The following is a 57,405-nucleotide window of genomic DNA, read 5'->3' as shown; positions in this document are numbered from 1 at the left end:
TCACGTACGAGTTTTCGAGCGCGGCGCGGTAGTGCTGGAGGAACGCCGCGCTGAAATTCCCCGCGCCCTTCGCTTCGAGCACGGTCTCGGCGGCGAGGATGCCCGAGCGCATCGCGTAGTCCATCCCCTGAATCGCGCGGCCCGCGTTGAGCACGAGGTTCGCCGCCTCGCCTGCCACGAGCACGCCGTCGGCGTAGACCTCGCGCGGCATCACGCGCATGTCGCCCGTCGAGACGACTTTGGCGCTGTATTCGAGCACCTCGCCGCCGCGGATCGTATCGGCGACGGCGGGGTGGGTCTTGAACTGGTTGAGGAGGTCGTACGGCTTGAGCCCCGAGCCGCGTAGGTCGGCCATGCCGAGCACGAGGCCGATCGAGACGGAGTCGGTATTCGTGTAGAGGAAGCCGCCGCCCTCGACGCCGCCGCTCGCGTAGCCGACGAACTCGTTCGTCATCCCGCTCCGGCCGTGCAACTGGAACCGGTCTTCGAGCACGTTCTGGTCGAACCGGATCACCTCTTTCACGCCGACGGCGAGCCCTTCGGCAGGGACATAGTCCGTCTGCAACCCGACCTGCCGCGTCAGCAGGTTGTTGACGCCTTCGGCGAGGATGACGCAGTCGGCGTAAAAGGCGTCGTCGCCCGCGCGGATGCCGACGACTTTGCCGTCTTCCTTGATCACCTCGCGCACGAGGATGTCGGTGGCGAGGAGCGACTCGTCGGCGACGGCGCTGGCGTCGATGGCCTCCTGCACTTTGCCCGCGAGCCACGCGTCGAAGCGGGAGCGGAGGACGGTGACGCCGGAATAGGGCGGCGTGTTGAAGTGGTCGGACTTGAAGTCGAGCGAGAACGACGCGCCGTCGTCCATGAACGTGAGGCGGCGGTGGTTCACGAACCGGTCCCACCCGGCGTCCTCTTCCTCCCAATACTGCGGGACGAGGCGGGCGAGGTCGTGGCCCCAGAGCACGCCGCCGGAGACGTTCTTCGCGCCGCTCCACTCGCCGCGCTCGATGAGGAGGAAGCGGGCGTCGGCGCGCGCGAGCGTCATCGCCGCGCTGAGCCCGGCGATCCCGCCGCCGACGATGATGCAGTCGAATTTCTCGTCCATGCGGATGGGTTATGCTTCCCGGTTCACGCTAGCCATCCTGAGCGGAGCGCAGCGGAGTCGAAGGATCTCTCAGGAGCAGGAGGTTCATGACGGAGGTTGCGGCCGAGGGGGCGGTACGTAGAAACGCAGGGGCCGAACAGATCCCTCGGCAGGCTCGGGATGACAGGGGAGACGGAGGCGGGGAGTTCAGGCGGCGTTGGCTTTCTTGAGTTCCTCGATGAGTGGCGGCAGCACTTTGTAGAGGTCGCCGACGATGCCGTAGGTCGCCACGTCGAAGATCGGCGCGTCGGGATTCGAGTTGATGGCGACGATGATGCGGCTGTTGGTCATCCCGGCGACGTGCTGGATCGCGCCCGAGACGCCGACGGCGAAGTACACGTCCGGCGAGACGACTTTGCCGGTCTGCCCGATCTGCGCCGTCGCCGGAAACATCCCGCTCTCGACGACGGCCCGGCTCGCGCCGATCGCCGCGCCCGTCACCTCGGCCAATTCCTCGACGAGTCGCTTGCCCTCGTCGTCTTTCACCCCGCGCCCGGCAGCGACGACGACGCGCGCGTCGGAGAGATCGACCGCGCCGCCTGCCGCGGCGACGACCTCGCGGAGCGTCTGCCGGACCGTGCTCGCGTCGCTCTCGAACACGACGGTCTCGACGGTGGGCTGCACGGGCGCTTCTTCGTCGGTGTACGAGCCGGAGCGGACGGAGACGAGCACGGGCGATCCGTCGCCGGCCTCGGCCCGCGTGCGCGCCATGAACTTCGCCGCCATCACGGGGCGAAGCGCTTCCACCGCGCCGTCGCTCACGTCGAACTCCGCCACGTCGGCGAGGGCTGCGCCGCCCGTCCGCACCGCGAGCGCGCCGAGCACGTCTTTCACACCTTCGGACGACGGGAACGCGACGACGGCCGGCTGCGCGAGCTCGATGACCGTGGTGAGGGCGGCGAGCACGGGCGGGTTGAGCGCGTGGTCGAAATCGGGCGAACTGACGGCGTAGACCGTTGCCGCGCCGTAGCGCCCGGCGGCCTCGGCGAACGTTTCGGCGTCGGGCGCGAGGACGACGGCGGCGAGGTCCCACCCCTGCGCCTCGGCGATCTGCCGGCAGCGGGTGAGCACCTCGAACGAGGCGCGGGTGGGCTTACCGCCCGAGACGGCGACGTAGCTGAGGATCGTGGGCATGAGGAAAGGGAAAAGGGTGAAGGGAAAAGGGGAAAAGGAAGAGGACGGCGCGGGGTCGCTTCCGCTCTTCCTTTCATTCGCTCTTCCGCTCTTACAACACGCTCGCGTCGTGGAGCTTGCGGACGACGGCGGCGGCCTGCTCGGTGGGCTCGCCGTCGAGCTTCTGGCCGGGCTCGCGCGAGGGGACGGGCTCGTAGCGGAGGACGCGGACCGAGGCGGCGGGGAGGTCGGCGACGGGCTGCGTGTCGATGGTCTTTTTCTTCGCCGCCATGATCCCCTTGAGGTTCGGGATGCGCGGGTCGTTCATGTCGTTCGAGCACGTCACGAGGCACGGTGTCGGGAGCGCGATGATCTCCTGCCCGGCGTCGCCCTGCCGCGTCACGACGAGCGTGCCGTCCTCGGCCGCGAGGCCGACGGCGTTCGTGGCGTAGGGCAGCCCGAGCCGCTCGGCGAGCATGGAGCCCGCGAGCCCGGCATCGGTGTCCTGCGCCTGCTTGCCGGTGGCTATCACGTCGTAGGCGTGCCCGTCGAGGTGGCGGGCGAGGAGCGCGGAGACGGCGCCCGAGTCGAGTTCGGCATCGTCTGCCACGACGAGGTGCGTGCCGCGCGCCGCGCCCATCGCGAGGGCTTTGCGGACGGTCTCCGCCGCCTTCTCGGGGCCGATGAGGAGCACGTCGACCTCGCCGCCGTGGGCGGCCGTCAGCACGAGGGCTTCTTCGACGGCGCTCGCGTCGTAGGCGTTGAGGACGGCGCGGCCGGCGTCCATCACGAGCTCGCCGCCGCGGATCTGGATGGGCGCGGAGACGTCGGGGACCTGCTTGATGCAGACGCAGAACTTCATGGGAACGGCGAGGGTCGGGGAGGGGACACGGAGCGTGCGGAAGGTAACGACGGTCGCCCGCCGAACCGTCGAATTATGGGCAAAAGTCCGCGTGTATTCCCGTCTAGGCCCCGCTCGGCCTCACGTTGCGCCCGCCCGCGCGAACGCGCTGCTCACGATCTCCTTGGCTTCGCTCTGAAGCTGCGCGAGGTGGTCCTCGCCCCGGAAGCTCTCCGCGTAGATCTTGTAGATGTCCTCCGTCCCCGACGGCCGCGCGGCGAACCACCCATTCTCCGTTACCACCTTCAGTCCGCCGATCGACGCGCCGTTGCCGGGCGCCTCGGTCAGCTTGGCGAGGACGGGCTCACCCGCGAGCGTGTCGGCGTCGACGGCGTCGGGCGAGAGCTTTTTGAGCGCGGCCTTCTGCGCGCGCGAGGCGGGGGCGTCGGTGCGCTGGTAGACGGGGCTGCCGAAGCGGTCTTCGAGCGCCGCGTAGTGTTCGCCGGGGTCTTTCCCCGTGACGGCCGTGATCTCGGCGGCGAGGAGGGCGAGGAGGATGCCGTCCTTATCCGTCGTCCACACCGATCCGTCGCGGCGGAGGAACGAGGCTCCGGCGCTCTCTTCGCCGCCGAAGCCGTAGTCGCCCGAGACGAGCCCCTCCACGAACCACTTAAACCCGACGGGCACCTCGGCGAGCCGCCGGCCGAGCGATTTCGCCACGCGGTCGATCATCGACGATGAGACGAGCGTCTTGCCAATCGCGGCGTGCTCGGGCCAGTCCGGCCGGTGCGAGAAGAGGTACTGCACGGCGACGGCGAGGTAGTGGTTCGGGTTCATCAGCCCGGTCGTCGGCGTGACGATGCCGTGGCGGTCGAAGTCGGGGTCGTTGCCGAAGGCGATGTCGTAGCGGTCCTTCAGCTCGACGAGTCCGGCCATCGCGGCGGGCGACGAACAGTCCATCCGAATCTTGCCATCCTTGTCCACGCGCATGAATGAGAACGTGGGGTCCACATGCGGATTCACGACGGTGAGATCCAGGCCGTACGTCTCGGCGATGGGCTCCCAGTACGCCACGCCCGCACCGCCCATCGGATCGGCGCCGATCCGGAGGTCGGACGCGTGCACAGCGTCGAGGTCGAGCACGCTTCGGAGGTCGTCGACGTAGGGGCGGACGTAGTCGTGCTCGTGCGTGGTGTCGGCCTTCAGCGCGCGGGCGAGCGGCATCCGCTGCACGCCGTCGAGCCCGGCGCGGAGGAGGTCGTTCGCGCGGTTCTCGATCGCGGAGGTGGCCTCGGTGCCGGCGGGGCCGCCGGAGGGCGGGTTGTACTTGATGCCGCCGTCCTCGGGCGGGTTGTGGCTCGGCGTGAGGATGAGCCCGTCGGCGAGCCCACTCGTCCGGCCGTCGTTATACGTGAGGATGGCATGGGAGATGACGGGCGTCGGCGTGTACCCGCGCGCCGATTGGATCATCGTCTCGACCCTGTTCGCCGCGAGCACTTCGAGCACGGAGCCCCACGCCGCCTCGGAGAGCGCGTGCGTGTCGATCCCGACGAAGAGCGGCCCGTCCGTGCCTTCCGCCTTCCGGTACTCGCAGACGGCCTGCGCGACGGCGAGGATGTGCGCCTCGGTGAAGCTCCCGTCGAGCGACGTGCCCCGGTGCCCGGACGTGCCGAACGCAACGCGCTGCGCCGGGTCGTCGAGGTCGGGCCGCGTCGTGTAATACGCCGCGACGAGGCGTGGGATGTTCGGGAGGAGCGAAGGCGGGACCGGCTGGCCGGCGAGTTCGTGGAGAGGCACGGGATCAGTGGACGGTGGACAGAGGACAGTGGACGGGGGGCACCGCGTCGCCACGGGCACCCGTAGGGGCAGACCCGCGTGTCTGCCCGGCCGAGGAACGGGTCAGCGGTCGAGCAGCGAGCGGTAGAAGTCGAGCGTCTGCTCGGCGATGCGGGCCCACGTGAATTGCTCCTCGACGCGGCGGCGGGAGGCGCGGCCCATGCGGTCGAGCCGGTCCGGGTCGCCGAGGAGGTCGTTGACGGCGGCGGCGAGGTCGCGGACGAACGCGTCGGGGTCGGCGGGCTCGGCGCTGTCGCCGCCCTCGGGCTCGAACGCGACGAGCGTGCCCGTCTCGCCGGGCACGACGATCTCGGGAATCCCGCCCACGGCCGAGGCCACGACCGGCGTCTCGCACGCCATCGCTTCGAGGTTGATAATCCCGAACGGCTCGTAGACCGACGGGCAGACGAACACGGCGGCGTGCGTGTAAAGCGTGATCACGTCGTCCTTCGGAACCATCTTCGGAATCCAGAGGATCGATGCGTCGGCCGTGCCTTTCGCCTCGGCGACGGCCGCTTCCATCTCCTTCTCGATCTCTTCGGTGTCCGGCGCTCCGGCGCAGAGGACGACCTGCAACGGCCCGTCGCTCTGGAGGTGCGGGATCGCGCGGACGAGGTGGAGGATGCCTTTCTGCCGCGTGATCCGCCCGACGAAGAGCACGAACGGGATGTCGGGATCGACACCGTATTGGCGGAGCACGTCGGCGTCGGGGCGCGGGCGGTACTGCTCGGGGTCGATACCGTTGTAGATCACCCGGATGCGGTCGTCGGGCACGTCGTAGAGCGCCTGCACGTCCTCCTTCATCGACTGCGAGACGGCGATCACGCCGTCAGCGTTCGCGTACGCCGTCCGCTCGATCCACGACGAGGCGTGGTAGCCGGTGCCGAGCTGCTCGACCTTCCACGGCCGGTGCGGCTCGAGGGAGTGCGTCGTGAGGACGAGCTTCGCGCCGGTGAGCTGCTTCGCCAGCATCCCCGCGAAGTGGCTGTACCACGTGTGCCCGTGCACGATGTCCGCGTCGCCGACGGCCCCGGCCATCGCGAGGTCGCGGACGAGCGTGTCCATCAGCTTGGCGTGGCGCGGGTCGCGCACCGGAATGTTGGCCGCCGATTGGATGCCGCGCACGCGGAGGTTGCCGTCGCGCTCGTCCTGCTCGCCGAAGCTGAGCACGTCGACGGCGTGCTTGCCGCCGTCGAGCCGGGCGAGCTCGCGCGTGAGGTACTCGACGTGGACGCCCGCGCCGCCGTAGACGTTCGGGGGGTACTCGTTCGTGAGGATCGTGATGTGCATGAGCGAAGGGGGTGGGGGCCGAACGGCGCTGGCTGAGGGGTCCTGAAGAGCTACAGGGTAAAGCAGAGGATGAAGAGAAAGGAGGGGGCGGAGCGGATTCTACGAGGGCCGCCGCGAATCGTCGTTCTCTAGCCCTCCCATCCCCCACGTCCGATCACGTTTGGGGGAGCACGCCCAAGACGGTCCCGGCGTGTGCCGGGCCACTTAGATCGTGGTGCCGGGCTCGATCTCCGCGTTCTTCGCGATGACGATGATGCCGTCGCGGATGTAGAAGCCCGGCCCCTCGCCTTCCTCGACGCCGTCGCGGTTGGCGATGTGGCAGTTCGCGCCGATCGAGGCGTTGCGGTCGATGATGGCGCCTTCGATGTGGGTGCCCTCGGCGATGCCGGGCCGCGCTGGGCCCTGCGGGGGCTGGTCGAGCCCGCCGGTGCTCCACGGGTAGTAGTCCGCGCCCATCATCACCGTGTTCTTGACCGTCGCGTTGCGGCCGACGTACGAGCGGATGCCGATGACGGAGTCCGTGATCTCGGCGCCGACGATCACGCTGCCCTCGCTGATGATCGCGTTGCGCACCGTCGAGTGCTCGACCTTCGCCGGGGCCAGCATCCGGGCGTTCGTGTAGAGCGGGCGGGCCGGGTCGTAGAGGGTGTACGGCGGCTCGGGCTGGGCCAGCATGAGGTTGGCGTCGAAGAACGAGCGGACGGTCCCGATGTCGCTCCAATAGCCCTCGAAGGGGTACGAGAGCACGCGGCGCTGCTCGATGGCGCGGGGAATCATCTCGTGTCCGAAGTCGTGCGCGTCGGGGTCCGCGTCGAGGACGGCTTGCAGCGTGTCGGCGCTGAAGATGTAGATGCCCATCGAGGCGAGGTAGATCCGGCCCGCCGCCTGCATCTCGTCGGAGACCGGGCTCTCCTTCCCGTCGAGCTGGTCGAGCGGCGGCTTCTCGTGGAACTCCGTGATGGCGTGGTGCTCGTCCGTCTTGAGGATCCCGAAGGCCGGCGCCTCTTCGGCCACGACGGGGATCGTCGCGATCGTCACATCGGCGTTGTGCTGCTGGTGGTGGGCGAGCATCCGCCGGTAGTCCATGCTGTAGAGCTGGTCGCCCGAGAGGATGATGACGTGGCTGTGCGGGTGGCTGTCGATGTGCGGGAGCGACTGGCGGACGGCGTCGGCCGTGCCCTGGTACCAGTGCTTCGACGACGGCGTCTGCTCGGCGGCGAGGATCGTCACGAAGCCACCGCCGAAGCGGTCGAACCGGTAGGCCTGGGCGACGTGCCGGTTGAGGCTGGCCGAGTTGAACTGCGTGAGGACGAAGATGCGGTCGAGCCCGGAGTTGATGCAGTTCGAGATGGGGACGTCGACGAGGCGGTACTTCCCGGCGAGGGGGACGGCGGGCTTCGCGCGGTGGCCGGTGAGCGGGAAGAGCCGCGTCCCGGCGCCACCGCCAAGCACGACAGCGAGCGTGTCTTTCATGGGGAGGAGGGTGGAGAGAGAAGGAGAGGGCGTCGGTGCGGGGCGGGGCTACGGGAGCTTCCCCGCGTCGGCGTCGCCGCGGAGGAAGGCTTCGGCGCGCTGGACCATCGCAGGGCTGCCGATGTAGAGCGCCGTCCGCTCGTGGAGGGCGGAGGGCTGGATGTCGAGGATGCGGCGGTGCCCGTCGCTGGCCTGGCCGCCGGCTTGCTCGGCGATGAACGCCATCGGGTTGGCCTCGTACATCAGCCGGAGCTTGCCGTCGGGGTAGACCGCCGTGGCAGGATACATGTAAACCCCGCCCTTGAGGAGGTTGCGGTGGAAGTCCGTGATAAAGGAGCCGATGTAGCGCGTCTTGTACGTCGAGGGCTTCGCCTGCTCGTACTCCATCCAGCGGAGGTACCGCTCCAACCCGTCCTCGAACGCCGCCGAATTGCCCTCGTCGATGGAGTAGAACCGGCCGTTCGACGGCGTCGTGATGTTAGGGTGCGAGAGGAGGAACTCGCCCACGGCCGGATCGAGCGTGAAGCCGTTGACGCCGTCGCCGGCGGTGTAGACGAGCATCGTTGAGGAGCCGTAGATCACGTAGCCGGCGGCGATCTGCGCCGAGCCCGGCTGGAGCGCGGCGTCTACGGTCGGCTGCTGCCCCTCGGGCAGGTGGTAGACCGAGAAGATCGTCCCGACCGACACGTTGACGTCGATGTTCGACGAGCCGTCGAGCGGGTCGAGGAGGACGATGTAGCGCCCGCCGCGGCCGGAAGAAGGAGCGACGGGGATGATCTCGTCGGCCTCTTCGGAGACGATGAGGCAGGACTCGCCGCCGAGCCGGAGCGCCTCGACGAACTCGGCGTGGGCAATCGCGTCGAGCTGCTGCTGGACCTCGCCCTGCACGTTCACCTCGCCCGAGTCGCCGAGCACGTCGAGCAGGCCGGCTCGCCGGATGTAGCTGTTGACGACTTTGGCGGCGATCGAGAGGTCGCGGAGGAGCCGCGAGAACCCGCCCGTGGCGACGGGGATGTGGTCCTGCCGTTCGAGGATGAACTGCTCGAGCGTTTTGAAGCGGCTGGCGGGGAGGCGGGAGGGCGAGTCGGAGGCCATAGCAGTTGGAGTGCAGGCGGAAGGGAAGGGGAAGCCGAAGCGCGAGCAGGACGGACGCGCTCGCTGTCAGCCCCGCGAGGTCGGGCCCCCGCCTGGGCCTCGGGGCTCCCGGTACGGGGAGGGAGTACACCGCGCACGCCGGGTGCAGGTTCTTAGAACACAACGGATAGTTCGAGGAGCGCCCCTTGCCAGTCCGCGCCGATCTGGCCCGGCGAGTCGGCCTCTTCGGTCTGGCGGACGTACTCGGCTTTGAGGAGGGCGTAGTCCCAGAACCGGTAGCCGAGCCCGGCCTGGATCCGCGTCAGCAGGTTCTCGTCGCCCGCCCACTCGGAGAGGTTGCGGACGAGCGTGAACCGGCCCGCGACGTACACCGACTCCGACACGTCGACGGCGACGGTGCCGCCGAAGAAGTCGACCTCGCTCGCCTCCTCGGCGAAGCCGGCGGCCTGGCTGGCGACGGTGAAGTCGCCGTCGCCGTCGACGAAGCTGAAGTCGTCCCAGAGGTGGCCGTACCACGCGCGGACGAGGAACGGGAGGTCGTCGGTGGCGAACTGCGCGTCGACGTGGGCGCCGCGCACGTCGAGGCCGGGGACCGTGCCCATGTGGGTGTCGCGGGCGGAGGCGCCGCTGCCGGGGAAGTTATAGTTCTCGCCGTCGCCGACGACGAGCCCGACGCGCTGGATATCCCCGAACGGCCGTTCGCCGACCTGCCCGCCGTTCGTGCCGAGCAGCCCGGCGGCGCCGACGCTAAAGCCGCTCTCGCCCACGTCTGTCGCGGCCTTGCCGATGAGCGTGAAGCCGCGATTCGGGCCGAAGTCCTCGAAGAACGTCGAGGTCGCCGCCGTGAGGTCGAAGCGGACGGCGTCGGTGGCGCCGAGGAGCTTCACGCCCGTCTCGGCCGTGACCATGTCGGCGGGCGAGTTGCCGATGAGCGGGTTGTCCTGCACGTAGGCGCCGTCGGAGTAGCCGCGGAAGTTGAACATCCCCGTGACCGGCGTCCCGAGCTGGAGCGTGAGTGCGTCGGAGAGCGCGAGGTCGAGCGCGACGAAGTCGACGGCCGGGGCGAACTCGGCGCCGAAGTCGTTCGGCTCGTGGCCGAGGTCGACCGTCGCTTTGATCCGGTCCGTGACGTCCATCGTGAGGAGGAGGTTGAAGCGGACGCGGTGGAATCCGGGGCTCGCCTCGGAATCGGCCGGGTTGAACGCGCCCTCGTCGGCTTCGAGGTATTGCCCGGACTGCATCACCCCGACGCCGAAGCGGATCGTCGGCAGGTCCCCGATGCGGATCTCTCGGTCCTGGGCGTGGGCGGGATGGAAGAAAGCGAGCGCGAGGGCGACGAGGGCGGCGGCGCGTGCGGCGTGGCGGAAGAGGGGAGACATGGCGACAAGGGGTGGAGAGCGATGGGCGACGAGAAGGGTATCGTGCGGCGGCCTCAGGGCGTCAGCATGACGGTGTCGCCGAGGGCGAGGTACGCGAGCGCCGCGAGGACGCCACCGACGATGGGGGCGACGACCGGAATCCACGCGTAGCCCCAATCGCTGTCGCGCTTGCCGCCGGCGATCGGGAGCAGGGCGTGGGCGATGCGCGGGCCGAGGTCACGTGCCGGGTTGATGGCGTAGCCCGTCGTCCCGCCAAGCGCGAGGCCGATCACGAGCACGACGAGGCCGACCGGGAGCGCGTCGAGCGCGCCGAGGCCGCCGGGGTCGCCGCCGGGCCCTGCGATGCTCGGCGCGGCGAGGTAGAGCACGGCGAACACGAGCACGAACGTCCCGATCAGCTCGGAGACGAAGTTGTCGCCGGTGGAGCGGATGGCCGGGCCGGTGCTGAAGACGGCGAGCTTGCCGTCGAGGTCTTCGGTCACGCCGAAGTGCGGGCGGTAGTGGAGCCACACGAGCACGGCCCCGAAGAAGGCCCCGAGCATCTGCGCGACGATGTAGCCCGGCACGAGCGCCCACGAGAACTTGCCCGCCGCGGCGAGCCCGATCGTCACGGCGGGGTTGATGTGCGCCCCGCTGAACGCGCCGACCACGAAGACGGCGAGGAACACGGCCATGCCCCACCCGAAGGTGATGACAATCCAGCCCGAGGCCTCCCCCTTCGTCCCTTTGAGTACGACGTTCGCGACGACGCCGTCGCCAAGCAAGAGGAGGAGAGTGGTGCCTACGAATTCAGCGAGATAGGGAGTCATGGGTATCCCTCGTGTGGGTGGGTAGAGAGAGGAACCCCGCCGGCGTCCCCGGCGGGACGGGAGGAACCGGAGCGCTCAAACTCCGGCGATCAGCCCGCGGCGACGTCTTTCGTCCGCAGGGCGCCGTCGGCGATGAGGTAGCCGTGGGCGAGGGTGGTGTAGGTCTCCACCTGCTCGCGCTGCCACGCCTCGTCGCGGCCCAGCTCCTCGGCCATGAGGGCGGCCACGGCTGGAGCCATCTCGATGCTCGCGCGGGCGTCGAGCAGCAGCGTCCGCGTCCGCCGCGAGAGGAAGTCCTCGACGGTCCGCGCCATCTCGTGCCGGACAGCCCAGACGACTTGCGCGGCTACGGTGGATCGGTCCGCGTGCAGGCGCTCGCCGTAGCGCGGCTCCTCGCGGATCAGGTCCTGGATGCGCGGGGCATCCGAGCCGTACGGGTGGAGGTCGCCGAAGGCCTCGGCGTTCTGGTGGTAGCCGTGGATGCGGAGGTCCTTCGTGACGCACGCCCGGTCGTCGAGCTGGGCGAGCGTCGCGGCCTGGTCGATCGTGTCCTCGGCCATCTTCCGGTACGTCGTCCACTTCCCGCCGGCGATCGTGACGAGGCCGGAGGGGGCGATGTGGAGCGTGTGGTCGCGGGAGATCGCGGCCGTCCCGCCCTCCTCATCGGGCGAGCCGACGAGCGGACGGAGGCCGGCGAAGGTGCTGCGGACGTCGGCCGGCGTCGGGTCTTTGGTGAGGTAGCGGGCCGCGTGTTCGAGCAGGAATTCGAGCTCCTCTTCGAGCGGGCGCGGCTCCAACTCGGCGTGGTCTACGGGCGTGTCCGTCGTACCGATCACGACGGAGTCGTGCCACGGGATCGCGAAGAGGACACGGCCGTCGTCGGTCTTGGGGACCATGATGGCGGAGTCGCCGGGGAGGAACGCCTTGTCGAGGACGATGTGGACGCCCTGGCTCGGCGAGACCATCCCGCGTGCCGTAGGCTCGTCCATGTGGCGGATCGTGTCGGTCCAGACGCCCGTCGCGTTGATGACGGCGCGGGCGGGGATCTCGAACTCGCCGCCGCCCTCCACATCGCGGGCGCGGACGCCGGCGACCTCGTCGCCGTTCTTGAGCAGGCCGATGACCTCGCAATAGTTGATCAGGACGCCGCCCTGCTCGACGGCCGTCTGCGCCATGTTGACAGCGAGGCGGGCGTCGTCGAACTGCCCGTCGTAGTAGACCACGCCGCCGTCGAGGCCCTCGGGCTCGATCGTCGGCAGCCGCTCCAGCGTCTCTTCTTTGGAGAGGTGCTTCGAGCGGCCGAAGCCACTGCGCCCGGCGAGGAGGTCGTACATCTTCATCCCGATCCCGTAGAACGGCCCCTCCCACCACGAGTAATTGGGGACGACGAACGGGAGGTCGTGGACGAGGTGGGGCGCGTTCTTGAGGAGGCGCCCGCGCTCTTTGAGCGCCTCGAGCACGAGGGCGACGTTGCCCTGCTGGAGGTAACGGACGCCGCCGTGGACGAGCTTCGTGCTGCGGCTGGAAGTCCCTTTGGCGAAGTCGTGCTGCTCGAGGAGGAGCGTGCGGTAGCCGCGCGAAGCCGCTTCGATGGCGCAGCCGAGGCCGGTTGCCCCACCGCCGACGATGGCGAAGTCCCACGGCCCCTCGGCAGTCCGAAGGGCGTTGAGCATGGAGTCCCTATTCATGATAGTGAGGTGTTAGGCCAGAAATGGAAGGGAGAAAGGGGGAGGGGCAGGGAGAGCGGGACGCTCCCCTCGGGACGTACGGCCCCGTCGTGGCACGCGGAGGGCGGCCTCCGATCACGCGTTCTTCGAGCGGGCGCTGTCGGGCTGCTCCCAGGCCATCGAGCGCTTGACGGCGCGGTGCCACTCGCTCATCCGGTGCTCGGCCTCGTCCCGGCTCATCTCCGGTTCGAAGCGCCGGTCCACGGCCCACTGCTCGGCGATCTGCTCGGTGCTGTCCCAGTAACCGACGGCGAGGCCGGCGAGGTAGGCCGCGCCGAGCGCCGTCGTCTCGGTCACCTTCGGCCGAATGACGGGGACGCCGAGGAGGTCGGCCTGGACTTGGAGGAGGAGGTTGTTCGCGGCGGCGCCGCCGTCGACGCGGAGCTCTTTGAGGGCGATGCCGGAGTCGGCCTCCTCGGCGCGGACGACGTCCGTGCTCTGGAAGGCGATGCTCTCGAGCGCGGCGCGGGCGAGGTGCGCGTCCGTCGTGCCGCGCGTGATCCCGACGATCGCGCCGCGCGCGTACTGGTCCCAGTGCGGGGCGCCGAGCCCGACGAAGGCGGGGACGAGGTAGACGCCCTCGCTGCTCTCGACCTTGCTCGCGAGGTACTCCACGTCGGGGGCGTGGCGGATGAGCCCGAGCCCGTCGCGGAGCCACTGCACAACGGCGCCGGCGACGAAGACGCTCCCTTCGAGGGCGTACTGCATGGGCTCGCCGCCGAGCTTCCAGGCGACCGTCGTGAGGAGGTTGTTCTTCGAGGTGACGGCTTCGTTGCCCGTATTCATCAGCATGAAGGCGCCCGTGCCGTAGGTGTTCTTCCCCATGCCCGGCTGTGTGCACACCTGCCCGAAGAGCGCCGCCTGCTGGTCGCCCGCGATCCCGGCGATGGGGATCTTCGTCGCGAAGATGTCGCCGGAGGTGTCGCCGTAGTGCTCGCTGCTGGAGCGGACCTCGGGCAGGAGGGCGCGCGGCACGCCGAGGACGTCGAGGAGTTCGTCGTCCCAATCGCCCGTTTGGATGTTGTACATCAGCGTCCGCGACGCGTTCGTCACGTCGGTAACGTGGAGCTTGCCACCGGTGAGCTTCCACATCAGCCAGCAGTCGATCGTGCCGAAGGCGAGGTCGCCGGCCTCGGCCTTCTGCCGCGCGCCGTCCACGTTGTCGAGGATCCAACGGACCTTCGTCCCGGAGAAGTAGGCGTCGATGACGAGGCCGGTTTTCTCCTGGAACAGCTCTTTCCGCCCCTCGTCCTTGAGCCGGTCGCAGAAGCCGGCGGTGCGACGGTCCTGCCACACGATGGCGTTGTAGACCGGCTCGCCGGTCTTCCGATCCCACACGACCGTCGTCTCGCGCTGGTTCGTGATGCCGATCGCGGCGATGTCTTTGGCGGCGATCCCGATGCGGGTGAGCGCCTCGGTCGCGACGCCGGCCTGCGTGGACCAGATCTCGCTGGGGTTGTGCTCGACCCAGCCGGGCCGGGGGAAGATCTGCTGGAACTCGCGCTGAGAAACCGTTTCGATCTGGCCGTCGCTGTTGAAGAGGATGGCGCGGGAGCTGGTGGTGCCTTGGTCGAGAGCGAGGACGTAGGACATGGGCTCGGACAGATAGGTGGAAGTGAAAGCACCGAAGTGTTACGCATCTCCTTTGTTTGCTTACGATGCGTTGCGACAGTATAATACTGGAAGCGCTTTTCTACAACTAAGGCAACCCATTTTAAAGCTTTCGTTTCGAAGCAACACCGGCGATCGCTGTGCGCCCTTTGCGGTTTCGCCCTCGGGTCGTAGCATGCTGGGCGATCCCCTTCGATAATCTCCTATGAACTCCCCTCTCGGGTCTATGCAGTCCGCCCCGGAACGCCACGAGCACATCCTCAAACGCCTACGCGAACAGGGGCAGGTGTCCGTCGCGACGCTGAGTGAGCAGCTTGAGGTCTCTGAGGTTACGATTCGAAAGGACCTCAACATGTTGGAGCGCCGCCACCTCCTCCACCGGACGCACGGCGGCGCGATCGGCGCGAACCCGTACGTGCTCGATCGCACCGTCGAGGAGAAGACGGGGGAGCACGCCGCCGACAAGGACCGCATCGGACGGGCGGCCTCGGCCCTCGTCGAGCCGCAGGACTCCATCATCCTAGGCTCAGGGACGACGGCGATGTACGTGGCGCGCCACCTCCGCGACGTGCCCGGCCTCACCGTTATCACGAGCGCGATGAACGTGGCCGTCGTCCTCACGGGGCTACCGCAGGTGGAGATCCTCATGCTCGGCGGCACCGTGCGCAAGAGTTCGACCTCCGTCGTGGGACAGCACGCCGAGCAGATGCTCGAGGACCACGCCTGCAGCAAGCTCTTCCTCGGCGTGGACGGGTTCGACCTCGACTACGGCCTGACGACGACGAACGCGCAGGAAGCGACGTTGAACCAGGCGATGATGCGGGCGGCGCAGCGCACGATCGTCATCGCGGACTCCTCGAAGTTCGGGCGGCGCGGCTTCCGGCGGATTTGCAACGTCGACCAGGTAGACGCCGTGATCACCGACACCGGCGTCAGCGACGAGGCCGTCCGCTCACTCGAAGCGCGCGGCGTCGCGGTGGATGTCGTGTGACGAAATCGGTTCCGTTAGACGAACCTCTCCCGTCTAATTTCGTACGACACCTCCTCATCTGGCGGCCCCTCGCAGGAACGATTCGGGGCCACCCCTCCCTGCTCCTCCCTCTTCTCCCGCTCACCATGTCCGACTCCAAGCGCCTCGCCGACGACCACGGCCACGACGAAGAAGCCAAACACCGCCAACTCGAACCCTACCGCGAGGACGCGAGCGGCGAGTACCTAACCACGAATACCGGCCTCCGCGTCAACCACACCGACGACTCGCTCAAGGCCGGCAGCCGTGGCCCGACTCTCTTGGAGGACTTCCACCTCCGCGAGAAAATGACCCACTTCGACCACGAGCGCATCCCCGAGCGCGTGGTCCACGCCCGAGGCTCCGCCGCTCACGGCTACTTCCAGGTCTACGAGCCGCTCACCGACCTCACCAAGGCCAAGGTCTTTCAGGACCCCTCGAAGAAGACGCCTGTCTTCGTCCGCTTCTCCACCGTCGTCGGGTTTCGCGGCTCGGCGGACACCGTCCGCGACGTGCGCGGGTGGGCCACGAAGTTCTACACCGAAGAGGGGAACTGGGACCTCGTCGGCAACAACATGCCGGTCTTCTTTATCCAGGACGGCATCAAGTTCCCCGACCTCGTCCACGCCATCAAGCCGGAGCCCGATTCGGAGACGCCGCAGGCCTCGGCCGCGCACGACAACTTCTGGGACTTCGTCTCGCTCATGCCGGAGAGCGCGCACACGATCATGTGGGTCCTCTCCGACCGCGGCCTCCCCCGCAGCTACGCGATGATGGAGGGCTTCGGCGTTCACACCTTCCGCCTCATCAACGAAGAGGGGAAGGCCCGCTTCGTCAAGTTCCACTGGCGGCCCGTGCTCGGCACGCACTCCCTCGTGTGGGACGAGACGCAGAAGATCGCCGGCAAGAACCCCGACTTCAACCGGAAGGACCTCTGGGATCGGATCGAGGACGGCGCCTACCCCGAGTTCGAACTCGGCCTCCAAGTCGTCGAGGAGGAGGACGAGCACCGGTTTGACTTCGACCTGCTCGACCCGACCAAGCTCATCCCCGAGGACGAAGTGCCGGTGCGCATCGTCGGGAAGATGACGCTCAACCGAAACCCGGACAACTTCTTCGCCGAGACCGAGCAGGTGGCCTTCCACCCCGGCCACGTCGTCCCCGGCATCGACTTCACGAACGATCCGCTCCTGCAGGGCCGCCTCTTCTCCTACATCGACACGCAGATCAACCGGTTCTCGAGCGCGAACTTCAACGAGCTCCCGATCAACCGGCCCGTCGCCGCCGTCCACAACAACCAGCGCGACGGGTTCATGCGGCAGACGATCAACCAGGGCCGGGTGAACTACTACCCGAACTCGCTGGGGAAGGGCTGCCCGATGATGGCGCCGGAGTCCGCCGGCGGCTACGTCCACTACATGGAGCGCGTCGAGGGCCACAAGATCCGCGAGCGGAGCGAGAGCTTCAAGGACCACTTCAGCCAGGCCACGATGTTCTGGCACAGCCTGACCGAGGACGAGCAGGACCGGCTCGTGGACGCCGGGCGGTTCGAGCTCGGCAAGGTCACGAACAAGGAGGTCCGCGAGCGGATGGTCCACGAGTTCCTGAACAAGATCAACCACGAGCTCGCCGTCCGCGTCGCGCGGGGCATCGGCGTCGAGCCGCCGGAGGCGTTCGCCGGGAAGGAGACCGACAAGCGGATCCCCGAGGTGAGCACGATCAAGCGGGGCCGCTACGACACCATCGAGACCCGGAAGGTCGCTATCCTCCTCGCCGACGGCTTCGACCACGAGCAGTTCGTAGCCGTCAAAGAGAGGCTCATGGCCGGCGGCGCGAAGCCGAAGGTCGTCGCGAGGACGCAGGGCACGCTCGCGAGCGCGTCCGGCGAGACGGTCGAGGTGGACGAGAGCTACCTCACGACGGCCTCCGTCCTCTTCGACGCGTTCTTCGTGCCGGGCGGCGCCGCGAGCGCCGAGGCGCTCAAGGAGCACGGCGACGCGCTCCACTTCATCCAAGAGGGCTTTCGCCACGCGAAGCCGATCGGCGCGACGGGCGAGGGGGTGGGCCTGCTGGAGGAGGCGCGCCTCCCCGACATCACCCTCTCCGACGGCGGCACGACCTCGGACAAGGGCGTCGTGACGTCGCGGAACGGCACAGACGGCTTCGCCGACGCGTTCGAGGAAGCCGTCGCGAAGTACCGCCACTTCGACCGGAGCAAGAAGGAGCGGGTCCCAGCGTGACGGATCTGGCTAAAAAGAAACCGACCCTCGCCATTGAGGCGAGGGCCGGTTCTAGTCGGGGTGGCGGGATTCGAACCCACGACCTCTTCGTCCCGAACGAAGCGCGCTACCGGGCTGCGCTACACCCCGATTTTGGACGGGCCGTCAATATAAACTGTCGGCGCGGCGGAGGGCAAAAGGAGTTTTGCGTAAGGGCGATACGGTCCAAGCGGCGCGGGCTAGTCGGTCCCGGCGTACATCGACTCGATGAGGGCGGCGTAGCGCTGCTCGATGGCGCGGCGCTTGAGCTTCATCGTCGGCGTCATCAGCCCGTTCTCTTCGCTGAAGGGCTCGGCGACGAGGCGGAAGTCGCGGATCTTCTCGTGGCTGGCTGCGCCGCGTGAGTACGCACGGAACGCGGCGGCGAAGGGCGCGCGCACCTCCTCGCGCTGCAACACGTCGTCGGTGGCACCTCCGGTGAGTGCGGCGAGGGCTGCCTCATTCGGGACGACGAGCGCGGTCAGGAACTCCCGCCCTTCGCCGACCACGACGAGCTGCTCGATGGCGGGGTCGGCTTTGAAGGCGTCTTCGATGGGGCCGGGGTAGATGTTCTTCCCGCCCTTCGAGACGATCATGTGCTTGAGCCGGTCGGTAATCGTGAGGTAGCCGCCGTCGAAGCGGCCGATGTCGCCGGTGTGGTACCAGCCGTCGGCGTCGATGACGGCGTGCGTGGCGGCCTCGTCGTTCCAGTAGCCGCGCATCACGTTCGGCCCGCGCGCGACGATCTCGCCCGGCTCCGTCGTCATCGTCGAGGGGTAGTCCTCGCCCGAGAGTTGACCGATGAGCCGGTCGTCGTCGAGCGAGCGAATGGCGACGGTCACGCCCGGGAGGACGTGGCCGACTGAGCCGTAGCGCGGCGCGTCCATCGGGTTCGCGGCGAGGACGGGCGCCGTTTCGGTCAGCCCATATCCCTCGATGATCGGGAGGCCGGCGGCCTGGAAGAACTCGCCGATGGCGCGCGGCAGCGCAGCCCCGCCGCTGACGGCGAAGCGGATCCGCCCGCCGAGCTTCTCGTGGAGCGCGCTGAACACGAGCCGCTGCGCGAGCGCGTACTGCGCCTTCAGCAAGGGGCCGGCGCGCTTCCCCGCCGCCTCGCGCGCGGCCACCTTCTTCCCCGTCGCCACGGCCCAGTCGAAGACCTTCTGCTTCGCGCCGCCGGCTTCGGCGACGGACTTCGCGACCGCGTTGTAGAGCTTCTCGAACACGCGCGGGACCGAGATCAGGATCGTCGGGCGGACCTCGGGGAGGTTCTTCGCGACGGCGTCGATGCTCTCGGCATACGTGATCGTGCAGCCGCCGGCGAGGGCGGCGACGTAGCCCGCCGTCCGCTCGAAGGCGTGCGAGAGCGGGAGGAACGAGAGGTGCTCGTCGGTCGGGCGGAGGTCGAACACTTCGAGGGCGGCCCGCGCGTTCGAGCAGATGTTGGCGTGCGTGAGCATGACGCCCTTCGGCACGCCCGTCGTCCCACTCGTGTAGATCAGCGCCGAGAGATCGTCCGGTGCGACGGCGGCGGTGAGTGCGTCGAGTTCGGCGCGGTGGGTGTTTCGGTAGGCGTGGCCAGCGGCGAGGGCCTCGGCCCACCGCGTGAACGGGAGGGTCGGCGTGCCCTTCGGCTCGTCGAGCGCGACGACGTGCTCCAGCTCCGGGCACGCGTCGAAGACGGCTGCGGCCTTTTTGAACTGGAGGTTCGTCGAGACGACGAACACGCGCGCGCCGGAATCGCGGAGGATGTACTCGACCTGGTCGGCGGGGAGCGTGGTGTAGAGCGCGACGTTGACGGCACCGAGGAGCTGGGTGCCGAGGTCGGCCGCGGCCCACTCGGGCCGGTTCTCCGAGAGCACCGCCACGCGGTCGCCCGGCCGCACGCCGACGTGGTGGAGCCAGCCGGCGAACGCGAGCGCGTCGGCGTGGAGCGCGACGTGCGTGATCGGCGTCCAGCCTGCCGCCTTGTCTTTGTAGCGGAGCGCTGGGCGGTCGGAGCCCTCGAAGTGGGCGACGAGGCCGGAGAGGAGTTGGGGGATCGTCTCGAACGGGACGAGGGCGGGCATGGGCGTGGCGGATGGGAGAGCTTCCATAATAGCTCGCAGCGGGCAATGGGTCCCGCGCAGGCCGCGCCGCCGTTTCGCAGCGGCCCATGTTCCTTCATCGCGTCTGCACTGGATACGCCGTACTTTTCGGTTCCCTCCGATTCGACACCGCCATGCCCGACGCCCTCACTCCGCCCGTCACCGACACCGCCGACAGCACCGCCTACGACCCCACCCGCGTTGAGGCCGGCTGGTACCAGTTCTGGGAAGCCCACGACTTCTTCCGCGCGGATGCCGACTCCGACGCGCCGCCGCACGTGATCGTGATGCCGCCGCCGAACGTCACGGGCCGGCTCCACATGGGCCACGCCCTCCAGGACGCCGTGCAGGACGCGCTCACCCGGATGCGCCGGATGCAGGGCTACAACGCCCTCTGGCTGCCGGGTATGGACCACGCCGGCATCGCCACGCAGAACGTCGTCGAGCGGCGGCTGCGCGAGCAGGGGATCGAGCGGAAAGAGATCGGGCGCGAGGCCTTCCTCAAGCACGTCTGGGCCTACGTCGAGGAGTTCGGCGGCATCATCCTCCAGCAGAAGCGCCGCCTCGGCGACTCGTGCGACTGGAGTCGGGAGCGGTTCACGCTCGACGAGCACTACAACCGCGTCGTGCAGGACATCTTCGTCCGGCTCTACGAGGACGGGCTGATCTACCGCGGCGACTACCTCGTCAACTGGGACCCCGACAACATGACGGCCATCTCCGACGAGGAGGTGGACAACGTCGAGCGCGACGGGCAAATGTGGTGGATCCGCTACCCCTACTCCGACGGCAGCGGGCACGTCACGATCGCCACGACGCGGCCCGAGACCCTCCTCGGCGACACCGCCGTCGCCGTCCACCCCGACGACGCGCGCTACACCGACCTCGTCGGGAAAATGGTCACGCTGCCGCTCATGAACCGGGATATCCCGATCGTGGCCGACGAGCACGCGAACCCCGAGTTCGGCGCGGGCGCCCTCAAGGTGACGCCGGGCCACGACAAGAACGACTTCGAGATCGGCAAGCGCCACGGGCTCGACGTGATCTCGGTCATGAACCCCGACGCCACGATCAACGAGCACGGCGGGCCGTACGAAGGGCTCGACCGCTTCGAGGCGCGCAAGCGGATCGTCGCCGACCTCGACGCTGCCGGGCTGCTCGACCGCGTCGAGCCGTACAAAAACACCGTCCCGATCTCCTCGCGCTCGAAGGCCGTGATCGAGCCGCTCATCTCGCGGCAGTGGTTCGTCAAGATGAAGCCGCTCGCCGACCCCGCGCTCGCCGCCGTCCGCGCGGGCGAGGTGACGTTCTACCCCGAGCGCTGGCAGAACGAGTACTTCCGCTGGCTCGAAAACATCCGCGACTGGACGATCTCGCGCCAGCTCTGGTGGGGCCACCGGATTCCGGTCTGGTACTACACCGACGCCGATGGCGAGCGCGACGAGAGCCGCGACTTCGTCGTCTCCGTCGAGCAGCCCGAACCCGGCATGGTGCAGGACGAGGACGTGCTCGACACGTGGTTCTCGTCGTGGCTGTGGCCCTTCGCCACGCTCGGCTGGCCCGACGACACGGCCGACGTGAAGACGTTCTATCCGGGCACGGTCCTCGTCTCGGGCTACGACATCCTCTTCTTCTGGATCGCCCGGATGATCATGGCCGGGATCCACTTCACGGGCGAGGTCCCCTACCGCGACGTCTACATCACGGGCATGATCAAGGACGCGCAGGGCCGCTGGATGTCGAAGTCGCTCGGGAATGGGATCGACCCCCTCGAGATGGCCGACGAGTACGGCGCCGACGCCGTCCGCTTCTCGCTCAACGTGCTCTGCACGCCGGGCCAGGACATCAAGCTGGAGCCGTCGAAGTTCGAGATGGGGCGGAACTTCGCCAACAAGATCTGGAACGCGTTCAACGTCTTCGGCCGCTTCATGGAAGAGGGCAAGGACTACCGTCGCTCGCGCTCCTTCGACGAACTCGAACTCGTCGAGCGGTGGATCCTCACACGGTTGAATCAGACGATCACGGCCGTCGACGAGGCCGTCGAGCGCTACCGGTTGAACGAGGCGGCGCTCGCCATCTACGACCTCTTCTGGCGCGACTACTGCGACTGGTACCTCGAACTCATCAAGCCGCCGTTCGGCGAGGCGATGGACGAGGACAAAATCGCCCTCGCCGTCGAGGTCTACGAGCAGATGGTGAAGCTGCTCCACCCGTTCATGCCATTCATCACCGAAGAGCTGTGGCACCGGCTCCGCCCGCGCGCTGAGGGCGAGGCGTGCATCGTCGCGCGCTGGCCGCAGGCGAACGAAGCGGAGACCGATGCCGAGGCGGCGCAGACGTTCGCGCTCGTGCAGGAGCTGATCTCGGGGATTCGCGGCGTCAAGAGCCAGTACGGCGTCGCGCCGTCAAAGAAGATCGCGGCGCACGTGAGCGTCGGCGGCGACAACGGACAACGGGGTGGGCTCGTCGAGGCCGTCGAGCGGCACGGGCGCTACTTCGCCCAGCTCGCGAACGTGGACGACCTCACGGTCGGGACCGGGCTCGCGAAGCCGAAGGCGAGCGCCGCCGTCGTGGTCGGCGCGGCCGGGGGCACGCACGAGGTGTTCGTCCCGCTCGCCGGCATGATCGACCTCGACGAGGAGCGCGCGCGGCTGGGCCGGGCCATCGAGGAGAAGGAGGGCTTCCTCGTCAGCGTCGAGCGGAAACTGCGGAACCAGCAGTTCGTCAACCGGGCGCCCGAGGACGTCGTCGCCCGCGAGCGGCAGAAGGCGGCCGACGCGACCTCCGAGCTCCAGAAACTCCGCGCCAACCTCGACGACCTCGGCTGAGGTCTCCACCATGCCCCGCTCCGCGCTCCTCATCGCCGTCCTCGCGCTCGCCGCGTGCTCCTCGCCCCGGCCCGACGCCGTGCCCGTCCGCGCCGACTCCCTCCACGCTGAGCCCGCATCGCCCGGCGCACTCGACGACGGCCCGCAGGCCCTCGCCACGAGTCGGGCGAAGTGGGAGATGCAGCGCCCCGGCGACTACCGCTTCACGTACACCCGGAGCTGCTTCTGCCCGCCGCAGTATCGCGGCCCGTTCGACGTGACCGTGCGCAGCGGCGCGGTCGCGGACGTGGCGTACCGAGGCGAGGGCGAGCCCATCGACCGACCGCTCACGGAGTACCAGACGGTGGACGACCTCTTCGCGCTCATCGCCGAGGCGTTCGCGCGCGACGCCGCCCGCGTGGACGCGACGTACGACCCCGCCACCGGACAGCCGACCGAGGTCTACATCGACTACGACGAGCAGATGGCCGACGAAGAGGTCGGCTTCACTATCGAGCCGGTCCGGCCGGTGGACGGCTGATCCGAAGAGCTTTCGGCGAAGAGGCGCGCGTGGCGGCACGGCGCGGCTCGCCCGCCCGTTGTGTCTCTTTGCACGAACCAACCCGAACGATGATGGCGACGAACTGGAAGCCCCGCGCGCAAGCCCTCGCCCTGATGGTCCTGATCGCCGCCGTCGCGGTGGGCTGCGGGGAAGCACCCGTCCCGCTCGACGCCGAGGTCGAGGGGTTCCGGCTGGTCCGCGAGGAGGACGGGAAGCAGGTCGTCACCGGCACGCTCTTCAACCCGACGGAGCGGCCGATCTCGAGCGCGACCGTCGAAGTCGCGCTCTACGACCAGCCCGTCGAGCCGGGCGTGGAGCCCGTCGAGACGATGAAGCTCGACGTGCGGGACGTGGCGCCGGGCGAGCGGAAGGCGTTCCGGCAGACGGTAGATACGCGGCTGCGGCTGAGCGGCGCGCGCGTCCGGCAGATCCTCGTGTTTTAGAGCCGCTCGGCGCGGCCGCTCAGGCGGTGGACATGAGGACGTCGAACACCTTGCTCACGACGGTGCCGATCTCCGTGGGCTTGGTGAGGTAGCCGCAGATGTCGAGGCTGAGCGCCTCCAAGACGATGTCGATCGCGTCATGGGAGGTGAGCACGACGACGGGGATGTGGGAGGTGGAGGTGCCGTTGCGGAGGTGCCGCATCACCTCGGTGCCATTCATCTCCGGCATCTCGAGGTCGAGCAGCATTACGTCGGGCTTGTGCTTGCGGGCGCAAGCTATCGCTTCGGTGCCGTTCGCTGCCGTGACCACGAGGAAACCCTCCTGCTCCAGGTAGAGGGAGAGCATGTCGCGGATGGCCGGGTCGTCGTCGGCGACGAGGATCAAGGCCTCCTGCCGGTGGGCCGGGTGTGACGCAGGCGGCACCGACTCGGTAAGCGTAGGCGGCTCCTGAGCCTTGGCTGTCATAGCGGTCATGAGCGCGTCCAAGCGCTCGGTCCAGTCCTCGGTGAGGGGCGCGGAGTCCGATCGGAAGGAGGAGAGGGCGATGTCGAGGGCGCGGGCGGCTTCGCCGAGCTGGCTGAAGCCGTACATACCCGCGGAGCCACGAAGCTGGTGGGTTTGTTTGTGGAGCGTGTGGAGCGCGGCATCGTCGCCGCCTCGGGCGAGGTCCCACAGCATTTCCATTTCGGTGAGCCGGCTTGGCAGGCGGCGGGCGTAGTCGCTCGTCTGGGCGACGGCCGCGTTGGAGGGCAGGTGGTATTCAGTCATGACGGTGGGGGTCGGGTGGTAGAGGGCAACCGGAGGGGAGGGCGGGGACTCAGCGGCGAGTATTCGATCACGTGCCGGTCAGCGAACGCGACCAACACGGCCGTGGGTCAGGCGTAACAGCGCTCCCAAATGGCGCGCACCTGCTCGGGTAGGGTGAGGGGGTCGAAGGGTTTCTGGATGACCTCGGCGATGCCGAGCGCGAGGTACTGCTCGACCTCGGACTGCTGCGTCTTCGCGGTGAGGAAGACGACGGGGATGCCGGCCAGCTCCGGCCGCGCGCGGAGCGCGTTGAGAGTGGCGGGGCCATCCATCTCCGGCATCATCACGTCGAGGAGGAGGAGGTCCGGGGCGAAGTCGGGCAGGTGCTCGAGGGCCTCGCGGCCGTTGTCGACGAGGCGCACGGTGTAGCCGCCGACGAACTCCAGCGACATCCGAATGATGGCCTGGATGTCCGGATCGTCTTCGGCGCAGAGGATTTTGGTGAGGGCAGCGGGCATGGGAGAAGGCGTGGGGTGGGAGGCAGCAGGGGGAACTCAGGCGGTGGCTCCGCGCGGGAGCGCACCGGCATCGGGCACCGTGTAGCGGCCGACGGCGTCGCGGATGATCCGGAGGAACTCGGCGTCATCGGTCCGGCCCTTGACGATCGCACCGTAGGGACGTAGCCCCTCCACCTCGCCGGGCTCACGGGCGGAATAGATCACGGTGGGGGGGAGGGGGAGGGCGGTGCCGAGGAGGTCTAGGCCGTCCCCGTCGGGGAGGCCGAGGTCGAGGAGGAGGAGGTCGAAGCGCTCGGCGGCGAGGAGGGCGCGTGCGGCGGCGAGCGTCGGCGCGGGCGTGACCTCGCCGAGGCCGGCCAGCATGTGGGCCGTCACGGCGGCGCAATCGGCGTCGTCCTCGACGTGGAGGATGCGGGGAGCCGGGACGCTACGCAACGCCTGGCGCACGGAGTCCACGAGCCGCTTCCTGCGGAACGGCTTGTCGAGCCAGTCGACGAGCGGGATCGCGGTGCCTTCGAGCGCGCGCCGGCGGATGTCCGCCTCGACGGACACGACGACGACGGGGAGCGTCGGGGTCTGGGCCCGGACCTCGCTCAGGAGGGTGAGTCCGTCCCCGTCGGGGAGGCGGAGGTCGAGGGTGAGGGCGGCGTAGCGGCGTTCGGCGAGGCAGCCGCGGGCGGCCTCGATGGTGCCGGCCGTGTCGACTAGGAATCCGTCCTGCCGCAGGATCATGCTCATGAGGTGGGCGGCACCCGTGTCGTCCTCGACGACGAGGATGCGGGCCCACGTCGGCTCCTCGCCGGGCGACTGCCGGGCCTCGGCCGGGAGGTCGATGTGGAACGTGGTACCGACACCGATCTCCGTCTCGAACCCGATGCGGCCACCGTGAAGCTCCACGAGCGACTTCGCGATGTTCAAGCCGAGGCCGGTCCCTTCCTTGTTCCGGGTGGAGGAGCTGTCGGCCTGCGCGAACGGGTCGAAGAGACGGCTGTGGAACGCGGCGGGGATACCTGGCCCGTGGTCCGTCACTTCGATGCGTACGCCGCCATTCGTGGCCCGAGCGGTCACCGCGACCTCGCCCTGCGCCGGCGAGAACTTCATGGCGTTCGAGAGGAGGTTCGCCATGACCTGCATGAAGCGGTCGCTGTCGGCGCGGACCTCGACGTCGGGGACCGGGTGGAGCACGAGTTGCACTTCGCGGCGCTCGCCGTAGCCCGCGTTCGCCTCGACGGCGGAGGCGAGGAGGTCCGCCAGCGCGTGCGGCTCCAGTTGCAGCCGGAGCCCGCCCGCCTCGACCTTCTGCACGTCGAGGATGTCGTTGATGAGGCGGACGAGGCGGTCGGAGTTGCGCTGGGCGATGTCGAGCATGCCCTGGACCGGAGCGGAGACGGCCCCGGCCGTCTGCGACGCAATCAGCCGGAGGGAGCCGGCGATAGAGGTTAGCGGCGTTCGCAGCTCGTGGCTTACGATCGAGATGAATTCGTTCTTGAGCTGCTCGTTCTTCTTCTCCTCCGTCACGTCCTGCACGGTGCCGATCGCGGTGAAGCCGCCGCGCTCGTCGAGGACGGTCCGGCTGAGGCACCGGACATAGCGGAGCGACCCGTCTTCCGCCGGGATGCGGTACTCGAAGGCTGGCCGCGTGGGGATCCCGGCCTCTTCGGGCGGGGTGTTGAGGACGGTCTCGAATTCAAACTCGACGAGGGGCCGGTCCTCAGGGTGCGCGCCCCGGACGGCGGCGGCGGCGAGGTCCGCGGGCGGATCATCCGGGTCGAGACCGTAGAGCCGGTAGAGCTCGTCGGACCACGCGTGGGCGCCCGTCTGGAGATCCCACTCCCAGCTCCCGAGGTGGGCAATGCGCTGGGCGGAGGCGAGGTTCTCCTCGCTCCGCCGGAGGGCATCGCCGTTCCGTTGCTGCTCGATGGCATGGCTGAGCCAGCGGCCGAGGAGGAGGAGGAAATTCCGGTCGAGGTCGGTGAACGGGCGAGGGCGGGCAGCCGGGCTGGAGAAGTTGAGCGTGCCGTAGAGCCGGCCTCCGACCTGGATCGGCATGCCGATGTAGGCTTCCAGCCCGAACGCGTGGTAGCACGGGTGCCCGCTGTACTCGGAGCTACCCATGTGGTCGACGGCGACGAGCCCGTCCCGGTCGAGCGTGAGGCTGCAGTACGTCTGCCCGAGCGCGAACGTCTGCCCCGGGGCTAGCTCCGTCTCCGGCGCGAAGACGTGGGAGACGGTGTAGATCCCGTCCTCGACCTGGCTGAGGATCCCGATATCGAGGTCGAGCAGGCCGGTAGCGAGCCCGAGGGCCTCGTGGATCTGCTCGTCAAGGGTGCCGGATTGGTGGGAGGTGACCTGGAGGAGAAGGCGGAGGCGCTCCTCGCTCTTGCGGAGGGTCTCCTCGGCCTCTTTCTGCTCGGTCACGACGCGGAAGGTCACGGCGAACCCGTCGCCCCGCTTCACGGCCGTGTTCTGAAACCACGCCCGGATGCCGTCGTGATCGTAGAAGAACTCCGCGCTCTGAGGCTCGCCCGTCTCGACGACCTCGCAGTACATGTCGAAGAGGCCTTCGTCGCGGTTGCCGGGCAGCTCCTCCAGCAGCCGCTTCCCGATGAGGTCCGCGCTGCTGCGCCCGACGGCGGCCTCGGCCGCGGGGTTGACGAGGCGGAAGGTGAAGTCGACGACGTGGCCTTCGTCGTCGCGGACGCTGTCGAACGCCATCACGCCGTCGAGGGAGGAGGCGAGCACGCTGCCGAGGAGCTCCTCGGAGCGGCGGAGCTCGTCGGCGGCCCGCCGGCGCTCGGTCACGTCGCGGGAGTTGGTCTGGAGACGGAGGACCTCGCCGTCGTCGCCCCGGATCGTGCGCGTTCGGGTCTCGAACCAGACGTAGTCCCCGTCTCTGCGGCGGATGCGGTATTCGGCCATGCCCGATGCGGCTACGCTCGGTACCGCGCCGTCGAGCGCGGATTCACTCCGTTGCGCCTGAGCGGCCTGCTGGTCCTGAGGGTGGACCAGGGCGAGGTGGGGCGTGCCGATGAGTTCGCCGGGGTCGTAGCCGAGGAGGTCCCGGCACGACGGGCTGACCCAGAGATAGGTGCCGTCGGGCTCGTGGAGGCAGACGAGGTCCTGGATCGTCTCGCTCAGGAGACGGCTCGCCTCTTCGCTGCTGATGGTCACGGGGGAGGGGGGAAGCAAGGGAGGAGGCGGAATGAATGCAGTTATCGGCGAGCCAGGGGCTTTCGAAGGGCGACGGGTACGTAACGGCATGAGGCTGCCGCAGGGAGTGCGGAACGAGCGTCCTCCGACAAGGAGCCCGCCGATTCGAGGGACCTTGCCTACGTGTCTCGACAAGCCCCGGAATAGGAACGCGAGCATTCCGAATGCCCTAGGAAACTCGGCGATCGAGCGCCGCGCAGGGCGGAGGGGGAGCGGGCGGTGCCTTCGCGCGTCGGGATTGTTTTCCGGCTACCGAAACCCGTTCCGCTGCCCGGTCTTACACGGAGGCGGGGCAGCGGAACGGCGAATGTGGTGCTTTATTGAGAAAGGCCGCGGAACCTCCACGACGCTTGTTGCGACAAAGGCCCTCCCGCATCCGCCGGCTTCCGGCCGGCCGTACCCGCCCTCAACGGACCCCTCATGGACACCTACTACAAGCCCGCGCACCTCGCCAAATTCGGCGACATCGCTGAAGGCAGCCAGCCGCTCGCCGATGCGTTCTTCAGCTACTACGGCAAGGTGTTCGAGGACGGTGCGCTCTCGGCCCGCGAGAAGGCGCTGATCGCGCTCGCCGTCGCCCACACCGTGCAGTGCCCGTACTGCATCGACGCTTACACGTCGGAATCGCTCGAAAAAGGTGCGGACCTGGAGCAGATGACGGAGGCCGTCCACGTCGCTACGGCGATTCGCGGCGGGGCCTCGCTCGTGCACGGCGTGCAGATGCTGGAGCACGCGAAGGCGAAGATGATGTAGCCGCGCGTAGGTTGTGAGCAACGGCCGGACACCGATTGGCCTGTCTGCGCTCGCCGCTCGGCCCGATCTTCCCCGATCCCCTTATTCCACCCCCACCTTCTCCCATGAGCATCGCCGACACCGGCTTCATCGACCTGACCGTTCTCAGCCGCGAGCTGATGCTGGACTCGCCCGAGACCGGCCCGAAGCGGACGACGAGCCTCCACGCCCGCCGCACGCCCCTCGCTGAGCCCGCCGAGCAGTTCCACGCGCTCGACGCCGTCGCGCTCACCGGCGGGCCGACCGGCACCGGCGACTTCGACGCCGACCTCGCCGCGAGCGGGTGGCCCACGCTCACGCCCGCCGCTCTGGAGATCTTCCAGATCAACATCGGCAAGCTCTGCAACATGACGTGCCGGCACTGCCACGTTGATTCGGGACCGGACCGCACCGACGAGAACATGGACCGCGCCACCGTCGACGCCTGCCTCCGGGCGATCGACGCGAGCGGGGCGCACACCGTCGACCTCACGGGCGGCGCGCCGGAGCTCAACCCGCACTTCGAGTACCTCGTCGACGAGTGTGTGGCGCGCGGGCTCCACGTCATCGACCGGTGCAACCTCACAATCCTGCTCGTCCGCCGCTACCAGCACCTCCCCGAATGGATGGCGGAGCGCGGCGTCGAGGTCGCGTGCTCGCTCCCGCACTACCGCAAGCTCGGCACCGACGCGCAGCGCGGCGACGGGACCTACGTCAAGTCCATCGAAGCGCTCCGCCGGCTCAACGCGGCGGGCTACGGACAGGGCGACCCCGACCGCGTGCTCACGCTCGTCACGAACCCCGTCGGCGCGTTCCTCGCGGGCAGCCAGGGCTCGCTGGAGGAGGAGTGGAAGGCGGCGCTCGCGAAGAACCACGGCGTGTCGTTCGACCGGCTCTTCGCGCTCAACAACATGCCGATGTCGCGCTACCTCGAGTGGCTGCTGGAGAAGGGGATGACGGAGGCGTATATGGAGCGCCTCGTCAACGCGTTCAACCCCGCCACGATTGACGGGCTGATGTGCCGGAACACGATCTCGGTGAGCTGGGACGGCCGCGTCTACGACTGCGACTTCAACCAGCAGCTGGAGATGGACGCGGCCGTGCCGTTCGCCCACGTCGCCGACTTCGACCTCGACGCGTGGCAGGCGCGGCAGATCCTCACGGCCCGCCACTGCTACGGCTGCACCGCCGGCGCCGGCTCCTCCTGCGGCGGCGCGACGACCTGACGCGCGAACCAGCGCGGCGTCACTCCTCGCCGACCTCGATGTGGTAAATGCGGTCTTCGAGTTCGTCGGCGACGCCGGTGAGCTGTTCGTCGGAGAGGCTCTTGAGCACGCGGCGCGTGGCGGTCTTGAGCGCACGGAGCGTCGTCGCGGCGGCGAGGTCGATCACTTTAATGAGCAGGGCGTTGAGCCCGAACAGCCGCGCCGGCCCGTGGAAGTGCGCGTCGATGCCGGTCTGGACGAACCGGATGATGAGGTCGTCCACGCGGTCGATTTTCTCATCGCGGGGCGCGTCGGAGCGGAGGAGGGCGGCGACCGTTTCGGCCTCGGTGGCGAGGTCGTCGGAGATGGGCGTGCCGAGGAGGTGACGAGTCATGGGAGCCGGGGAGTAGGGGCAAGGTGGAAGCGGGGTGAGCGCCGCCTGTTCCCGCACGAGCACACCGCCGCCGCGCCTATCTTGCGATTTCTTCCCGCTCTCTGACTCCGTCCTGCCCGCCGGGTCGTCCGACGGCAACGCGCGACGGGGCGAGCACGGAAGGCGTGGGGCCGGCGCCTCGCCGATCCATGCCGCGCCCCGCTACGAGTCCACCCCCGGCTCTCCCATGTCTGCACTCGACCACCCGACGCAGCCCGACGACGCCGAGCAGGCCGCCGCGACGCGGGATCCGTACGGGTTGGCCGGGCGGACGGTCTCGCACTACGCCGTCTCGCACGCGATCGGGCGCGGCGGGATGGGCGTGGTCTACCGCGCCGAAGACGTCCGACTCCGCCGGCCCGTCGCGCTGAAGTTCCTGCCGCCGCTCCTCCACGGTGACGCCGATGCGGCCGAGCGGCTCCGCGCCGAAGCGCGGGCGGCGTCCGCCCTCGACCACCCCAACATCTGCACGGTCCACGACGTCGGCGAGACCGAAGACGGGCTGCTGTTCATCGCGATGGCGTTCGTCCCCGGCGAGACGCTCCACCGCCGGATCGAGCGGGGGCCGCTGGCCCCAAGCGAAGCGCTCGATCTCGCCGTCCAGCTCGCGCGGGCGCTCGCGCGGGCGCACACCGCCGGGATCGTCCACCGCGACGTGAAGCCGGCCAACGTCCTCGTCACGCCCGAGGGCGTCGTGAAGCTCGTCGACTTCGGCGTGGCGAAGGTGGCGGACGTCCATCTCACGAAGGGGGGCGCGACCGTCGGCACCGTCGCCTACATGAGCCCGGAGCAGGCGCGCGGCGACGCCGTTGATGCCCGAGCCGACGTGTGGGCGCTCGGCGTCGTGCTCTACGAGATGCTCAGCGGGGCGCGGCCGTTTCGCGGGGCCTACGAGCAGGCCGTCGTCTACAGCCTGCTCAACGAGGAGCCGCCACCCCTCGCCGCCGCGGTGCCGGAGGCGCTCGCTCGCGTCGTGGCCCGCTGCCTCGAAAAGGACCCGGCGGCGCGCTATCCCGACGGGCAGGCCGTCCTCGCCGACCTCGAAGCGGTGCAGCGGGGCGGGGCCGTCGCGACGCGTCGGCGATTCCATTTCCCGGCGTGGGCGGGCGTGGGAGTGCTCGCGCTCGTCACCCTCATCGCGGCGTTCGTGTGGTTCGGGTCGGGATCGAGCGAGGACGGTGCCGAGGCGCGGGACGTCGCCGTGCTGCCGTTCGCCAACATCGGGGGCGACCCCGCCAACCAGGCGTTTATCGACGGGCTGGCCTATACGATTGGGGCGACGCTGAGTGGGATGGAGCAGTTCGCCGACCGGCTCTCCGTCCTTCCCACGGCTGAGGCGCTAGCGGCCAAGGTGAGTACGCCGAGTGAGGCGGCGCGTACGCTCGGGGCGAATCTCGTGGTGAGCGGGAGCGTGCAGCGCGCCGCCGAGCGGGTCCGCCTCACGCTCGACCTCTACGACGCCGACGCGGGCCGCCGACTCGGCAGCCGCATCCTCGACAAGTCGATGGCAGACGTGCTGGCGCTGCAGGACAGCGTCGCGCTCATCCTCGCCGCGCTCCTCGACCTCGAACTAAGCACGGCGGCCGAGCGCGCGCTCCGGGCCGGCGGAACCTCGGACCCCGGCGCGTTCGACTACTACACCCAGGCCCGCGGCTACCTCCAGCGCTACGAGGACGAACGGAACATCGACAGTGCGGTCCGGCTGTTCCGACGGGCCATCGAAGCCGACAGCAGCTACGCGCTCGCGTGGGCTGGGCTGGGCGAGGCCTACTGGCGTCGCTACGAGGCGACCCGCGATCCGCAGTGGGTGGAGCGAGCGTCGGAGGCCGGTGAGCGGGCCGCTGCGCTCGGGGGCGACCTCGCGCCGGTCCGCGTCACACTCGGCATCGTGTACAAAGGCACGGGACGCTACGAGGCGGCCGAGCGCGAACTGCGCCGTGCCCTCGCGCTCGACTCCACGAACGCCGAGGCGCACCGCCACCTCGCGGCCACCTACTACTACCTCGGCCGCCCCGAAGACGCCGAAGCGGCGTACCGCAAAGCCATCGCGCTCAAGCCGGGGTACTGGGCGTTTTACAACAGCCTCGGCTTCTTCTACCACGTGCAAGGCCGCCACGAGGAGGCGCTGTCGGTCTACCGTCGCGTGGTCGAGCTCCGGCCGGACAACCCGTGGGGCTACAACAATGTCGGTGCTCAGTATCACAACCTCGGCCGGCTCGACTCGGCGGTGGTGTGGTACCGGCGGGCCGCCGAGGTCAACCCTTCCGCGACCGGCCCGACGGCGAGCGCGTACAAAAACATCGGGCAGATCCACGCGCGGAACCGGGACTACGCGCAGGCGGCGCGGATGCACGAGCGCGCGCTTGCCATCGACAGCACGGATGCGGAGACGTGGGCGTACCTGGCAGAGGCCTACTTCCGAGACGGCGAGGAGGCCCGTGCCCGTGCGGCTTGGCGCCGCATGATTGCCCTGGACAGCCAGACCCTCCGCGTGAACCCGAACGACGAAAACGCCCTCGTCGGATTGGCCGTCAGCCACGCGCGAATTGGGCAGGCGGACAGTGCCCGCGTGGCGCTGCAGCGCCTCGCCGGACTCGCCCAGGTGCGTCCCGGCGTCCTCCACGACATGGCGGTCGTCTACGAAATAGTAGGCGATCGGGAGCGGGCGTTAGAATATATTGAACAGGGGCTTAGGCAGGGGCTTCAGCGTGCGGATGTCGAAGCCTCTCCCGACCTCGACGCGCTGAGGTCCGACCCTCGTTATCGAGAGTTGCTGCAAGCCCTGTCCGCGTCGCAGGGTTAACGCAGACATCCTGTTCCTCTCACTTTTCAGAGCTGCTATGACCGAGATCACCGTGCGCATCGATAGCGACGGCAGATGCACACCGTCTACGCTGAACCTCAATACAGGGGACGCTGTGACGTTCAGCGTCGAGGCCGATACGGTGCTCTGCGTGGCCCCGGACAAGGTGTTCGGCGCGGAGCGCTTCGAGATTCCAGCCGGTGAGAGTCGGCGCCTGAACGTGCAGGCTACGGAGTCTTCGCCGCTCGATTTCGTCGCGCGCATCGGGGACCTCGCGGCACCGTGCCGGGGCGGCGACCGAGACCGAACGAGCGGCGGCGGCGGCGGCAGCGTCGGCGGCGGCCTCGACTGAGATCCGGGTTCGGAACGGCGCGCTCACGGGACGACGAAGCCGCAGCGGCTGATAGGGGAGTGGCCTCGATGGAGCGGGCGGCCCCCGAACGGCACGCTACCGGACAGCGTCCCGAATCGTGAACCGCTGCTCGGGCGGCGACTCCGCCACTACAAACGTCCCCAGCACGAGCCCCGTCTCCCACTCCTTCAGGCGCCATACGTGCCTCGCGAACGAGGGCTGCGTGATATCCGCCCCGGGTTCTATCCCTCCGTAGGGACGTTCTGCTCCTTGATGATCGACCCACACCATATCCACCCGAGCGGATGACTGGTTGGCGAAAGTCACATCTACGGGCACGCCGCTGTCCACGGAGCGAGATGGAGGAACTGTGATCGGCATAGCGATAGCGTCGGACGGAGATTCTTCGTGGAAGGAGTAATCGTAGTTGACGGTGGCGGCTATGGTGACGGTGCCCGCCGTCCACGCCTCGACGTATACCCCGCGCCCCTCCTCGTCGTAGGTAAGGTTCACGATGTCTTCCGGCTCGGCGGACCACGTGAGCACCCAATCGGGGTACACCGTCTCCTCGCCTATCTCCTCTCCGGCCTCATTCCAAAGCCGTGCCTGGATGTAGGCGGTCTCGCCGAGAGCCATAGGCGCCACCTCCTCGATCGTGACCTCACCGATGTACTGCCATTCCGGCTCCGGCGCTGGCTCCGGCCCGCGATTAAGCCAGAAACCCAACGCTATGAAAGCGAGGAGAAGGAAGGCGATGCCAGCGCCGGCTCCCCAAAGGAACGTCTTGCTCCTCCCGCTCGCGTCGGGTGATACGGCGGCAGCGCGTGCGGGCCGGACCGGGCCGGGAGCGGGGGGCCGGGCTTCTACCGGACGCGGTGCCGGCTCGGGCTCCATGACCACTTCGACAGCGGGTTTAGGAGGCGGCGGGGCCGGGGGTGCTGCCGCGAGCGCATCGATGTCGAAGAGCCGCCCGTCGGGGGCGCGCATGTGGAGCACCGGTGTCCCCCACTCGACCGTGTAGTCCATCGCGAAGTTGACCGCCTTCCGCGCCTCGGCCACAGAAGCGTCCACCGGCAGCCCGTCGGCGACGGAGGCGTAGAACCCGCGCCCGAACTCGATCGCGGCGCGGTCGGTGATCTCGTACTGCATCGCGACGACGGCGGGGATGCCCTTACGGATGAGCACGCTCGCCGTACTGGAGAAGATGTCGTCGGTGCTGGCCGTCGCGCCCTGGCAGGCGTTGAGGACGACGAGGCGGAGGTCGCGGTGGTCGGCGAGGAGTTGGCCGATCTTCGTAGCGGGGAGCGGGTCGGTTCGGGTCGGCGGCGGCGCGTCGTTCCCCGCCGCGATCCCCGTCTGCCGGTCCTCCTTCGCGAACGCGAGCACGCCCTCGTTGATGGACGGGTCGAAGCCGCCGTGGCCGACGAAGTGGAAGATGTGCCACGGCCCCTGCCGCATCGCCCGCTGGAGCTCCTGCCACGTCTGCCCCTCCAGCCACGTCAGCCGAACGAGGCCCCGCGCTTCGAGCCCCGCGAGTGCCTCGCTCATCCGTTGCTTCTCACGCCCGACGTTGAGCTGGGGCTTGTCGTCGGGGGCGGCGACCATCCCGAGGATCTGGAGCGGGGGCGTAATTCGGATCGGCGCGACGGGCCGGTCGAGCGCGAGGTAGCGGACGATCGGCGTCTCGTTCGAGAGGCAGACGAAGTCGCCGGCGGCTTCGTCGTAGAGGAACTCCCACGGGAGCGCAGCGAGGTCGGGGGCCTCGATGCGGAGGCGGAGGCGGAGCCCCTTCCCGCTCGCGGCGGCTTTGTTGCGGCTGCGCTGGTAGCACGCCCGCACGTCGTCCGGGAGCACGGTGTCGAAGAGGACCTGCCCGAAGTCCTTCACCGAGAGCTGCTCCTGCGGCTGCACGAGCGCCCGCCGTGTGGACTTCGACTGGAGGAGCGCGATCTGGAGGTTCTGGAGGTGGCTCTTCAGCGTGCCCTCGTCGAAGGGGAGCACCATCGTCGCCGTCGGCCGCTCGGCGTCGGGCGCGTCGATGACGTGGACGGGGTAGCGCCCGTCGTCACCGGGTGTGATGCGGATCTCGAAGTCGAGGTAATCCATAATGGGTGCTTGGGAATGGGAAGAGCGATCAGCCTCCGCAAGAGGGGGCTTCCACGATGAACTCCGGCGTGCTCACGGTTCCCCCGGACGTCACGACGTCGAGCCGCATCTTGATCGGGGCGAGGAAACCGGTGGACGTCCCATCGTAAATGGACTGGAGCTCGAAGCTCACCGCGTCGTCCCCCATGATGCGGAAGGGCGGAGCGAGGGGGCGGGCTACGGACTCGGTGCTCTGCCCGCCGCCGGCTTCGAATTCGCATTTGAAGTCGACCTCGTGCACGTAGTCGACCTCGGGCTCGAACGGGCCCGACGTGCCGGGGGGGCCGCCGGCGGCCTCGCCGAAGTCGAAGAGGCGGTGGTGGACGATCTCCGTCACGAACACGGCGCGCTCGCCGGGGTTGCTCAGGACGAAGGTGAACACGAGCGGGTCGGGGCCGCCGACCGTGCAGTCCCGCCCGAGCGCGATGAGGCGGTCGCGGTCCGTGGCTCCGATCTCGTTCCACGCGGCGCGTGTCTGGGGGAGGAGTCCCTGGAGCGTGCCCTCCGGTTCGTTGTAAACGAGGGCCCTCAGGCTCGCGCGGTCGGCGACGTGGCGCATCTGCTCCGGCTGGCCGAGCCCGGTGGCGTACGTCTTCATCGCCTTCAGCGTGAGCGGCTCCGCGAGGAGCTGGTCGCACCGCGCCCACCAGCAATCGGCGCAGCCGGGCTCGGTCCCGTCCTCGCAGTCCGTGCACAGCTCGTACTTCTTCGACTTCGAGAAGTAGCGGAGATCGCGGTCGCTCTGCCAGTCGCTATGCGTCGTTTCGACATAGGTCGAGCGCTCCGACAGGCTGAACTGGACGAGCGTCGGGGCTTGAGCGAAGGCACTCGGAGCAGAGCCAGCTACGATGAGAGCGACAGAAGCAAGCGCGAGGAGTCGTCTACGCAAGGAGAGAGCAGTCAGCATGAGGGGAGTAAAGTGAGAGGGCGGGGTTCGATCTATCAGGGAGCACGAACGGACACGCGGGCGCTGTCGCGGTGCTCCCCGATCTGACCGTAGACGGTCGCCCGCCCCGGCCCGACGGCTGAGACGACGCCGGTTTCGGAGACGCGGAGCACCGTCGAGTCGCTCGAGGACCAGGTGAGCGCGCGGTTGCGGAGCGGCTGCCCGTCGTCGCCGAGGAGCGTGACCGGCCGCCGCTCGGCGTCGAGGAGCGAGGAGCGGAACGCGAGCGAGCCGCCCACCGCGAGAGACGCCTGCGGAGGCTGGAGACCGACATCCGCGACATCGGCCGGCGTCGGAGCAGGCACTTCGACGATGGGGGGGTCATCCGGGAGCACGTCGTCCGGCTCTCCGTTGCGCGTGAGGAAGAACGCGAGGGCAGCGAGGAGCGCGACGCCGAGGAAGGCCCCGCCCCAGACGAGCCCTCGCCGCGGTCGGGCGACAGGCGGAGCAGCGGGAACGGGCACCGGGGCGGCGTCCACGGGCTCGGGCTCCGCCGGCTCGGGCTCGACGTCGAAGAGGTGGCCGTCGGGGGCGCGCATGAACAAGACGGGCGTGGCCCACTCCAGTGACGTCTGGTCTTCCCAGTAGATCGCCTGCCGTCCGAGCGAAACGGCGGCGTCGACCGGCTTCCGGTGGGCGACCTGCTCGTAGAACTTATCAGCGAAGGCGAGCGCGGCGCGGTCCGAGACCGGCACCTGCATGGCGACGACGGCGGGGACGCCCGCGAGCACGAGTGACGCCGCAACGCCGCCGAACGGGTCGCGCCCGGCCTCGTGGTTCGTCCGGCCCGTGTCGCAGGCGTTGAGGAAGACGAGCCGGAGCGAGGGCATCGCGCTGAGTGTGCCGCCGAGGAGTTCGCCCGAGAGTGGCACGGCGCGGCGCTCGTCGTCCTCCAGAAACAGCACGCCCGTACCGCCCTCGAACCCGCCGTGGCCCATGTAGTGGAGGACGTGGTACGGCTTCGTGTCTAGCGCATCGCGCAGGCTGTCGCGCGTCGCGTGTTCGAGCACGTCCACCTCCACGTTCGCGAGCGACCGAAGCACGCGCTCGATCCCTTCCTTCTCCGTCGTGAGGTCGAGCGCGTGCGTGTCCCTGGGGTTGGCGACGACGAGGAGCACGCGGAGCGTCCCTCCGAGTGGGACCGTCGTGTAGGGGCGCGGCACGTTGAGGTAGCGGACGACCGGGGTGAGCGGCGAGCGTCCGAGCGCGGTCCGCGTCCCGTCGAGGTAAAGGAGCTCCCACGGGAGCCCGGCGAGGCGCTGGATCGTCTCGTCGTCGTCGTTGAGGTTGATCTGGAGCCGGATGCGGACGCCGCTGTCACGGCCGGTGCCCCAGTTGCGGTTGAACGCGTCGCGGATGGGGCCGGGGAAAAGGGTCTCGAACAGCTCGCTCCCGATCCGCTCGGCGCGCTCCTCAGAGGGCGAAGACCCCGCGTTTATGGCGATTCTGCGCTCGACGCGGGGCTCGGCGTCTCCGGTCCCGCGCGCCGTCCCGCCGTGCTCGGCGGCGAGGAGCGCCGTGAGCTGGTAGGCGTCGAGGTCGTCGGGGAGCCGGAGGCGGGCCTCGCTCTCTCCGCTCGCCGGCGAGCTCGACGTCACCCACACCTCGTCGCCTCGGCGCACGATGCTCAGTCGGAAGTCTTTGTAGTCGGCCATGCGAGGCTCAGCGTTGGGCAGGGCGGGGGAACGAGTCAGCGCGGCGTGTTCGGACGATCGGCCCTGATTCGTCCGGATCCGACGTGGTTATGGTCCCTTCGATGATGCGGATCTGCTCCGGTCGGGCTCCGCCCTTGATGTAATACGCGCCGACCGCTTGCGCCCGCTCCTCGGCGAGGGTGCGGGGGCGGCGCTCCCGAGCCTGCGCCACGCCTCCGATCTCGATCGCCATGCTCGGGCAGGAGAGGATCAGCTCGAGATTCTCGGCGAGTCGGGCTTCGGTGTTCGGGTCCGCCATTCCATCATCGATCCGGCTGCTGTTGCGTCCGAAATACACGCTGTTCAGCTCGACGATGTCGAGGCAGTACGGCGCGTCAACGACAACCGTGGCGGTGCAGGCTGTGCGTCCGGCGGCATTCGCGGCGGTGAACGCCGCGCCATAAACCCCCGGCTCTGCGTACGTGTGCGTCGTGTCGCGTACGGCCGCCGTCGTCCCATCCCCGAAGTCCCACGACGCGGTGTCCACTTTGCCCCCCACCGCAGCGATGAAGTCGACGGGCTCACCGACGACCGCAAGGACCGGCTCTGCTGCACACACCTCAACCGTCGGTGGCACGAGGGGTTGCGCGACGGTCGAAGGGGCGGTGCACCCGGAGAGCAGGAGCACGAGGCCGGCCACGAAGCGGGTGGGGAAACAAGCTAGGCAGTGAGCCATGCGAGCAGTTTCTCCTGGACTTTGGGGTGCTGGAAGAACCCCGCGTGCGAGATCGCCGCGTGGGCGTCGAAGACGTGGTGCTCGGCGATCGGGAAGAGGCCGGAGCCGTTGGCCTCGTAGACGCTCGCCGTCGGGACGACGAGGTCGTTCTCGGCTCCGAAGACGGCGTCCATCAGCCGGTCCTTCGCCCACTCCCGCATCCCCCGATGGCTGGGCGTGAAGTCGGCCCCAAGCGCGTAGTACGTCGTCTCGCCCGGGGTCCCCCCCGCGTTGAGCCACTGCTGGAAGTCGCCGCCCGGCCGCATCGATTGCAGCCCGCTGAGCCCGCTGAGCGCGCCAACAGCGAGGAGCTTCGCGACGGTCACGACACCGTCGAGCACGTCCGTCACCGGGTTGTCCGGGACGAGGTTCAGCAGGTTCGTGTACGTGTCCACGAGCGTCCCCATGTGCTCGGGGTCGGCGAGACTCGTGCCGGCGTTGGGCGAGGCGACGAACACGACGTTCCCAACGCGGAGCGTCCGCGCGCCGAGCGAGAACGCGCTCTGCTTCTCGGCGAGCATCCGGCTCACGAGCCCGCCCCGCGAGTGGCACACGATGTCTACGTCGAGCGCGGCGTCGTCGGGGAGGCGGGCGAGGAACTCTTCGATGTTCCGGCGCGGGTCGTGGGACAGCGTGAAGTGGTCGAAGGCGAACACGCGGCCGTCGTAGCGCTGCGAAAGCGCGGCGAGCGTCTCGGTCCCCAGCGCGCCGAAGGCGGAGTGCGAGCGGCTGAACGTGCCGTGGACGAAGAGAAGCGAGCGCCCTGCACCGAGCCGCCGCCAATCGTCGTCGCCGAGCGCCGGGGCGTCGGGCGACGTGTAATTGGCAGGCGTGAACGGGCGGAGGCCGTAGGGCCGCTCCTTCTCCTCCCACTTCTCGGCGAACTTTTCGGTGACGGCCCCGATGAGTGGATCGATGAGGGGGAAGACGAGCACCTCGATAAGCTTCTTTCCCACCGCTCCGGCGATCCCTCGTGTGGCGGCGCCTTCCGGTGCGACGGGCGCCGCGCGGTCGATCACGTAGCGCCGCGTCCTGGGGCCGAGGCTCCTCGTCGCCGCTGCGGGTTTGGCGAACTGCCACGTCGTGACGCCGCTCTCGTCGGTGTAGAGCACGAACTGCCCGTGCCCGGCGTCGGGTTCGGGCACCTCCACCTCGATCGTCGGCTCCGCGCCGGGCGTGGGGAGGCTGCGGGTCCGCGCCACGTCGATCTCGACGGTCTGCTGCGCGCCGACGCGCTCCTGCGCGAGCACGGCGTGGAGCCCGTCGAGCACGCCCGTCGAGGCGCCGATGCGGGGGGCGCTGCGGGTGCCGGCGGGGGCTGCATTCAACGGAGGGAGCACGCGCGCCTCGCCGCCGAGCCCGCGCGTGCGGATCGTGATGTCACCGAGCGCGGCGGTGCTCCCGCCCGCGTCGAGCGTCGCGCTCGCCGTCTCCTTCCGAAGCATGAACGAGCGCGACGCCGTCGTCCAATCCCCGTCGTCGGTGGTCTTCTGGTGGAGGGCGATCTTCCGCGTCGGCGCGCCGAGCGCCGCGCGGCGGATGAGCTGTTGCAGCGACGACCCGCCCTCGGCTTCGCCGAACGCGCTCGACCGCGTGGGCTCCTGATTGAACGAGGAGAAGTCGGCCGGCTGCGTCGTGCCGAAGACTTTCAGCGTCTCGGTCCCCTCGATGGGGTCGGCCTCGTTCGGCTGCGGGGCGAAGGGGAAGGCGTCGTCGAACTCGAACGCGATCCCGTCGGGATAGCCGATTTTGAGCGTGTTGCCGGGTGCCAGCGTCTCGTTCGCGCCCTGCACGGTGAGTGGGTAGATCCCGTGCGTGATGTCGAAGTCGAGCGCGTAGACGTAGAGCGGCTCGGTGTGGTTATTCGTGATCGTGAACGCGAGCCGATCGCTCTCTGCGAAGACGACGCGGCCCCCGGCGTCGGGCGTGGCGTCAGCCCACTCGCTGCCCTGTTTCTTTTGGAGTCGTACGTCGAGCGCGCCTCGGAGCGTGCTGTGCGGGTCAGGGTTGTCGAGGGCGAGACCGAAACGGTAGCGGGCGATCTTGACGAAGTTGTCCCGAAGCAGCCGTGCCACCCCCGCCTTGCTCACGGGGTGGACGCGCATCAGCAGCCTTCCGTCCGTGCTCCCGACGACCGCCCACGACGCTTCGGCGACCGCGCCGAGTTGCGGCACCGGGCCGTCGTCGTCCGCGCGCGGCACGAGGAGGTAGGCCCGCGCGTCGGCCGGCTCGACGTCGCCGACGACTGTGACGAGCGGCGTCTTGTCGAGTTCAGCCGTGAGCGCCTGCGCTGCTTCGTCGAAGCCGTCGGGGACCGATAGGTGGACGCGGAGGCCCGCAGCGTGGGCGGCGTGGAGAGCTTCGACGGCGCGGGCACCGGGCTCGACGCCGTCGGCGCTCTCTTCCATGAGTTCTGCCTTCGACGCGACCGCTCCGACGTGCGTGACGCGGACGCGGCCGATCGGGGTGGCGTCGTCGGTCGTCTTCGTCCCCGCCGGGTACACGTCCCACTCCGAGCCGACGGTGAGGCCCTGCGCTGCGCCGGCGGCGAGCGTCACCGTCGGCCCATCTCGTTTCTCCACCCCGACGAACCGCATCGGCTCGATGGTGCGGATGCCGAAGAGCTCGCGGTCGAGTGCGCCCTCTAGCTGCGGATGCTGCTTCGAGGCGTGGGCGTTGACGGAGGGGCAGACGCGCTCGTAGATGTCGCGGTACGTCGTGCCCGGGCGGGCGTCGGCGAAGGCGCGGGCGAGGAAGAAGGTGAGCGCGCCGTGGGGCGTGTCGGTCTCGGGGTCGCGATACTCGTAGGAGCACTCGTCGTCGGCGCAGCCCGCGATGAGGACGTAGCGATCGCTGAGGGGGAGCCACCCGCTCGGGCCGACTTCGGCGCGCGTGCCCCGTGTGACAACGTGCGGGATGGGCGAGGGCGGGAGCTCCTCGACGGGGCGCGTGTCGGGCGCGAGGTAGCGAGCCTTCGCGCCGAACGTATCGCGGGCGATCGTACCCGAGTGGCAGCAGTCGAAGAGGAGCGTGACGTAGGAGGTCTTCGCGGTGACGCGGCGAAGCCACACGTTGATCTCGTCGTCGGAGATGTCGCGGTTGGTGTCGTCGGCGCTGCCGGGCGCGTCGGGGTGGTTCGCGCGGCCGGTGTCGTAGGGGACGATCGTCTCGTCGAGGCCGTCGGGCTCGTCGCCCTCGCGGCAGGTCATCTGCGAGCCGTGGCCGGCGAAGAACATCACCACGATGTCGTCCTCGGCGGTGGCGTCGGCGAGGGCGTCCATTGCGGCGAGGATGCCGTCGCGCGTGGCCTCGGCGTCGGTGAGGAGCGTGACGTGCTCCTCGGGGAAGCCAAACCGGTCACGGAGGAGCTGCGCCATGAGGCGTGCGTCGTTGACGCAGCCTTCGAGGTGGTCGAACACGGAGAGGTTCTCGTACGTGTCGACGCCGACGACGAGCGCGCGCTTACTGCCGGATGAAGCCATATGGAGCGGGGGATGGTGAGCGGCTCTTCGTCCGGGGCCTCTCCTCCCTAGCTTCTCCGACTCCGTGCCACGCTCGGGCTCCCGAAGCTGAGTGTTGACCCAGGGTGATGGACCAAGGACTACGGACGCTCGATTGGTCGTTCGTGGTTATATACGGGGAATATAGATGCTGCGCTCCTAACCCCATCCAGCGATCCCGACTCCCATGCTCTTTGCTTCTCGGCAAGCCGTGCAGGCATTAGAAACGCGACTCCGAGCCGCCGAAGAGGAGAACCGCGGGCTCCACCGCGCCGTCGAGGAGCTCTCCCTCTTGAACACCCTCGCGCGGGAGATCGGGGCCTCGCACGACCTTCAGCAGATCACGAAGCGAATCGTCCACCAAGCGCTCCACGCCGTCGAAGCGGAGCAGGGCGTGCTCGCCGTGCTCGACGCGCAGCCCGAGGGCGAATCGCTGCGCACGCTCGTCCGCACCGCCGCCGGCACGTCAGCCCGGCCCGCCCTCCGCGCCGACGACCACCTCCTCGGGTGGATGCAGCTCCACCACCGCCCCCTCCGGCTCGACGCCCCCCGCACCGACCCGCGCTTCGCGGCGACGCCGTGGCCCGACGACGTCGCCTCCGTCCTCAGCGTCCCGCTCAGCGCGCAGTCCCGGCTGATCGGGGCGCTCACGGTGTTCAACAAGCGCGGCGGCGGCGGCTTCAGCGCCGAGGACGAGCGGCTCCTCGCGATCCTCGCGGGGCAGTCGGCGCAGGTGATCGAGAATGCTCGGCTGCTGGAGGAGGAGAAGGAACTCGTGCGGATGCAGGAGGCGCTCCACCTCGCCCGCCGCATCCAGCGCGGCCTCCTCCCGGAGCGCCCGCCCGACGTGCCGGGCTACGACCTCGCCGGACTCAGCCTCCCCGCCGACACCGTCGGCGGCGACTACTTCGACTTCATCCCCGTCGGCGACGGCCGCCTCGCGCTCTGCGTCGGCGACGTCGTGGGGAAGGGGCTCCCAGCGTCGCTGCTGATGGCGAACGTGCAGGCCACGCTCCGCGGGCAGACCGGGCAGGACATCGGCGCGGCCGAGTGCCTGGGGCGGGCGAACCGGTTCCTCAAACGCACGCTCCGCCCCGGCACATTCGTCACGCTCGTCTACGGGATCCTCGACGCCGGGACCCACGAATTCCACTCGGCGAATGCCGGCCACAACCGGCCGCTGCTCCTCCGCGCCGACGGCACGCTGGAACGGCTGGAGCACGGGGGCCTCGTGCTCGGTGCCCTCTCGGACTCGTTGTATGAGGAGGTGGGACACGTCCTCTACCCCGACGACCTCCTGCTGCTCTACTCCGATGGCCTCACCGAAGCGATGAGCGATGCCCGCGAGGAGTTCGGCGAGGAGCGGGTGGGTGCTCTTCTCCGGTCGCACCGCACGCATTCAGCGAAGGCCGTCGTGGACGCGCTCGTCGAAGCGGTGCAAGCGCACGCGGGGGCCACACCGCAGAGCGACGACATCACGCTCCTCGTCGTGAAGCGGGCAGGGGCTGGAGGGTGAGGGAACGATGCTCAGCGGAATCGCGCTTCCATCCTCAATTCCCGCACGAGACGCAGCCGAGGCCGGGCGCCTCGCCCGTCGTGCACGTGCACGAGCAGGCCGTCCCGTCGTCGGTCTCGCCGAAGCCGCCGGTGCAGAAGCGGGCGAGCTCGCCGGACGTGACGTCGCAGGCGTCTTGGACGAGGTAGCCGGTGAAGGGCCGGTCCGCCCCCTGGAAGCGTTCGGGGACGGGGATGTAGAGCACGTCGCGGACGCTCGCGCACTCGGCCGCCGCCGCGTCTTCGAGCACGAAGCCGACGAGGTACGGCTGGTCCAGCACGGGGCCGAGCGTGCGCCGGGCGAAGGCGACGGCGCGCGGGCTAGCCATCTCGAGATCCGTTAGCCACGTCTGCACGCCGGCTCGGTCGAGGCGCTGTGCCTCGGCTGGATTTACCTCGGCCCGGTACAGCCCGAAGAGGCCGTCGGTGAACATCTGCCGGAGGTCGTCCTCCGTCCGCTCGTACAGCGGGTCGGGCTCCGGCTCAGGTGCAGGCTCCGGCTCGGGTGCAGGCTCGGGTTCGGGCTCCGGTGCCGGCTCGGTCGGAGGCGGCGGCATCGTCACCGGTTCTGTCGTTGTGCAGGCGGCGAGGAACATGAGAGACGAGAGGACGACGAGCAGGCGGAGGAGCATGGCGAGCGAGAGGCTGATGGGAGAGGGGGAGACGTGCGTGTTGAACGTCCCGCCGTCGGGGCTGATCCGGCGGCTCCGTACGCGAAGACCCGGCGGCACGGCGGCCGCCGGGTCTTCGTCAAGCCAGAGATAGGAGGGACCGCCGTCGGTCAGGCGGCTTCCCCGAGCGCGACGTCGGCGTGGGTGCGGGCCTGGCGCCACTGCACGGCGGCGTCGGTGAAGGCCTGGAACAGCCGGTGTGTGCCCTCGTCGGAGTCGATCAGCATCTCCGGGTGCCACTGCGCGCCAACGACGAACGTCCCATCCGCCGTCTCGATCGCCTCGATCAGCCCGTCCGGCGCGGTCGCCGTCACGACGAGGCCGTCGCCCAGCGCCTTGACGCCCTGGTGGTGCATGCTGTTGACGAGCACGCGCTCCGCGCCGAACGCTTTGCGGAGGTGGGAGCCCGGCGCGACGGTGATCTCGTGCGCGAGGTAGTGGCGGTCGTAGCCGGCGTTGGGGAAGTAGTCGTGCTTGATGGAGCCGGGATACTCGTCGGCGCAGTCCTGGTAGAGTGTGCCGCCGCGGACGACGTTCAGGATCTGCATCCCCCGGCACACGCCGAGGAACGGCTTGCCGTCCTCAAGCGCCCACCGCGTGAAGGCGACCTCGACCACGTCGCGCGGGAGGTCCGTGACGCCGCAGAGCGCGTGCTGCTCCTCGCCGTAGCTGCTGGGATGCACGTCCACCCCGCCGGCGACGAACACGCCGTCGAGGCGGTCGTAGATGGCGCGGAGCGTGGCCGGGTCCTCGTCGAGCAGCGGCACCATCCACGGCACGGCACCGACGGAGGTGAGCGCGAGGAAGTAGCGGTGGTTCATCACCCACGAGTGGGGGAGCCCTTCCGGGATGCCTTCGATGGCCTGGAGGGTCTGGGTCGGGACCCCGATGACGGGTCGAAACTCCATACGAGTGTACGTCGGGATGGCAGGAGAGAAGCCCGAGGCCCTCAATCGGGGGACAGCAGGCATTGGAAACACACAACGGTTAAACAGCGAAACTAGGGCCATCCATCGCCGTCTCGGCATCCCGGCCGAACCTTCACGCGACGAGGCGTGCGGCGCACGCTAGAGTATGCCCTCTTCGGTCTCCCGGATCAGTTGGTCGACGACGGGGCGGAGCGCGCCGGTCTTCTCGAACGTGGCGAGCTGACGGTCAGCGCTCGACCCCTCATCGAGGATGTGATAGGCGTATTCGACCTCGGCCCGGCTCCCGAGCTCGTCCACGACGTCGCCGATGAACCACTCGATGAGTTCGATGATCAGCTCGCGGGCGGGCACCTCTTTCTCTTTGCCAAAGTCGATCAGCTTGCCGTCGAGGCCGTAGCGGACGGCCCGCCACTTGTTCTCCTCAATGAGGTCGGAGGCGTAGACGCGGAACGTCGTGTTGTCGCGGCGGAGCTTCCACAGCTTGAGGATGATGGCCTGGAGGATGGCCGCGATGCAGACGGCCTCGTCCACGCGCGTGCACACGTCGAGGAAGCGGAATTCGAGCGTCGGGAAGCTGTGGTGGGGGCGCGAGTCCCAGTAGATCTTCGAGCCGTCGGGGATGCATCCGGTGCGGACGAGCTTGTCGCGGAGCGCGACGAAGTCGCCGTGGGAGGTCATCACGCGCGGGACGCCCGAGCGGGGGAAGCTGCGGAAGACGACGCTGCGGTACGACTTCATCCCCGTCCGCCGCCCCATCCAGAACGGCGAGCTCGACGTGAGGCACAGGAGGTGCGGCATGAAGTAGCGCGAGACGTTCATCGCATCGATGAGGAACTCCTTGTCCTCGATCCCGATGTGGACGTGGGTCCCGAAGATGAGCAGCTGCTGCGCGAGGTCCTGCATGTCGTTCTTCACGCCGAGGTAGCGCGCGAGCGGCGTGATCTCCTGGTCGGCCCACGACGAGAACGGGTGGCTCCCGGCGGCGGCGACCTTGAGGTCCTTCCGCGCGGCGAGCTCCATCACGAGCCCGCGCAGCCGCACGAGCTCGGCGCGGGCGTCGGCCGGCGTCTGGCACACCCGCGTCCCGACCTCGACCATCGACTGGTGCAGCTCGGGCTTGATCTCGCCGAGGATGAGGTGGTCGTCTTCGAGGATCTCCGTGATGTACGACCGGAGCTCCCGCGTCTCCGGGTCGATGATCTGGTATTCCTCTTCGATCCCGATCGTGAGCGACGGCTGTTCCATAGCAGGGGGAGGCTGAGAGTTAGCGGGGCTCGACGACGAACGTGGCGAGGCTCGACCCGCCGCCCGACGTGACGTTGACGAGCGATTCGGTGGAGAGCCGCGTGAGGCAGCCGTCCATGTACGATCCGTAGAACGCGAACGGCGCGGTGTCCACGATGCGGTCGAAGAACGCCACGCGCCCGTCGACGATGCTGGGGTAGGGCTCGCGCGGGAGGATGATCCGGTCCTGCACGATCGTCGCCTCCCGGAGCGCGAGCTGGACGGCGGCGTCCCACGTCGCGTCGTCGGCTTCCCAGCCGAGGACGATGCCGGTGCCGCCGTACTCGTCGTTCGGCTTGAGCACGAGGTGCTCGCGGTGCTCGTAGATGAACGGGACGAGGTCGATCTCGTCGCCCCGGAAGATCGCCTTCCGCTCCTCGACGACGCGCGTCCACGGGATGTGCGCGTCGATCGCGCGCTGCTCTTCCTCGGTGAAGAGGTAGGCGTTGCGCTTGTCGCTGAGGACGGCGAGGCTGGCCTTCTTGTGGAGGATCTTGCAGCGGAACGAGTTCACCATGCACACCGCCCCGTCGGCGACGGCCCGGACGATAGGGTGGTCCATCCCGCCGCGCTCGATGAGCTCGCTGATGAGTACGCGCTTGTAGATCACGTCCACGACCATGCCCCCGGCGTAGAGCCGGCCGTTGCGGTACTCCACCTCGCGCGGGTCGGCGATCACGCACTCGAACCCCTGCGAGCGGAAGTAGTCGGCGCTGATGACGAACTCGCTGTAGGTCGGCACCTCGCGCCAGTCGATGATGGCAATCCTGGGGCGGTCGCGGCGGCGGCCCGTGGCCTGGTGGTAGGCGTCGACGAGGGCGTGGAGCACGTTGTGGCGCGAGGGCTGCTGGCGGACCTCGTAGCGGCGGATGAACTCCCGCATCACGGGGAGCCCGTAGAAGACGGCGGCGAGGAGGTCGTTGTACGACGCGGCGGCGGGCGTCTCGGCGTTGTACTCGGTGAAGCGGAGGCCGCCGCGCTCGGCGACGAAGAAGGCGTCGAGGCGGGAGACGGGGCTGGGGTCGCGGAAGCCGGGCTCGTGCCGGATCAGCTTCTCCTCCCAGTCGAACAGCCGGAACTGCCGGCGGAACGCCTCGTCCTCAATCGCCGCGTGGTAGATCTTGTCGAAGGCGCGGAGGATGATCGACGAGCGCTCTTTGAGGAAGCGGTACTGGTCCGGCGTAAAGAACCGGGGGCGGAGCACGCTGCACAGCGGGCGGTCACCGAAGAACAGCCCGCGCCGCCGGAGTTGGTCGTCGAGCTGGTCCTGCGTTTCCCCGGCGAGGTCGTCGCTCAGCAGCTCGTGGTAGTGCTCGATGGCGGCCTGGAGTGCCATGTGCGTGTGGGAGTGGAGTGTGGGGATGGGGACGTGTGGGGGGCGAGACGAGCCGGAGAGGCGGGAGCCGAAGAGCTGAGGGGTGGAGTCAGTCGCTACGACCGCCTCTTCCATTCTTCGACTCTTCCGCGCTTCGTTTCCTCTCCTCCCTCACGTCTTCCGGTTGCCGACGAAGAGCTTGTCCCAGCGGAGCGGCTTGAGCTGCGGGCGCGACTTCTTCGCCAGCTTGATTGCGAGGTCGGCCATGTGCTCCACGACCCACTCGAAGTAGTGCGGCGTGAGCGAGTTGATGTCCATGTCCGGGGCCGGGTTCATGAAGTCGATGGCGTAGGGCACGCCGTCGCGGACGGCCCACTCCATCGAGTTCATGTCGTAGCCCAGCGCGCCGACGAGCTTCCGCGAGTCCGCGACGATCCGCTTGCCGAGCGCGGGGCCGAGGTGGTCGTGCTCGACGTGGTACTTCCGCTCGCCGGGGTCGTACTTGATCGGGAGGATCTCGTCTTGCCCGAGGCAGATGCAGCGGACGAACTGCTCCCACTCGATGAACTCCTGCACGATCATCGTGAGCAGGCCGGACTCGTTGTAGTGGTGGAGGAGCTCCTCCTTCGAGCGGCAGACGTAGACCTCCTTCCACCCGCCGCCGTGCGCGTCTTTGAGGATACACGGCAGCCCGATGTACTCCAAGAGGGCGTCCCAGTCGAGCGGGAATTTCAGGTTCCGCAGCGACTCGTCGTGGACGATCCCCGGCACGTACTCCTTGTTCGGGAGGACGGCCGTCTTCGGGTGCGCGATGCCCAGCTTCGTGGCGAGCGTGGCGCCGAAGAACTTGTCGTCGGCGCTCCACATGAACGGGTTGTTGACGACGGTCACGCCGTTGAGCGCGGCGTACTTGAGGTAGGTCCGGTAGAACGGGACCTCGTGCGAGATCCGGTCGATGATGACGTCGTAGGGGCACGGCTCGTCCATCATCGGCGCGCCAATCTGGACGAGGTCGGCGACGACGCCCTGATCGCGGTTGTTGACTTCTTCGATGAAGCGGGGCGGGAACGACCACTCGCGGCCGACGACGAGGCCGACGCGCTTCGGTGCTTTCTTTGCCATGAGAAGGGTAAAGGGTAAAGGGTGAGGGGTAAAGGACACTGCGACGAATGAGCGGGCATCCTCACGTATCACGCATCACGTCTCACTCCCCGCCGATGTAGCGGAGGATCATCTGGTGCCACCACGGCCAGTCGTGCGCCCAGCCGTCCCACAGCCGGAGCGCATTCCCGACGTCCTTCCGCCACAGGATGCGCGAGAGGTGCTCGTTGTTGGTGCGGAAGCTGTCGTCCCGCCCGGTGGCGAGGATGATGTCCATCCGCCGCATCGCCTCGAGGTGGCCGTGGTCGTCGAGGTCGGCGACGTAGTGGGAGGGGTTGTGCCGGTAGATGTGGTCGTCGTAGTGCCCGTTCGCGAACTGCCGGATGTCGTAGAGCCCGCTCATCCCGATGACGCGGCCGACGAGGTGCGGGTAGCGGAACGCGAAGTCGACGGCGTGGAACGCGCCGAAGCTGGCGCCCGTCGTGATGAGGAACGGGTTCGGGTTGCGTTTCCAGCTGAGCGGGAGCACTTCGTGGAGGAGGTACTGCTCGTAGTCCTCCTGCCGCTTGGCGCGGTTGACGGGGTGCTTCCAGCGGGCGTACCAGCTCTCGGCGTCGACGCTGTCCACGCAGTAGAGCTGGACCCAGCCGTTGCGGAGGTGCTCGCCGAGCGCGCCGATCATCCCGCGGTCCTCCCACTCGTAGAACCGGCCCTGCGAGGTGGGGAAGACGAGGACGCGCGCGCCGGCGTGGCCGAACACGAGGAGGTCCATGTCGCGCCCGAGCGACGGGCTGTGCCAGCGGTGATGCTCGCGGTGCATAGGCGGCGGAGCGTTGGGGCCGACGGCGAGCGAGGGGCGTCGCCGCGGGCGAGTAGTGGGAACGGAAAGGGCGGTATCTTGTCGGCACGCCGTGACGGCCCCCGCCGTCAGCCGATGCACGGTCAGAAGATAAGCGGGCCACTTCGATGTTGGTACCGTATTTACTCCCCCTTGTCTCGGGAGCGTCGACGCCCCCGATGAAGCCGCGCCGAGCCCCGCGTCGGCCCGCTCGAGCCCGTATGAACGAACCCACTGAAGCGGCCCCCGCCGAGGGCGACCTCGCCCCCCTCCCCTCGGCCGAGGGGACGTGGCAGACGTACCCACCTGATCCCGAGGGCGACGGCCACACCGTCGTCGGCGACCTGCAGGTGCTCGGAGGGCTCTACAGCCCGCAGCTCGACAACCACCGCGACGTCATCACGTACCTCCCGCCGTCGTACGGCACCGGCACCCGGCGCTACCCCGTGATCTACATGCACGACGGGCAGAACCTCTTCGACGACGCGACGAGCTTCGCCGAGGAGTGGAACGTGGACAACACGATGAACGCGCTCAGCCAGGTCGGGCTCGAAGCGATTGTCGTCGGCGTGTTCAACACGGAGGGGCGGCTCAACGAGTACAGCCCGTTCGAAGACGCCGAAGGCCGCGGCGGCGACGGCGACCGCTACCTCGACTTCCTCGTCGACACGCTCAAGCCGCGCATCGACCACGACTTCCGCACGCGGCCGGGGCGCGAGCACACCCTCGTCGCCGGCTCGTCGATGGGCGGGCTCATCAGCCTCTACGCGTTCTTCCGCCGGCCCGACATCTTCGGCAACGCTGGCGTCATGAGCCCGTCGCTGTGGTTTGCCGAGCGGTCGATCTTCCCCTTCGTCGAGGCTGCGCCGCACACGCCGGGCAAGGTCTACCTCGACGTGGGAACGTTGGAGGGGAAGGAGACCGTGGCCGACGTGCGCCGTCTGCGCGAGCTGCTCCTGGGCAAGGGCTACCGGCGGCACCGCGACCTCGTCTACGTCGAGGCGAAGGGGGCCGGGCACTCCGAGGTCGCGTGGAGCCAGCGGCTCCACTTCGCCGTGGACTTCCTGCTGCGGGAGACGGAATGGTGAGCCGCCCCCTCTACATCGACGGCCACCTCGACCTCGCCTTCAACGTGACGGCGCACGGGCGCGACCTCACGCGCGGTGTGTTCGCCGTTCGCCGGAAGGAGAAGCGCACGACGCAGGAACTCCTCGTCTCGCTCCCCGAACTCCGGCGGGGCGATGTCGGCGTCGTCGTCGGGACGCTCTTTACGCTGCCCCGCACCTTCGAGCGCCCGCCCGACGCGCCCCCGCTCACCGACCGGCAGCGGGCGCTGACGTACGCCACGCCGGAAGAGGCCGAGCGCTTCGCCCTCGACCAGCTCGCGGTCTACGAGCGGTGGGAAGAGGCCGGCGAGATTCGCCTCCTCCGCTCCCGCGCCGACCTCGACGCCCACGTCCTCGACTGGCAGGGCGGCGGCCAGACCATTGGTCTCGTCGTGTCGATGGAGAACGCCGACCCGATCGTCACGCCCGACGACCTACCGACGTGGGTCGAGCGCGGCGTGCGGCTCGTCGGCCCGGCGTGGCAGCGGACGCGGTATTGCAGCGGCACGCACGCGCCCGGCCCGCTGACCGACCTCGGCCGCGATCTCGTCCGCGCCCTCATCGCGCACGGCATCCCGCTGGACGTGAGCCACCTCGCCGAAGAGAGCTTCTGGGACGCGCTCGCTCTCGGGCCGGACCTCGTCTTCGCCAGCCACAGCAACGCCCGCGCCCTCACCCCGACCGACCGCCACCTCACCGACGACATGCTCCGCGCGATCGGCGAGCGCGACGGGCTCGTCGGGCTCGTGCTCGGCAGCGAGTTCGTCAAGGACGGCGTCGCCCGGACCGACCCGAAAGAATCCGTCACCCTCGCCGACGTCCGCGCGCAGGCCGAGCACGTCGCCGGGCTCGTCGGCTGGGAGCGCGTCGCGATCGGCAGCGACTTCGACGGCGGCTTCGGCTTGCAGGAGACGCCGCTCGAAATCACGCGCGGCGCCGACTTCGCCAAGCTCGGCGTGATCGCTCCGGCGGAGGCGCGCGCCGGTATCCTCGGCGAGAACTGGCTCCGCTTCCTCGGCCGCGCCCTGCCGGATTAGTACGTTTGGACGCGTGGGAGTGTGGACGTGTGGACGTTCAAGCCCCCAGCCTTCACACCTCCAAACGTCCACACCTTCACACTCGAACTCTCCCCTCATGGCTAGCGAGCGACCTCTCACCTTCCTCTGCCTCGCGAGCTACGAAAAGGGCGCGGCGTTCATGCGGGCGTGCCACGCCGAGGGCGTGCGCGTGCTCTTCCTCACCGTCGAGAAGCTGCGCGAGATCGACTGGCCGTGGGAGAGCATCGCCGAGACGTTCTACATGCCCGACCTCTTCGAGCGGGAGGACGTGATCCACGGGGTCAGCTACCTCGCCCGCGCCGAGAAGATCGACCGCATCGTCCCGCTCGACGAGTTCGACCTCGAGATGGCCTCGACGCTCCGCGAGCACCTCCGCGTGCCGGGGATGGGCGAGACCACGGTCCGCTACTTCCGCGACAAGCTCGCGATGCGCTTCAAGGCCCGCGAGGCGGGCATCCTCGTCCCCGACTTCGCCCCGGTCATCAACTACGACGACCTCCGCACGTTCATGGCGAATGTCCCCGCGCCGTGGATCCTCAAGCCGCGCAGTGAGGCCTCCGCGATTGGGATCAGAAAGATCGCCGAGCCCGAGCAGCTCTGGCGCACGCTCGACGAGCTCGGCGACCGGCAATCGTACTTCCTCATCGAGCGGTTCGTCCCGGGCGACGTCTACCACGTCGACGCGCTCATCGCGGACCGCGCCGTGCAGTTCGCCGAGGCCCACCGCTACGCGAGCACGCCGTTCGAGATCATGCACGGCGGCGGCCTCTTCGCCACGCGCACGCTCGACCGCGGCGGCGAGGAATCGGCACGCGTGAAAGAGCTGAACCGCCAGCTCGTCGACGCGCTCGGGCTCGTCCGCGGCGCCGTCCACACCGAGTTCATCCGCGGCCGGGAGGACGGGGAGTTCTACTTCCTCGAAACCGCCGCCCGCGTCGGCGGCGCCAACATCACCGACCTCGTCGAAGCGTCGACGGGCGTGAACCTGTGGGCGGAATGGGCGAAGCTGGAAATCGCCGACGCGCGGGGCGAGAGGTACACGCCGCCGGAGCACCGCACCGATTACGCGGGCGTCCTCCTCTCGCTCGCCAAGCAGGAGTGGCCCGACCTCTCGGGCTACGACGACCCCGAGGTCGTGCGGCACATCGTGAAGAAAAACCACGCCGGCCTGATCGTGCGCGCCGATTCGCCGGAGCGCGTCGAAGAACTGCTCGGCGCGTACTCGGCCCGCTTCTACGAGGACTTCTACACCTCGATGCCGCCGCCGCCCACCGCTGCGTCCGCATAATCACTCCGGTGCCGATGAATCGCGAGGCCTCGACGGTGCTGCCCGGATCGCCCGTGCGCGTGGGCATCGTGGGGCTGGTCCATACGCACGTCCACTGGCTGCTCGCCCGGGAGCCGCGGGGCGATATCGAGATCGTCGGCATCGCGGAAGCCAATCGGGATCTGGCCCGGCGCTACACGGCGCAGCACGGCTACGCAATCGACCTCGTCCACGACACACTAGAGGCGATGCTGGACGCGGCGCGCCCCGATGCCGTCGCCGTGTTCACCACGATCCTCGACCACCGGCGCGTCGTCGAGGCATGCGCGGCGCACGGGGTCCACCTGATGGTCGAGAAGCCGCTCGCGGTGAGCCTGGACCATGCCCGCGCGATGGCTGAGGCGGCGCGGCGGGCGGGCATCCATCTGCTCACCAACTACGAGACGACGTGGTACGCGAGCGTCCACGCAGCGTACGAGCGGGTCCGGGCCGGCGAGGTCGGGCCGGTGCGGAAGGTCGTCGTGCGCAGCGGGAATGCAGGCCCGCGCGAGATCGGCGTCAACGCCGAGTTCCTGACGTGGCTGACGGACCCGGTCTACAACGGCGCGGGCGCGCTGATAGATTTCGGTTGCTACGGCGCTGCTCTCGTTCCGTGGCTAATGGGTGGACAGCGCCCGCGCTCGGTGACGGCCGTCACGCAGCGACTCAAGCCGGAGCCGTATCTCGTCGACGATGAAGCCACGATCGTCGTGACGTACCCCGAGGCGCAGGGCCTCATCCAGGCCTCGTGGAACTGGCCGTTCGACCGGAAGGATATGGAGGTCTACGGCCGCACCGGCTCCCTGCACGCCGACGACGGCTCCACGCTCCGCGTGCGGACGGCCGACGCCGCCGAGCAGCGCCTCCGCCTCGATCCGCTACCCGCGCCCCACGACGATCCCTTCGCCTACTTCGCCGCCGTCGTGCGGGGCGATGTGGTGCCGGGCCCCGGTCTCTCGTCGCTCCCGATCAACCTCATCGCGATGGAAATCCTCGACGCCGCGATGCGCTCAGCTAAAACGGGCCGGACGATTTACCTCGCTTGAGGGCGGCGTAAACGCAGCGCGCCCACCGAAGACGACTTCGGCGGGCGCGGAGTGGAGCTAAGGAGATTCGAACTCCTGACCTCTGCAGTGCGATTGCGGCAGGGTGGGGGAGGGTGCTCAGCCGATCTGGCCAGAATACTTCAGAAGAGGCCATTCCCCACGGCGGATCCTGCATAGATCCGCAGCTATCCGCACGGCCTTGCCGTACTCTTGCCGTACTTCTACCCTCCGGCAAACCGATCACTCGGGCGATCCCGCCCGCTCATCAAGGCGGGCGCTCCCGAACACCCGCTCCACGTGAGAAGCACCTCTGGCGGGGTCGTAGTGCCCGTAGTGCTTCTCGATCATCCGCACGCTCGTGCCCATGATCCGAGCTAGGTCGAGGAGCGGGACGCCGGCCGCAGCCATCCGCGTCCCGTAGGCGTGTCGGAGGGCGTACGCCGTGACGTGCTTGCGGACGCCCGCGCGCTCGGCCAGCGTCTGGAGCCGTTTCGTGAGGTAGTCCACCGCGACGGGACCGCCGTTTGCGCCGAGGAACACGAACTCGTCAGCGCTGTTCGTCCGGCCCGCATCCAGCCGGTGGAGCACGGCCAGGGCATCGCCCGCCACGGGAACCGTTCTGCGACTCCCGGCCGTCTTGACCCGGTGCCCCTTCCCTACCTCGATGCAACGTTCGGAGAGCCGTACAGCGCTCCACCGCAGGGCCCGCTGCTCTCCAGGCCTGAGGCCGGTACCGAGCCCAAAGGTTACCCAGTCTGTGAGCCAGTCGCGCGGCCCGTCGCCAAGGTCCTCACCGGGCGCGGCGGCCGCTGCTGCGGCACGGAGGATGGCCTCGGCCTCCTCATCCGTTACGTGGTCGCGCCGCCTCCCCCTCGCCTTCGGTAACCGGATGCCCTCGGCGGGGTTCGTCTGGCAAAGCCCCTGTGCGATGGCCCACGCAAAGAAGTGCTGGAGGCTCGCGCGGCGCCGTCTCTTGGTCTCGGCGCTGGCCTCGGGGCCCGGCCCCCGTCGCTGGCCGTCTTCTCCCTTCGGAGGCCTTTTGCGTGCGTTGACGTACGCCCCTACGTGGCTTTGTTCTACGTGCCGCACGAGCGTTCCCGCCGGTAGAGATCTGCCGAGCCGGTCTAGGTGGCCGCGGTCGCTTTCAACGGTGGACGGCGATGCTGAGTGGGCCTTCTCAGCTAGATACCGCTCCGTGGCCTTGTCGAAGGAAGCCTTTGCGCCGGCCGCCGGCTTATGCACCCACGGATCGAGCGCACCAACGGAGCGGCGTCGCGCATAGCCAAGCGCCTTCGCCATCGCGGCGCCCTTATCCTTAGTGCGGAGGTTGATCCGCTTCCGGGCTGGGCGTCGGTCGGGGTCGTAGACGACCCACTGCCAGTTTCCACGCGGTACCTTCCGCTCACCCTCGACGCGGTATGAGCGCTCGATTCGGGAGCCGTCGGGCAGTTCGTCACGGTAGGGATTGCGGCTGCTCATGCAAAGGCGAACTAGTTCTTTCCAAGTTACTCTCCGAAGCCATGAACTCGGTTCCTAATTCCCAACCAGGCCCCAGCGAGGACAACGGGGGGCTCCCGGCCGCCATGCGGGCGGCGCTCCTACGTGAAGGGAACCCTCTCAGGGCTCATCCTTTGGTCTGGGATAAGGTGTTGGGCGCCGACTATGACCCCAACCAGTTAGACGCTCCTCTCCACCTCAATGGCTTTGCAAGCTACACCTTCCGAGCAAGTAAATGGTGGGGAGGATGGGGAGGGAAAGTGATCGACTCGCGTGATGCTGAACGCGAATTCGGCGAGCTACTTCAGCGTCCTGGAGGGTACGAGCAGCTTGCGCTGTTGGAGTCCCGGCTCATCAGGCGACTTCCCCTACTGCGCGACGAGCTCAAATCTTCGCTCACGGATCTCGCTCGTACAATCAGCCCTAATGTTCAAAGGAAAGGGGAGGCACTCGTTGTTGATCCAGATGATGTGCTTATCGCCGATGACCTCCTGGCGCGGATCGCCCAGGCTCTCACTGCGGTGACAGATCCCTCCGACCGCCATGACACGAATCGTTTAAGGAGTCTGCTGCCGCATGCTGTCGTAATTGCAACGAATGCTGCCCGCGTACGAGCCTTGCGGGACAAGAGTTACTTATCCCATCGCTGGACGGATCGTCTAGATGCTGCCATTGAGCGCTCTGGCGGTGAACTCGACGTCTTCTTCGTGGACATGCTTGAGCGCTCATTGGACGCCGCTGCCACATTCGAGATCGCGCTATCTCGTTGGACCTCCGCCTGGCGAGTCCTTGGGCTCTATGAGGTCTTCGGTTCGGCCGCAATCTTCGGGACTCCGAGTGGTAGATCCGACGCGTCCACCGACGAGGGTGGCGCTCAGGGCGATGTGCCTTATGAGCGTGCCATCATTATGGCGAGGGAGCTCCTGAACGTCGCGGCAGCCGGCGACCCGCCCGACTTCGACGGTGGAACCGATACCGGTTTCTTGAAATGGTGCGGCAACGTTATTGGGATGTCTGATGGAACAGCACGGAGGGTCTTAGAGACTGTTTGGGGAAGCTAGGCGATGCGTCGAACCATCAACCGAATCGCACTGAGTTGGACCAACGCTTCGCTGACGGCGGGTAGCCGCTCGTAGTCCTTCGAGAGCCGGCGGTACCCGCCGAACCACGCGAACG

44 protein-coding genes and 2 tRNA genes (1 of these 46 only partly in view) are annotated in these 57,405 nt (G+C 68.7%); 15 read left to right on the top strand and 31 right to left on the bottom strand.

The genetic code is table 11. The features are described 5' to 3' along the window. The 11 genes from ABJF88_01500 to glpK form a co-directional block, all read right to left on the bottom strand. Positions 1–1,105, bottom strand: partial view of an FAD-dependent oxidoreductase gene (locus ABJF88_01500; protein ID MEP0545584.1) — the 5' portion only. 221 nt of this gene lie to the left of the window's left edge; the window shows 1,105 of its 1,326 coding nt (coding positions 1–1,105); its start codon is at positions 1,103–1,105; its stop codon lies beyond the left edge, outside the window. A gap of 186 nt (positions 1,106–1,291) precedes the next feature. Then, positions 1,292–2,278 carry an electron transfer flavoprotein subunit alpha/FixB family protein gene (locus ABJF88_01495; GenBank protein MEP0545583.1) on the bottom strand — a complete coding sequence of 329 codons (987 nt, stop codon included), beginning with the start codon at positions 2,276–2,278 and terminating at the stop codon, positions 1,292–1,294. Positions 2,279–2,369: 91 nt separating this feature from the next. Further along, the gene (locus ABJF88_01490; protein ID MEP0545582.1) at positions 2,370–3,119 is read right to left on the bottom strand and encodes an electron transfer flavoprotein subunit beta/FixA family protein; all 750 of its coding nucleotides are present in this window, start codon (positions 3,117–3,119) and stop codon (positions 2,370–2,372) included. Between the two features lie 120 nt (positions 3,120–3,239). After that, on the bottom strand, positions 3,240–4,895 hold the full coding sequence (pgm, locus tag ABJF88_01485; GenBank protein ID MEP0545581.1) for a phosphoglucomutase (alpha-D-glucose-1,6-bisphosphate-dependent): 1,656 nt from the start codon (positions 4,893–4,895) through the stop codon (positions 3,240–3,242). Between the two features lie 102 nt (positions 4,896–4,997). Continuing rightward, a complete protein-coding gene (glgA, locus tag ABJF88_01480; protein ID MEP0545580.1) occupies positions 4,998–6,224 on the bottom strand; it encodes a glycogen synthase in 1,227 nt (408 codons plus the stop codon). Between the two features lie 204 nt (positions 6,225–6,428). Further along, positions 6,429–7,697 (bottom strand): glucose-1-phosphate adenylyltransferase, encoded by a 1,269-nt coding sequence (locus tag ABJF88_01475; GenBank protein MEP0545579.1) that lies wholly within the window; start codon positions 7,695–7,697, stop codon positions 6,429–6,431. Positions 7,698–7,745: 48 nt separating this feature from the next. After that, positions 7,746–8,792, bottom strand: coding sequence for a class 1 fructose-bisphosphatase (fbp, locus tag ABJF88_01470; GenBank protein ID MEP0545578.1), 1,047 nt, complete (start codon positions 8,790–8,792; stop codon positions 7,746–7,748). 152 nt (positions 8,793–8,944) lie between these two features. Next, the gene (locus tag ABJF88_01465) at positions 8,945–10,171 is read right to left on the bottom strand and encodes a hypothetical protein (protein ID MEP0545577.1); all 1,227 of its coding nucleotides are present in this window, start codon (positions 10,169–10,171) and stop codon (positions 8,945–8,947) included. Positions 10,172–10,224: 53 nt separating this feature from the next. Next, positions 10,225–10,980: an MIP/aquaporin family protein gene (locus tag ABJF88_01460; GenBank protein MEP0545576.1), complete on the bottom strand. Its 756-nt coding sequence runs from the start codon at positions 10,978–10,980 to the stop codon at positions 10,225–10,227. Positions 10,981–11,069: 89 nt separating this feature from the next. After that, positions 11,070–12,668 (bottom strand): glycerol-3-phosphate dehydrogenase/oxidase, encoded by a 1,599-nt coding sequence (locus tag ABJF88_01455; GenBank protein MEP0545575.1) that lies wholly within the window; start codon positions 12,666–12,668, stop codon positions 11,070–11,072. A gap of 114 nt (positions 12,669–12,782) precedes the next feature. Next, entirely contained in the window at positions 12,783–14,300 is a 1,518-nt protein-coding gene (gene glpK / locus ABJF88_01450; GenBank protein MEP0545574.1) for a glycerol kinase GlpK, read from the bottom strand. Positions 14,301–14,544: 244 nt separating this feature from the next. On the opposite strand from glpK, the gene agaR reads away from it, so the two are divergent. Continuing rightward, positions 14,545–15,309, top strand: coding sequence for a transcriptional repressor AgaR (gene agaR / locus ABJF88_01445; GenBank protein MEP0545573.1), 765 nt, complete (start codon positions 14,545–14,547; stop codon positions 15,307–15,309). Positions 15,310–15,434: 125 nt separating this feature from the next. Next, the gene (locus ABJF88_01440; protein ID MEP0545572.1) at positions 15,435–17,567 is read left to right on the top strand and encodes a catalase; all 2,133 of its coding nucleotides are present in this window, start codon (positions 15,435–15,437) and stop codon (positions 17,565–17,567) included. 55 nt (positions 17,568–17,622) lie between these two features. Here the strand turns inward: ABJF88_01440 and ABJF88_01435 are convergent. After that, positions 17,623–17,696: transfer RNA gene (locus tag ABJF88_01435), tRNA-Pro, on the bottom strand. Positions 17,697–17,785: 89 nt separating this feature from the next. Then, on the bottom strand, positions 17,786–19,654 hold the full coding sequence (locus ABJF88_01430; protein ID MEP0545571.1) for a long-chain fatty acid--CoA ligase: 1,869 nt from the start codon (positions 19,652–19,654) through the stop codon (positions 17,786–17,788). Between the two features lie 152 nt (positions 19,655–19,806). On the opposite strand from ABJF88_01430, the gene ABJF88_01425 reads away from it, so the two are divergent. From ABJF88_01425 to ABJF88_01415, 3 genes are all read left to right on the top strand, one after another. Beyond that, positions 19,807–22,500: a valine--tRNA ligase gene (locus ABJF88_01425; GenBank protein MEP0545570.1), complete on the top strand. Its 2,694-nt coding sequence runs from the start codon at positions 19,807–19,809 to the stop codon at positions 22,498–22,500. Between the two features lie 10 nt (positions 22,501–22,510). Further along, a complete protein-coding gene (locus tag ABJF88_01420) occupies positions 22,511–23,020 on the top strand; it encodes a DUF6174 domain-containing protein (GenBank protein MEP0545569.1) in 510 nt (169 codons plus the stop codon). A 92-nt stretch (positions 23,021–23,112) separates the two neighbouring features. Beyond that, a complete protein-coding gene (locus ABJF88_01415) occupies positions 23,113–23,484 on the top strand; it encodes an FxLYD domain-containing protein (GenBank protein ID MEP0545568.1) in 372 nt (123 codons plus the stop codon). A gap of 19 nt (positions 23,485–23,503) precedes the next feature. Here the strand turns inward: ABJF88_01415 and ABJF88_01410 are convergent, their stop codons facing one another. The 3 genes from ABJF88_01410 to ABJF88_01400 form a co-directional block, all read right to left on the bottom strand. Continuing rightward, positions 23,504–24,253 (bottom strand): response regulator, encoded by a 750-nt coding sequence (locus tag ABJF88_01410; protein ID MEP0545567.1) that lies wholly within the window; start codon positions 24,251–24,253, stop codon positions 23,504–23,506. 107 nt (positions 24,254–24,360) lie between these two features. Continuing rightward, positions 24,361–24,750 (bottom strand): response regulator, encoded by a 390-nt coding sequence (locus tag ABJF88_01405; protein MEP0545566.1) that lies wholly within the window; start codon positions 24,748–24,750, stop codon positions 24,361–24,363. Between the two features lie 36 nt (positions 24,751–24,786). Further along, complete coding sequence (locus ABJF88_01400) at positions 24,787–27,921, bottom strand: ATP-binding protein (protein MEP0545565.1); 3,135 nt, start codon at positions 27,919–27,921, stop codon at positions 24,787–24,789. A gap of 459 nt (positions 27,922–28,380) precedes the next feature. Here ABJF88_01400 and ABJF88_01395 point away from each other — a divergent pair, with 459 nt between their 5' ends. Both ABJF88_01395 and arsS read left to right on the top strand, forming a co-directional pair. Then, positions 28,381–28,713, top strand: coding sequence for an arsenosugar biosynthesis-associated peroxidase-like protein (locus ABJF88_01395; protein ID MEP0545564.1), 333 nt, complete (start codon positions 28,381–28,383; stop codon positions 28,711–28,713). 104 nt (positions 28,714–28,817) lie between these two features. Further along, on the top strand, positions 28,818–29,957 hold the full coding sequence (arsS, locus tag ABJF88_01390) for an arsenosugar biosynthesis radical SAM (seleno)protein ArsS (GenBank protein ID MEP0545563.1): 1,140 nt from the start codon (positions 28,818–28,820) through the stop codon (positions 29,955–29,957). A gap of 19 nt (positions 29,958–29,976) precedes the next feature. Here arsS and ABJF88_01385 read toward each other — a convergent pair whose 3' ends face one another. Next, complete coding sequence (locus ABJF88_01385; GenBank protein ID MEP0545562.1) at positions 29,977–30,330, bottom strand: hypothetical protein; 354 nt, start codon at positions 30,328–30,330, stop codon at positions 29,977–29,979. Positions 30,331–30,556: 226 nt separating this feature from the next. Between ABJF88_01385 and ABJF88_01380 the strand changes: the two genes are divergently transcribed. After that, positions 30,557–33,172 (top strand): protein kinase, encoded by a 2,616-nt coding sequence (locus ABJF88_01380; GenBank protein MEP0545561.1) that lies wholly within the window; start codon positions 30,557–30,559, stop codon positions 33,170–33,172. Between the two features lie 37 nt (positions 33,173–33,209). Then, positions 33,210–33,524: a hypothetical protein gene (locus ABJF88_01375; GenBank protein MEP0545560.1), complete on the top strand. Its 315-nt coding sequence runs from the start codon at positions 33,210–33,212 to the stop codon at positions 33,522–33,524. A 96-nt stretch (positions 33,525–33,620) separates the two neighbouring features. Here the strand turns inward: ABJF88_01375 and ABJF88_01370 are convergent, their stop codons facing one another. The 5 genes from ABJF88_01370 to ABJF88_01350 are packed head-to-tail and all read right to left on the bottom strand — an operon-like array spanning position 33,621 to position 42,506. Continuing rightward, on the bottom strand, positions 33,621–35,630 hold the full coding sequence (locus ABJF88_01370) for a CHAT domain-containing protein (GenBank protein MEP0545559.1): 2,010 nt from the start codon (positions 35,628–35,630) through the stop codon (positions 33,621–33,623). A gap of 28 nt (positions 35,631–35,658) precedes the next feature. Next, positions 35,659–36,576 (bottom strand): hypothetical protein, encoded by a 918-nt coding sequence (locus ABJF88_01365; GenBank protein MEP0545558.1) that lies wholly within the window; start codon positions 36,574–36,576, stop codon positions 35,659–35,661. 35 nt (positions 36,577–36,611) lie between these two features. After that, positions 36,612–38,270: a CHAT domain-containing protein gene (locus tag ABJF88_01360; protein ID MEP0545557.1), complete on the bottom strand. Its 1,659-nt coding sequence runs from the start codon at positions 38,268–38,270 to the stop codon at positions 36,612–36,614. A gap of 7 nt (positions 38,271–38,277) precedes the next feature. After that, positions 38,278–38,985 carry a PKD domain-containing protein gene (locus tag ABJF88_01355; protein ID MEP0545556.1) on the bottom strand — a complete coding sequence of 236 codons (708 nt, stop codon included), beginning with the start codon at positions 38,983–38,985 and terminating at the stop codon, positions 38,278–38,280. Continuing rightward, entirely contained in the window at positions 38,970–42,506 is a 3,537-nt protein-coding gene (locus tag ABJF88_01350) for a caspase family protein (protein MEP0545555.1), read from the bottom strand. The genes ABJF88_01355 and ABJF88_01350 overlap by 16 nt, the downstream gene beginning before the upstream one ends. A 205-nt stretch (positions 42,507–42,711) precedes the next feature. Here ABJF88_01350 and ABJF88_01345 point away from each other — a divergent pair, with 205 nt between their 5' ends. Further along, complete coding sequence (locus tag ABJF88_01345) at positions 42,712–44,040, top strand: GAF domain-containing SpoIIE family protein phosphatase (GenBank protein MEP0545554.1); 1,329 nt, start codon at positions 42,712–42,714, stop codon at positions 44,038–44,040. A 34-nt stretch (positions 44,041–44,074) separates the two neighbouring features. Here ABJF88_01345 and ABJF88_01340 read toward each other — a convergent pair whose 3' ends face one another. The 6 genes from ABJF88_01340 to ABJF88_01315 all read right to left on the bottom strand — a co-directional run bounded on the left by ABJF88_01340 (position 44,075) and on the right by ABJF88_01315 (position 50,198). Next, the gene (locus tag ABJF88_01340; protein MEP0545553.1) at positions 44,075–44,809 is read right to left on the bottom strand and encodes a hypothetical protein; all 735 of its coding nucleotides are present in this window, start codon (positions 44,807–44,809) and stop codon (positions 44,075–44,077) included. 50 nt (positions 44,810–44,859) lie between these two features. After that, on the bottom strand, positions 44,860–45,657 hold the full coding sequence (locus tag ABJF88_01335) for a gamma-glutamyl-gamma-aminobutyrate hydrolase family protein (GenBank protein ID MEP0545552.1): 798 nt from the start codon (positions 45,655–45,657) through the stop codon (positions 44,860–44,862). 159 nt (positions 45,658–45,816) lie between these two features. After that, positions 45,817–46,923: a carboxylate-amine ligase gene (locus ABJF88_01330; protein MEP0545551.1), complete on the bottom strand. Its 1,107-nt coding sequence runs from the start codon at positions 46,921–46,923 to the stop codon at positions 45,817–45,819. Between the two features lie 19 nt (positions 46,924–46,942). Then, a complete protein-coding gene (locus ABJF88_01325; GenBank protein MEP0545550.1) occupies positions 46,943–48,298 on the bottom strand; it encodes a hypothetical protein in 1,356 nt (451 codons plus the stop codon). Between the two features lie 150 nt (positions 48,299–48,448). Continuing rightward, on the bottom strand, positions 48,449–49,399 hold the full coding sequence (locus ABJF88_01320) for a hypothetical protein (GenBank protein MEP0545549.1): 951 nt from the start codon (positions 49,397–49,399) through the stop codon (positions 48,449–48,451). 82 nt (positions 49,400–49,481) lie between these two features. Further along, positions 49,482–50,198 carry an alpha/beta hydrolase-fold protein gene (locus tag ABJF88_01315; GenBank protein MEP0545548.1) on the bottom strand — a complete coding sequence of 239 codons (717 nt, stop codon included), beginning with the start codon at positions 50,196–50,198 and terminating at the stop codon, positions 49,482–49,484. Positions 50,199–50,437: 239 nt separating this feature from the next. On the opposite strand from ABJF88_01315, the gene ABJF88_01310 reads away from it, so the two are divergent. From ABJF88_01310 to ABJF88_01295, 4 genes are all read left to right on the top strand, one after another. Continuing rightward, positions 50,438–51,304, top strand: coding sequence for an alpha/beta hydrolase-fold protein (locus tag ABJF88_01310; GenBank protein MEP0545547.1), 867 nt, complete (start codon positions 50,438–50,440; stop codon positions 51,302–51,304). Next, positions 51,298–52,359: a membrane dipeptidase gene (locus ABJF88_01305; GenBank protein MEP0545546.1), complete on the top strand. Its 1,062-nt coding sequence runs from the start codon at positions 51,298–51,300 to the stop codon at positions 52,357–52,359. The genes ABJF88_01310 and ABJF88_01305 overlap by 7 nt, the downstream gene beginning before the upstream one ends. A 97-nt stretch (positions 52,360–52,456) precedes the next feature. Next, positions 52,457–53,668, top strand: coding sequence for an ATP-grasp domain-containing protein (locus ABJF88_01300; protein ID MEP0545545.1), 1,212 nt, complete (start codon positions 52,457–52,459; stop codon positions 53,666–53,668). Between the two features lie 14 nt (positions 53,669–53,682). After that, positions 53,683–54,732, top strand: coding sequence for a Gfo/Idh/MocA family oxidoreductase (locus tag ABJF88_01295; protein ID MEP0545544.1), 1,050 nt, complete (start codon positions 53,683–53,685; stop codon positions 54,730–54,732). Positions 54,733–54,784: 52 nt separating this feature from the next. On the opposite strand, the gene ABJF88_01290 is transcribed toward ABJF88_01295, so the two are convergent. Further along, positions 54,785–54,913, bottom strand: a tRNA-Ser gene (locus tag ABJF88_01290). Positions 54,914–54,972: 59 nt separating this feature from the next. Then, entirely contained in the window at positions 54,973–56,211 is a 1,239-nt protein-coding gene (locus ABJF88_01285) for a tyrosine-type recombinase/integrase (protein MEP0545543.1), read from the bottom strand. 41 nt (positions 56,212–56,252) lie between these two features. On the opposite strand from ABJF88_01285, the gene ABJF88_01280 reads away from it, so the two are divergent. Beyond that, positions 56,253–57,290 carry a hypothetical protein gene (locus ABJF88_01280; protein MEP0545542.1) on the top strand — a complete coding sequence of 346 codons (1,038 nt, stop codon included), beginning with the start codon at positions 56,253–56,255 and terminating at the stop codon, positions 57,288–57,290. Here the strand turns inward: ABJF88_01280 and ABJF88_01275 are convergent. Then, a partial coding sequence (locus ABJF88_01275; protein ID MEP0545541.1) for an IS5/IS1182 family transposase occupies positions 57,287–57,405 on the bottom strand: 119 nt, incomplete at its 5' end. The genes ABJF88_01280 and ABJF88_01275 overlap by 4 nt on opposite strands.

The organism is Rhodothermales bacterium (assembly GCA_039944855.1).
Taxonomy (GTDB): Bacteria; Bacteroidota; Rhodothermia; order Rhodothermales; family JANQRZ01; genus JBBSMX01.
Note: the sequence above shows the minus strand (reverse complement) of the source record. Positions and strands in the feature narration are given on the sequence as shown.

What these genes read in the sequence shown, in the direction of transcription:
- ABJF88_01475 (MEP0545579.1), bottom strand. Translation starts at nt 7,697, where the DNA reads ATGAAAGACACGCTCGCTGTCGTGCTTGGCGGTGGCGCCGGGACGCGG.
- ABJF88_01455 (MEP0545575.1), bottom strand. Translation starts at nt 12,668, where the DNA reads ATGAATAGGGACTCCATGCTCAACGCCCTTCGGACTGCCGAGGGGCCG.
- ABJF88_01325 (MEP0545550.1), bottom strand. Translation starts at nt 48,298, where the DNA reads ATGGCACTCCAGGCCGCCATCGAGCACTACCACGAGCTGCTGAGCGAC.
- ABJF88_01440 (MEP0545572.1), top strand. Translation starts at nt 15,435, where the DNA reads ATGTCCGACTCCAAGCGCCTCGCCGACGACCACGGCCACGACGAAGAA.
- arsS (MEP0545563.1), top strand. Translation starts at nt 28,818, where the DNA reads ATGAGCATCGCCGACACCGGCTTCATCGACCTGACCGTTCTCAGCCGC.
- ABJF88_01295 (MEP0545544.1), top strand. Translation starts at nt 53,683, where the DNA reads ATGAATCGCGAGGCCTCGACGGTGCTGCCCGGATCGCCCGTGCGCGTG.
- ABJF88_01365 (MEP0545558.1), bottom strand. Translation starts at nt 36,576, where the DNA reads ATGCTGACTGCTCTCTCCTTGCGTAGACGACTCCTCGCGCTTGCTTCT.
- ABJF88_01305 (MEP0545546.1), top strand. Translation starts at nt 51,298, where the DNA reads ATGGTGAGCCGCCCCCTCTACATCGACGGCCACCTCGACCTCGCCTTC.
- ABJF88_01375 (MEP0545560.1), top strand. Translation starts at nt 33,210, where the DNA reads ATGACCGAGATCACCGTGCGCATCGATAGCGACGGCAGATGCACACCG.
- ABJF88_01360 (MEP0545557.1), bottom strand. Translation starts at nt 38,270, where the DNA reads ATGGCCGACTACAAAGACTTCCGACTGAGCATCGTGCGCCGAGGCGAC.
- ABJF88_01320 (MEP0545549.1), bottom strand. Translation starts at nt 49,399, where the DNA reads ATGGCAAAGAAAGCACCGAAGCGCGTCGGCCTCGTCGTCGGCCGCGAG.
- ABJF88_01310 (MEP0545547.1), top strand. Translation starts at nt 50,438, where the DNA reads ATGAACGAACCCACTGAAGCGGCCCCCGCCGAGGGCGACCTCGCCCCC.
- fbp (MEP0545578.1), bottom strand. Translation starts at nt 8,792, where the DNA reads ATGGCCTCCGACTCGCCCTCCCGCCTCCCCGCCAGCCGCTTCAAAACG.
- ABJF88_01280 (MEP0545542.1), top strand. Translation starts at nt 56,253, where the DNA reads ATGAACTCGGTTCCTAATTCCCAACCAGGCCCCAGCGAGGACAACGGG.
- ABJF88_01300 (MEP0545545.1), top strand. Translation starts at nt 52,457, where the DNA reads ATGGCTAGCGAGCGACCTCTCACCTTCCTCTGCCTCGCGAGCTACGAA.
- ABJF88_01330 (MEP0545551.1), bottom strand. Translation starts at nt 46,923, where the DNA reads ATGGAACAGCCGTCGCTCACGATCGGGATCGAAGAGGAATACCAGATC.
- ABJF88_01460 (MEP0545576.1), bottom strand. Translation starts at nt 10,980, where the DNA reads ATGACTCCCTATCTCGCTGAATTCGTAGGCACCACTCTCCTCCTCTTG.
- ABJF88_01405 (MEP0545566.1), bottom strand. Translation starts at nt 24,750, where the DNA reads ATGCCCGCTGCCCTCACCAAAATCCTCTGCGCCGAAGACGATCCGGAC.
- ABJF88_01410 (MEP0545567.1), bottom strand. Translation starts at nt 24,253, where the DNA reads ATGACTGAATACCACCTGCCCTCCAACGCGGCCGTCGCCCAGACGAGC.
- glgA (MEP0545580.1), bottom strand. Translation starts at nt 6,224, where the DNA reads ATGCACATCACGATCCTCACGAACGAGTACCCCCCGAACGTCTACGGC.
- ABJF88_01335 (MEP0545552.1), bottom strand. Translation starts at nt 45,657, where the DNA reads ATGGAGTTTCGACCCGTCATCGGGGTCCCGACCCAGACCCTCCAGGCC.
- ABJF88_01355 (MEP0545556.1), bottom strand. Translation starts at nt 38,985, where the DNA reads ATGGCTCACTGCCTAGCTTGTTTCCCCACCCGCTTCGTGGCCGGCCTC.
- ABJF88_01490 (MEP0545582.1), bottom strand. Translation starts at nt 3,119, where the DNA reads ATGAAGTTCTGCGTCTGCATCAAGCAGGTCCCCGACGTCTCCGCGCCC.
- ABJF88_01285 (MEP0545543.1), bottom strand. Translation starts at nt 56,211, where the DNA reads ATGAGCAGCCGCAATCCCTACCGTGACGAACTGCCCGACGGCTCCCGA.
- ABJF88_01370 (MEP0545559.1), bottom strand. Translation starts at nt 35,630, where the DNA reads ATGGATTACCTCGACTTCGAGATCCGCATCACACCCGGTGACGACGGG.
- ABJF88_01430 (MEP0545571.1), bottom strand. Translation starts at nt 19,654, where the DNA reads ATGCCCGCCCTCGTCCCGTTCGAGACGATCCCCCAACTCCTCTCCGGC.
- ABJF88_01415 (MEP0545568.1), top strand. Translation starts at nt 23,113, where the DNA reads ATGGCGACGAACTGGAAGCCCCGCGCGCAAGCCCTCGCCCTGATGGTC.
- agaR (MEP0545573.1), top strand. Translation starts at nt 14,545, where the DNA reads ATGCAGTCCGCCCCGGAACGCCACGAGCACATCCTCAAACGCCTACGC.
- ABJF88_01380 (MEP0545561.1), top strand. Translation starts at nt 30,557, where the DNA reads ATGTCTGCACTCGACCACCCGACGCAGCCCGACGACGCCGAGCAGGCC.
- ABJF88_01345 (MEP0545554.1), top strand. Translation starts at nt 42,712, where the DNA reads ATGCTCTTTGCTTCTCGGCAAGCCGTGCAGGCATTAGAAACGCGACTC.
- ABJF88_01420 (MEP0545569.1), top strand. Translation starts at nt 22,511, where the DNA reads ATGCCCCGCTCCGCGCTCCTCATCGCCGTCCTCGCGCTCGCCGCGTGC.
- ABJF88_01395 (MEP0545564.1), top strand. Translation starts at nt 28,381, where the DNA reads ATGGACACCTACTACAAGCCCGCGCACCTCGCCAAATTCGGCGACATC.
- glpK (MEP0545574.1), bottom strand. Translation starts at nt 14,300, where the DNA reads ATGTCCTACGTCCTCGCTCTCGACCAAGGCACCACCAGCTCCCGCGCC.
- ABJF88_01495 (MEP0545583.1), bottom strand. Translation starts at nt 2,278, where the DNA reads ATGCCCACGATCCTCAGCTACGTCGCCGTCTCGGGCGGTAAGCCCACC.
- ABJF88_01315 (MEP0545548.1), bottom strand. Translation starts at nt 50,198, where the DNA reads ATGCACCGCGAGCATCACCGCTGGCACAGCCCGTCGCTCGGGCGCGAC.
- ABJF88_01350 (MEP0545555.1), bottom strand. Translation starts at nt 42,506, where the DNA reads ATGGCTTCATCCGGCAGTAAGCGCGCGCTCGTCGTCGGCGTCGACACG.
- ABJF88_01425 (MEP0545570.1), top strand. Translation starts at nt 19,807, where the DNA reads ATGCCCGACGCCCTCACTCCGCCCGTCACCGACACCGCCGACAGCACC.
- ABJF88_01465 (MEP0545577.1), bottom strand. Translation starts at nt 10,171, where the DNA reads ATGTCTCCCCTCTTCCGCCACGCCGCACGCGCCGCCGCCCTCGTCGCC.
- ABJF88_01385 (MEP0545562.1), bottom strand. Translation starts at nt 30,330, where the DNA reads ATGACTCGTCACCTCCTCGGCACGCCCATCTCCGACGACCTCGCCACC.